Source organism: Ferrovibrio sp., assembly GCF_025869515.1.
Classification (GTDB): domain Bacteria; phylum Pseudomonadota; class Alphaproteobacteria; order Ferrovibrionales; family Ferrovibrionaceae; genus Ferrovibrio.
On record NZ_JAOZVR010000010.1, the window covers coordinates 1 to 56,368 of the forward strand.

Sequence of the window (56,368 nt, forward strand, 5' to 3'; positions counted from 1 at the left end):
ACCACGCGACCGTCGAACCGCCGCACCGGCACGGCCAGCGAACGGAAACCCAGTTCGGCTTCCTGATCCGACAGCGCGTAGCCGTCTTTCGCCACCCGGGCGAGGATGGCTTTCAGTTCGACCGGATCGGTCACGGTTTTCGGTGTCAGGGCCTGGACGCCGGCGGGCTCCGCGCCGGCAGCGGCCAGCAGCACGCGGCCGAGCGCCGAGCAGAAGGCCGGCACGCGGAAGCCGATGCCCGGCGCGGAAGACTGGAAACGCGGCGGCGAGGCATGTGCCACCATCACGGCATGTTCGCCAGCCAGTACGGCGGCCGAGCAGGCCTCGTCGAGTTCGTGGCACAGTGCATCGCAGGCAGTCTGCAATGCGGCAGCGTTACCCGCAGAACCAAGATAGGCGCCGGCCAGCCCCATCACCTGCGGGGTGAGACGGAACAGGCGGTCATCGCTCTCCAGATAGCCGAGCTGCTCCAGTGTATACAGCGCGCGGCGCACGGTGGCGCGCGGCAGATCCACGTTGCGCGCCACATCGCTCAGCGTCATTTGCGGCCGGCTGCCGTCGAAGGCGGTCAGCACGCTCAGGCCCCGCGCCAGCGCCTCGAGGAAATCCGGGCTGCGGCCGCTCTGCTGGCGCTTTTCGGCATCGGAATCGCGCAGGCGGGTCATGTCGAGGCCTCACTATGGTCTTGCTGTTAGCAACCGACAGCAGTAAAATCGCACATATGTTCGCTAGTCGGACATTCTCGGGCCTGTGGGAGGGCCCGTCAAGACGGAATGACGAGGGACCAGCCATGACCACGCACGATCAGAATATGCGCATGACCCGGGTCGGCCCGGGCCAGCCGGCCGGCAAGCTGCTGCGCCGCTACTGGCAGCCGGTTGCGCTGATCGAGGAACTGGACGATCTGCGTCCGGTCCGTCCGGTCAAGCTGATGGGCCAGGATTTCGTGCTGTTCCGCGACGAGCAGGGCCGCTACGGCATGCTGGATCGTGACTGCCCGCATCGGGGCGCCGATCTTGCCTTCGGCCGGCCCGAAGATGGTGGCCTGCGCTGTCCTTTCCATGGCTGGCTGTTCGATGTGAAGGGCAACTGCCTGCAGATGCCAGCCGAGCCTGAAGGCAGCAAGCTGTGTCAGCGCATCAAGCAGAAGAGCTATCCGGTGCAGCTGCGCAGCGGCATCCTGTTTGCCTACTTGGGCGAAGGCGAGCCGCCGGCGTTTCCCGATCTCGACTGTTTCGTTGCGCCCGACAGTCATGTCTTTGCCTTCAAGGGCCATATGGCCTGCAACTGGCTGCAGGCACTCGAAGTCGGCATCGATCCGGCGCATGCCTCTTTCCTGCACCGCTTCTTCGAGGACGAAGACCCTAATGCCAATTACGGCCGGCAATTCCGCGCCAATTCGGCCGATTCAGACATGCCGATGACCCGCGTGCTGCGCGAATTCGAGCGGCCCAGCATCGAGGTCGAGCGCACCGATTACGGCATGCGGCTGATCGCGCTACGCGAGATCAATGACAAGAACACGCATGTGCGCGTGACGAATCTTCTCTTCCCGCAGGCCTTTAATATTCCCTTGTCTGCCGAGATGACCATCACCCAGTGGCATATGCCGGTGGATGACGTGAACTGCTACTGGTTTGCCATTTTCACCAGCTTTTCCGGGCCGGTGAACAAGCAGCAGATGCGCGAGCAGCGGCTGCAGCTCTATACGCTGCCCGACTACATCCCGCGCCTGAACAAGTCGAACGACTACGGCTTCAACGCGATGGAACAGAAAACCCAGACCTATACCGGCATGGGCAACGACATCAACGTGCATGACCAGTGGGCGGTGGAAAGCCAGGGGCCGATCCAGGATCGTACCCGTGAGCATCTCGGCAGCACCGATAAGGCGATCATCAACTACCGCTCCATGCTGATGAAGGCGATCGACCAGGCGGAAAGCGGCAACGAACCGCCGCTGATGGTGCTGGATGAAACCGCCGCTCGCGCCATTCGCGGCCCGGTCACCATCGACGGCATTGCCCCGACGGCTACGTGGCGGGCATACTGGCGCGAGGCCGATGCGCGCAAACGCCAGGCCGCTCCGTGGCAGGCCCCTGCGCCTCTCGCGGCTGAATAAGACGCCAGCTTTCTTCGGGGGATTTTCGTGGAGCGTTTCGTCGACCAGCACGGCCTGTGGACGCCGGAGCAGCACAAGGCTGCCAAAGCCGTGGAGAAGGAGGTCGCCGAGCGTGGCCTCGGTGTGATCCGCTTCTCGTTTGCCGACCAGCACGGCATCCTGCGCGGCAAGACGGTGGTGGCCGAGGAACTCGGCAGCGCCATGCACAGCGGCGTCGGCTTCACGACGACGCTGCTGGCGAAAGACACCTCGCATCGCACGGTCTTCCCGGTCTTCACCAAGGGCGGCGGTTTCGGCCTGCCTGAGATGCAGGGCGCCGCCGATGTGCTGATGGTGGCCGATCCGACAACCTTCAAAGTATTGCCCTGGGCGCCGCATACCGGCTGGCTGCTCTGCGACCTCTATTTCGCCGATGGCCGTCCGGTGCCCTTCTCGACGCGCCAGCTCTATCGCGATGCGCTGAAGCGCGTGAATGACGCCGGCTACGACTATGTCGCCGGCCTGGAGGTCGAATTCCACGTTTTCAAGGTGGAAGACGCGAAGATGCGGCCCGAGGATGCCGGCCAGCCCGGCAATCCGCCGGAGGTCAGCCTGCTGACGCAGGGCTACAACTATCTCACCGAGCTGCGTTACGATCAGTATGACGAGATCTATGAAATCCTGCGCAAGGATATCCAGGCACTCGGCCTGCCGCTGCGCTCGATGGAAGTGGAATTCGGTCCGAGCCAGGCGGAATTCACCTTCCGCCCCGGCACCAATATGGAGTCCGCCGACACCATGGTGCTGTTCCGCTCGGCCGCCAAGCAGATCGCGCGCCGCCATGGCCACCATGTCACCTTCATGTGCCGGCCCAAGCTGCCGAACATCTTCTCGTCCGGCTGGCACCTGCATCAGTCGTTGGTCGATCGCAAGACGCAGAAGAACGCCTTCATCCCCACCGAGGACGGCCAGCCGCTGTCACAGCTCGGCCGGTACTTCCTCGCCGGCCTGCTCGAACATGCGCCGGCCTCGGCGGCTTTCGCGGCACCCACCATCAATGCCTATCGGCGTTACCGCCCCTATTCGCTGGCGCCCGACCGTGCCATCTGGGGCAAGGATAATCGCGGCGTGATGTGTCGCGTTCTGGGCGCCAAGGGCGATCCGGCCAGCCGCATCGAAAACCGGCTGGGCGAGCCCGCCGCCAATCCCTATCTCTACATGGCGTCGCAGCTGCTCGCCGGCATGGACGGCATGGCGAAGCAGGCCGAGCCGCCGCCATCAGCCGATACGCCTTACGAGACACCGGCACCGGCTTTGCCGCGTTCGCTGGAGGCGGCACTGGCAGCGCTGAAAGACAGCGCCTGCTATCGCGCCGGCTTCGGCGACACCTTTGTCGATTACTTCCTGCATATCAAGCAGGCCGAGATCGCGCGTTTCCTGCTGGACGTCAGCGACTGGGAACATCGCGAGTATTTCGAGCTGTTCTGATGCCGATGCTCAGTCTGTTTCCCACCCGCATCGAAGTCGCCCTGCTGAAAAAGCGTGGCCTGGACAGCTTCAACCGCGATCTCATCGATGTTTGCGAGTCGCTCCGTCTGGCCGATACCACCGGCCAGCGCTGGAGCGCCAGGAATTATCCCGGCGGCTATACGTCTTATGGCAGCCATGACCAGATGCATCGCATCTCAACAACATTTGCAGTGTTGGAAAAGGCGCTCGATCCGCAAGTGAAGGCTTATGCGCTGGCGCTGGGCTACGACCTGCGCGGCCGCAAGCTTTCGATGACCGACTGCTGGGTCAACATGATGGCCGGCGCGGTGACGCACAGCCTGCATCTGCATCCGCTCAGTTTCATCAGCGGGACTTACTATGTGCAGGTGCCGCGCGGCGCGGCGGCGATCAAGTTCGAGGACCCGCGGCTTGACCGCCTGATGGCGGCGCCGCCCCGGCGCGACGACCTGCCGCCGCGCGAGCGCCTGCATTTCAGCGTGAAGCCGAAGGCCGGGCAGGTCGTGTTGTTCGAAAGCTGGCTGCGCCACGAGGTGCCGCCGAGTTTCACGCTGCGGGAGCGCATTTCGATCAGCTTCAATTACGGCTGGAGCCAGACCAAGAAATAACGAACCGCTGGCGAGTGGACCAATGGGAACCAATTCAGACCCAATCAGGGGCGGGGCCTTGACCTTGGCCATGACTGCGCCATCCTGACCCGGCATCCGCAACCCAGCCCGAAGATATCCCGCCCATGTCCGCTTTGTTCGAACCGCTGCAGCTCCGCTCGGTGACGCTGCCCAATCGCATCGTGCTGTCGCCGATGTGCCAGTACAGCGCCATCGACGGCGTGCCGAATAACTGGCACCGCATCCATCTCGGTCGCTACGCCACGGCCGGACTTGGTCTCATCATTGCAGAAGCAACCCATGTGAATGCCCGCGCCCGCATCACGCCGGGCTGCCTCGGCCTGTATAATGCCGTGCAGGAAGCCGCTTTCGGCGAGATCGCTGCCGATGTGAAGCAGTTTGGCCCCACGCCCTTCGGCATCCAGCTGGCGCATGCCGGCCGCAAGGCCTCGGCCGACCTGCCTTGGCGCGGCGGTCTGGCCCTGCAGGGTCCGCTGGCCTGGCCCACCGTGGCGCCGAGTGCCATCCCGCATGATGCCGGCTGGCATATTCCGGCCGAACTGGATGACGAGGGCCTGGCCGAGGTGAAGCGCGACTTCGTCGTAGCGGCTCAGCGCGCCGACCGTGCCGGGGTCGATCTGATCGAGTTGCACGGCGCGCATGGCTACCTGTTTCACCAGTTCGTGTCGCCGATCTCTAACAGGCGCACGGACGGTTATGGCGGCAACCTGGAAAACCGCATGCGCTTCCCGCTCGAGGTGTTCGAGGCGTTGCGCGCGGTCTGGCCGAAGCACAAGCCGCTCGGCATGCGCATCACTGGCAGCGACTGGATGCCGAATGAAGGCCTGGAAATCGCCGATGCGATCCGGTTTGCCGCGCGGCTGAAGGAGCTCGGCGCCGATTTCGTCGATGTCAGCTCAGGCGGCGTCTCGGCCAGGCAGAAGATCACCACCGGGCCAGGCTATCAGGTGCATTTCGCCGAAGCCGTGAAAAAAGCCACTGGCATCGTCACCATGGCGGTCGGCATGATCACCGAATCCCAGCAGGCCGAAGCCATCGTCAAGGAAGGCAGGGCCGATCTGGTGGCAATGGCGCGTGGCCTGCTCAACGATCCCTACTGGGCCTGGCGGGCGGCCGATGCGCTGCAGGGCGAGGTGCATGTCGCGCCACAGTATCTGCGTGGGCGGGCACGGGGCGTCGATACGCCGCGCGAGTTGGTGCTCAAGGCTGTCCGGTGACGCCCCGGCTGACGTAACGGCAATCTTGTATCGCAGCAATCGCCTGCTTGCCGGACGGGCGCTCCCGTCCTATGCATGGTGTCAGGTCGCCGGATGGTCCGGCGGTCACGTTCTCAGGGCGGGGTGAAAGTCCCCACCGGCGGTATGCATGCGGGATGATCTCCCCATGCGAGCCCGCGAGCGCCTCCCGGCTTTCATGCGGTCGGCAGGGTCCAGCAGATTCGGTGCAAGGCCGAAGCCGACGGTTACAGTCCGGATGGAAGAGAGCGGTGAAGGACCATGCTGCTGGCATGCGACGCCTGTCGTGTGCCTGTCGCGTGTCGCCGGTACCGTGCGCCCTGATTCTGATGGCAGGAAAGGACGCCACCATGAATCAGCGCCTAGAACCTACTTTCTCCCCCGATTTCCGTGCTGCCGATATCAGTCTCGATGCGACTGGTAAGGATGCCAGGCGCGTCGCCTTCATCCAGGCCTGCTGGCATCGCGACATCGTTGATGAAGCCTGGGAGGCGTTTCTCCCCGAAATGGCCAGGGCCGGGCTGCGGCAGGGCAGCATCGAGCGTTTCGAGCTGCCCGGCGTATTCGAAATTCCGCTGCAGGCCAAGCTGCTGGCGAAAACCGGCCGCTATCATGCCATCGTCGCCGCCGGCTTCGTGGTCAATGGCGGCATCTATCGCCATGACTTCGTGTCGGCGGCGGTGATCGACGGCCTGATGCAGGTGCAGCTGGACACCGAAGTGCCGGTGCTCAGTTGCGTGCTGACACCGCATCATTTCCATGAGCATGACGAGCATCGCGCTTTCTTCCGCGACCATTTCAAGGTCAAGGGCCGCGAGGTGGCGGTGGCCTGTGCGGCGACGCTGCGCAATATCGGTGCGCTGCAGAAGGCGGCGGCTTAAGCGGTTATTACAGAACCGTCATGCCACGGCTTGGCCGTGGCATCCACGTTTTGCTTTTAAAAGAACTCGTGGATGCTCGGGCTAAGCCCGAGCATGGCGGATTCGAGCAATCAGCCCCGCTTCACGAACTTCGCGATACGCTCCACCGCGCCATCCAGCTTGTCGGTGGTCTTGGCGAAGCAGAAGCGCACCACGCTGCGCACCTGGTCCTCGCTGTAAAACGCGCTGACCGGAATCGCCGCCACTTTCGCCTGTTCCACCATGCGCAGGCAGAAGGCGGCATCGTCGATGTCGTTCGCAATCGTCGACAGATCGACATTGAGGAAATAGGTCGCCCGGCTCGGCAGCACGGTCAGGCCGGCCTCGGTCAGACCCTTGGCGAAACGGTCGCGCGCGGTCTGCAGATCCTGGCGCATGCCGAGGAAATAGTCGTCGCTCTTTTCCAGGCCATAGGCCACCGCGGCCTGCAGGTTCGGCGGCGTGGTGAAGGTGACATACTGATGCGCCTTGGCCAGCACCTTCATGATCGCCGGCGCGGCGCAGACGAAGCCGACCTTCCAACCGGTCAGCGAGAAAATCTTGCCGGCCGAGCCGATCTTGATGCAGCGCTCGCGCAAACCGGGCAGCGCAATCAGCGGCTGGTGCTGCAGGCCGTCGAACAGCACATGCTCCCAGACCTCGTCGCAGATCGCGATGGCATTGTGCTTCACCAGATAGCGGCCGAGCAGGTCGAGGTCTTCGCGTGGGAACACGCTGGCCGTCGGATTCAGCGGGTTGTTGAAGATCACCGCGCGGGTCTTCGGCGAGAAGGCGGCCTGCAACGCGGCCTCGTCGATACGCCAGTGCGGCGGGCGCAGGGTGACGAATTTCGGCACGCCGCCGGCGCGCTTCACCAGCGGCAGATAGGCGTCATACATCGGCTGGAACAGCACGACCTCGTCGCCCGGCTCGATCAGCGCCAGCAGGCTGTCGGCCAGCGCCTCGGTGGCGCCCGAGGTGATCATCACCTCGCTCTGCCAGTCGAGGTCGAGCCGGTGGAACCGCCTGTAATGCTCGGCCACCGCCTGGCGCAGTTCGGGCAGGCCCATCATCGGCGGATACTGGTTCCAGCCCGAAAGCACGGCCTGCGCCGCCTTGGCGCGCACGTCTTCCGGCCCCGGATCGTCGGGAAAGCCCTGGCCGAGATTGATCGCATCATGCTGGCCGGCAAGCCGCGACATGGTCTCGAAGATGGTGGTGGGCGCGTCGGCGAAAATCGGGTTCATGCCAGATAGTCCGGTAAAGTCGCGTGGAATGGGGGGGTGTTGCGGGCCGCTGGATTAGCATGGCGGTCGCGGGGACGCCATTCCCGCCGGGTTAACACGAAGGGTTAAAGGCGCCCGTCCGCTTCGGCCCTGCGGAAGGTTTCGGCCAGGAATTCGACGAAGACGCGCACCCGGGCCGAGAGCTGGCGGTGCGCCGGATAGACGGCGGAAACCGGCATCGGTGCCGGCCGCCAGGGCTGCAGGATTTCGCGCAGGCGACCGCTCTGCAGATGCTCCATGACATGGTACCGCGGCAACTGGATGATGCCGAGGCCGGCCAGGCAGGCGGCGGCATAGGCATCGGCGTCGTTCACCGCCACCAGGTTCGGCAGCATAACGACGCGGTTCTCGCCATCGATGGTGAAATCCAGCGATTCATGCCGCCCGGTCGCCATCGACATGTAGCTGACCGCCCAGTGGGGAGTCTTGTGGTTGCCGCGATGCAGTTCGTCGGGATGTCGGGGTTCGCCATGGCGGGCCAGGTAATCGGCACTGGCCACGGTCACCTGCTGCATCTGAGTGATGCGCCGCGCCACCAGGCTGGAATCCGGCAATGGCCCGCTGCGGAGCGCGCAGTCGACGCCCTCGCGGATCAGGTCGACCGGCCGGTCGCCGAAACCGAGTTCGAGCCGCAGCTCCGGATGGCGGGCGAAAAAATCCGGCAGGGCCGGGATGATGAAGCGGCGCGCCACGGTGCCCTGCAGGGCGACACGCAGGGTGCCGCGCGGGCTGCCGCCGGCCTGCTGGAACACGGATTCGGTTTCGTCCAGGTCGGCCAGCAGCCTGGTGCAGCGCTGGTAATAGGCCTCGCCGTCCAGCGTGGTGCGCACGCTGCGGGTGGTGCGCTCCAGCAGCCGGGCCTGCAGCCTGGCCTCCAGCTGCTTGATCGCATGGGTGACGGTGGCGCGCGGCAACTGCAGGTCGTCGGCGGCAGCCGTAAAGCTGCCCAGCTCGACGATGCGGGTGAACAGCCGCATGGCGTGAAAGCGGTCCATATCTATTGTTTATAATAATTGAATAATAATGGCAATAATTGGTTATTTATTCCATTTACTCTAAGGCGCATATCGAAGGTGTCCGACCCACTGATTCAGGAGCCTTCCCATGACTACGTCTCATCGTGTTGCGATCGTCACCGGCGGGTCGCGCGGCATTGGCGCTGCGATCTCAGAAAAGCTCGCCGCCAGCGGCCATGCCGTGGTGATCAACTATGCCAGCCGCGCCGACGAAGCCGAGAAGCTGGCGCTGAAGATTGCCGAAGCCGGCGGCCGCGCCATCGCCGTGAAAGGCGATGTGGCCGATTCCGCCGCTATGACCGCGCTGTTCGATGCCGCCGAGAAAACCTTCGGCGCGGTCGATGTGCTGGTCGCCAATGCCGGCGTGCTGGATGCCCGTTTGCCGAAAATCGGTGAGACGGCAGAGGCCGATTTCGACCGAACATTTGCCGTCAACGTGAAGGGCGTGTTCAACCTGATGCAGCTGGCTGCGAAACGCCTGCGCGATGGCGGCCGCATCGTCACGCTGTCGTCCAGCGTGCTGGCGATGAACCTGCCGGGCTACGGCGTTTATGCCGCCAGCAAGGCCGCCGTCGAAACGCTGTCGCGCTTTCTGGCGCATGAACTGCGCGGACGGCAGATCACGGTGAACACGGTGGCGCCAGGCCCGGTGGCGACCGAGCTGTTCTTCGCCGGCAAGAGCGAGGAGCGCGTCGCGCAGCTGGCGAAAATCCCGCCGCTGGAGCGGCTCGGCCAGCCGGATGATATCGCCAGTGTGGTCGACTTCCTGGTCAGCCAAGCGGGCGGCTGGATCAACGGCCAGCTGCTGCGTGCCAATGGTGGTGCGATTTAAACTGTCTTTCGCAGGTGGCGCCGGCGCAGCAGCGCCAGCGTCACCGCGATGCCGAGTGATCCCGTGATGCCAAGTGTGAAGGCCAACAGCGCGCCGATCTCGGTGCCCAGCAGCGCGAGGCTGAGGAAAAACGGCATATGGCTGACTAGGCCGATCTCGGTGGCGCGCAATGCAGCGCGGATGCCGGCGTCTTCCAGCCGGCGCGGGATAAACCAGCAGACAGTGAGCAGGGCCACCGGGAAGGAGGCGAAGATGCCAGCCACAGTCGGTCCGAGCAGATGCGCCAGCCCGCTTACCGCCGCCACCAGCAGTCCGGCAGTGGCGCCGCGCAGCACGATCTCACTCCAGGGCGAGCGGCCGCGTGCCGCCGGCGCCGTCATCGGCACGCGGCGCGCGGCCAGCCAGGCAATAAGGCCGGTCGCGGCCAGGATGCCGAGCGAGATCCACAGCGCCGCGGGGAGGCTGCGGATCAGCAGTCCGGTGGCGAACCAGGCCGTGAGGCCGCCCAGCAGCGCCAGTGGCATCGGCGCGCGGCCGACCAGGGCGATCACGCAGACGAGAAACAGCAGCACGGCGCCGAGGGTGGCCAGGCTGCCGAGGGCAGCCTGTGCCACGAAGACGGGCTCGTGATGCAGGATGATAAACAGATAGGCCGGCGCGGTGACGATCGGCAGCGCCAGCACGATGCCACCGATGAAGGGCGAGCTGCGCTCCATCAGCGCCACCACACCGCCGACGAAGCCGGCGGTGGCCAGGCCGCGCGCGGCCATGGCAAGAAGGGTGAAATCGATCCCGGACATGGCTAGCGCCTGGAATCATCCCGCCCAAGATCGTCGGGCTGGGGCGGCGTGCCCTGACTGAGTCGCTGGGTCGGCGCCACCAGATGATGACCGCTGACCTCGGCGCCGGCATCGGCCGGCAGGCGCCAGAAGATGATGGTCGACAGCATGGCCGTGATGCCGACGGTGAAGAAGGCCGGCATGAAACTGTCGGCCCTGATCTGCTCGACACCGCCGCTGAAGCTGACCGTGGCATGCAGCACCATGGCGCCAACCGCCACGCCGACTGACAATGACAGCTGCTGCATCATCGAGGTGAAGCTGGTAGCGCGGCTCATGCGCTCGTTAGGGATATCGGCGATCGTCAGCGTGTTGGTGCTGGTGAATTGCAGCGAACGGAAAAAACCGCCGAACAGCAGCAGGCCAAGCATCACGGCATGCGGTGTGTCAGGGCGGAACAGGCCGCAGACGGCGATGAAAAGCCCACACAGAACTGCATTGCCGATCAGCACGCGGCGAAAGCCGAAGCGGCGCAGGATCGGCCCCGCCGCCATCTTCATGGTCAGCGCACCGGCCGCCGAAACGAAGGTGATCATGCCGGATTCGAAAGCCGACAGGCCGAAGCCGAGCTGCAGCATCAGTGGCAGCAGGAAAGGCAGGGCGCCAACGCCGATACGGAACAGGAAGGCACCGCTCATGCCGGCACGGAAAGTCGGCACCTTCAGCAGCGACAGATCGATCAGCGGATGTGGATGCCGCCGGGCATGGCGCAGGTAAAGTCCGATGCCAATAGCGCCGATAATGAGCAGGCCGGCCACGGCGGCATCAGGCAGCAGGCCGCGGCCGATGGTCTCGAAGCCGAAGACCAGGCCGCACAGGCCGAAGGCCGACATCAGGAAACCGCGCCAGTCGAGCGGCGGCACCTGCTGCTCGCGGATATTGGGGATGTAAAGCGTCACCAGGATGACACCGAGCACGCCGATCGGCAGGTTGATCCAGAAGATCCAGCGCCAGGACAGATAGGTGGTGAGGAAACCGCCCACCGGCGGCCCGATCACCGGACCGATCAGTGCCGGCACGGTGAGCCAGGCCATCGCGCGCACCAGATCCGATTTCGCGGTCGAGCGCAGAATCACCATGCGGCCGACCGGCACCATCATGGCGCCGCCCAGACCCTGCAGCACGCGGGCGCCGACCAGGGTCCAGAAGGAATCGGCCAGGCCGCAGAGCAGGGAACCAATGGTGAAGACGATGATGGCGGCGCGGAAGACAGTGCGGGCGCCGAAGCGGTCGGCCACCCAGCCGCTGACCGGGATGAACACCGCAAGGCTGAACAGATAAGAGGTGATCGCCAGGTTGAGCTTGAGCGGGCTTTCGCCCAGCGAGGCGGCAATGCTGGGCAGGGCCGTGGCCAGCACACTGGAATCGAGGTTCTCCATGAACAGCGCGCAGGCAACAATCAGGGGAATCAGCATGACAACCGGCTGGCGCGAAGCGGAGAACGAGAGACGGGAGCGAAAGTTATAGCAGACTGCCAGTATCGCCAGTCCTGCGAAGCCTGCAAGGCTCGCATGATTGGAGGGCAGAGCGGCTGCGGCAATTCGCGCCTGCAGCATCGCATTGACCGCAGCAAGGCTGCACGGTTTTCTTTGGTAGCCGTCCGAAACGGCCTTAGCATGTCCGCGGAGGATCTGCCGATGCAAGCCCTGCTCGATCCCGTCTTTCTGGCCCGGTTGCAGTTCGCCTTCACAGTCTCGTTCCATATTATCTTTCCGGCCTTCACCATCGGACTGGCCAGCTATCTGGCCGTGCTCGAGGTGCTGTGGCTCGCCACTGGCCGCGATGTCTACATGCAGGTCTTCAAATTCTGGGTGAAGATTTTCGCCGTCACCTTCGGTATGGGCGTCGTGTCGGGCATCGTGATGAGCTACCAGTTCGGCACCAACTGGGCGGTGTTTTCCGACAAGGCCGGACCGGTGATCGGCCCGCTGATGGGTTACGAGGTGATGTCGGCCTTTTTCCTTGAGGCCGGCTTCCTCGGCGTGATGCTGTTCGGCATGAAGCGCGTCGGCAGGGGGCTGCATTTCTTCGCCACCGCCATGGTCGCCTTCGGCACCTTCATCTCAGCCTTCTGGATTCTTGCCGTGAACAGCTGGATGCAGACGCCGGCCGGCTATGCGATCGCGCCGAATGGCCAGTTCGTGCCGGAAGACTGGTGGACGGTGATCTTCAATCCGTCCTTCCCCTACCGGCTGGTGCATATGGTACTGGCAGCCTATCTCACCACCGCCTTCGTGGTCGGCGCCGTCGGTGCCTGGCACCTGTTGAAAGACAAAACCAACACACCGGCCCGGGTGATGTTCTCGATGGCGATGTGGATGGCCGCCATCGTGGCGCCGATCCAGATCGTCGCCGGTGACTTCCACGGGCTGAACACGCTGCAGCATCAGCCGGCCAAGATCGCCGCGATGGAAGGCCATTACGAAGAAAGTATCCGCGGCGCACCGCTCTATCTGTTCGGCCTGCCCGACAACGAGGCGGGCGAAACCAAATACGCCATCGGCATCCCGAAACTCGGTAGCCTGATCCTGACTCATGACTGGGAGGGCGAACTGAAGGGCCTGAAGGCCTTTCCGCGCGAGGACTGGCCACCCACGCCGGTGGTGTTCTGGAGCTTTCGCATCATGGTCGGCCTGGGCGTGCTGATGGCGGCGCTGGGCCTGATCAGCCTGGTGATGCGCTTCGGCGGACATATTTACAGAAACGCCTGGCTGCATCGCGCGGCATTGCTGATGGGGCCGAGCGGCTTCGTTGCCGTGCTGGCCGGCTGGGTCACCACCGAGGTCGGTCGTCAGCCCTATACGATCTATGGCCTGCTGCGTACGGTCGATTCCGTGTCCCCGATCGGTCTGCCCGGGGTCTCGGCGTCGCTGATCGCCTTCATCATCGTCTATTTCATCGTCTTCGGCGCCGGGGTGTTCTACCTGCTGCGCCTGATGGGCAAGGTGCCGGGTGCGGCACCGGATGAACCCATCGCCAATGCCCCCCTGCGCAGTGCCGGCATCGTGCCAGGACCCGCCATGCAGCACGGAGACAGGCCATGACACTCGATCTTCCGCTGATCTGGGCCGGGCTGATTGCGTTTGCCGTACTCGCCTATGTGGTATTGGATGGTTTCGATCTCGGCATCGGCATGCTGTTCCCGCTGTTTAAAAAAGAACGCGAGCGCGACGTGCTGATGAATTCGGTGGCGCCCGTGTGGGACGGCAACGAAACCTGGCTGGTGCTCGGCGGCGGCGGCCTGCTGGCGGCATTTCCGCTGGCCTACGCCATCATCCTGCCCGCGCTCTACATGCCGATCACGATCATGCTGCTCGGTCTGATCTTCCGTGGCGTCGCCTTCGAATTCCGCTGGCGCACGGTGCGCTGGAAGCCGGTCTGGGACTGGAGCTTCACACTCGGCTCGCTGGCGGCCAGCTTCATGCAGGGCATTGCGCTCGGCGGCCTGATCCAGGGCATCAGGGTGGCCGATCGCGCCTATGCCGGCGGCTGGTGGGACTGGCTCACGCCCTTCAGTATCCTCACCGGCATTGCCGTGGTGGTCGGCTACTGCCTGCTTGGCGCCTGCTGGCTGGTGATCAAGACCGAGGGGGACATCCAGAACCGCTGCTACGATCTCGGGCGCAAGCTCAGCATCGCGCTGGTGGTGCTGATCGGCCTGGTCAGCCTGTGGACGCCATTCCTCGGCGAGCAGTTCCTCAGCAGGTGGTTCACCTGGCCGAATATCGCGCTCACTGCACCGATGCCGATCCTGGTGCTGGTCGCGGCCGGCGCGCTGTGGCGTGGCCTGCATGATTACAGCCGGCCGATGCAGCCGTTTCTTTCGGCACTGGCGCTGTTCGTGCTGTCTTACATCGGGCTCGGCATCAGTTTCTGGCCACTGATGGTGCCGCCCTCGATCACCTTCTACGACGCGGCGGCACCCGATGTTTCGCTCGGCTTCTTGCTGGTCGGCGCAGTGATCCTGCTGCCGATTATCCTGGCCTATACCGCCTATGCCTATTACGTGTTCCGCGGCAAGGTCGATCCCCATGCCCACTACCACTGAACACAAGCCCGTCTGGCAGAGAGTGCTGTGGTTCGTCGCCCTATGGGCGGGCGGCGTGCTGACCGTTGCCGCCATCGGCTACGGCATCAAGCTGGCGCTCAGGGTTTGACGCCGGCACCCAGCCGCAGGCCTGCAGGACCGCCTGCATATGTGCCGGCGGTTCGGCCGTCACGCTGACGGCGGCGCGCGACGGATACAGCGGCAGCACAATCGCACGGCTGTGCAGATGCAGGGTCAGCGGCTTTTCCAGCGCCGCATCGCCATATTGCGCATCACCCAGCAGAGGCGCGCCGAGCGAGGCGAGGTGCACGCGGATCTGGTGCGTGCGGCCGGTGCGCGGATGGCATTCGATCCAGCAGCTGCCGTCAGCCGCCTTGCCCAGCACGCGATAATCGGTCACGGCATGCTGGCCGTCTTCGGCAATCGCCATATGCCAGCCGCCGGTTTTGGTGCTGAGCTTCTTCAGGGGCGCGTCGACGCGGCCCTCGCTCTGTGCCGGCGCATGGCGTGTCACCGCCCAGTAGGTCTTGTCCACCTTGCCGTCCTGGAACAGCTTGCCCAGCTTGCGCAACGCCTTCGGGTGCCGGCCGAGTACCAGGCAGCCCGAGGTGTCGCGGTCGAGCCGGTGCGCCAGCGACGGCGCCTTGGGCAGGCCGAAGCGCAGCCAGTTCAGATGCCGTTCCAGGTTGTCGCCGCCGCCGGGCCCGGCATGCACCGGCAACCCGGCCGGTTTGTCGATCACCAGCATCAGGCCGTCGCGATAGAGCAGGCGCTTTTCCAGTTCGGCGGCGTTCATGCCGCAGGGGTGCCGCAGATGTGCCGGGAGGTCAAGGGGATATGGGCATTCCTTATGGAATAGCGATGGTCTTCTCGGCGCAGCCGCGATAAAGACGGTCCTGCAACCGCACTTCCGCAGTATAGGGATAATTCCGGCTCGCCATGGTGTCGCCGCAGTCCTGCGTGCTGATCGTGACGTCCAGCTGGCCGTTTTCGCCATCCAGCACCCAGGTTTGACGGTTGCTTGCGATGCTCGGCTGCTGCAGGCGATAGCTCTGCGGCAGCTCGCCGAGCCGATCGAAGATCACATTGTCGCCGCTGATGCGCAGGCTCCAGAACGGCTCGTTGCCGAAGGCTCGCCAGCCGGTCTCCGCCGCCGCATTCGGCGGCGGGCAGTCTGGCGTGAAATAGGTCAGCCAGCCGAGCAGTCGGCCGGTGCCGCTCAGTACCGGCTGCGGCGTGCCGCACCGCATGTAGGGTTCGGGCATGCTGGCCGGCGTGAAAGCCGGGCCGCGCACGCGCTGTGGCGTGGCCGCCGTCAGTGTCGGCGCCGGATGGCCGGTCGTGCCGGTGCTGCATTCATACAGGCTGTGATCGGCGCCGCGCAGCCGCACCAGAATCATGCCGTGATTCTGCGGTACCGCATCGGTGGCATAGGCCGGCTGCACCGGATGGGCCGCCAGGCAGGCGGTGAGGCCGCTGTATATATCGGGCAGGAAGCGGCCCCAATCCTGCGATTCCCGGCTCTGTCGGGTCAGCACGATGCGGTCGGGCGTGTTTTGCCCGGCACAGCCGGCAAGCAGTGCGAGGGCGGTAAAGGCGAGGATTGCACGTTTCATACAGGCATCCAGACAAACCATTGCGGCGCCAATGCGGCGCGCCGGCAATGGTTGCCTGTGAAAACGCGGCTTTCTAGGCTCTGGTTCCGGAGGGTGTTTCATGTCCTTGCCTGCTTCCGTCACATTGCACACCTATAGCCCCGATACCCTGGCGGCGGTGCGGGCGCTGCATGCGCTGGCTTTCCGACAGTTGGCCGCCGGCCATCACGATGAAAGCCAGATCGCCGCCCATGAAGCCCTGATCGCGGCACCGGATTACGCCGCCGATCTCGCCCGCTCCCACCTGATCCTGGCCCGCCATGGCGAGGACGGCCTGATCGCCACCGCCGGCTGGCTGGCCCTGGAGGATCGTCCGCACACGGCCCGCATCCGCAAGGTGTTCGTGCATCCCGGCTGGGCCCGGCGCGGCCTCGCCACCGCCCTGGTGCGCGCGGCCGAGCAGGCCGCTGCGACTGCCGGTTATCCGAATCTGTATGTGCGTGCCAATATCAACGCCGTGCCGCTGTATGCCGCGCTGGGCTACCGCGCCGAGGCACAGGGCCTGATGCCGGCCGGCAAGGCCGAACTGCCGGTGGTCTATATGTCCAGGCCAGCCGGCTGAGGCAGCAGCAATATTACGCAGATTTTGCGCCCCGCCGCGGCGGGCTTCCGCTATCCTGCCCGCAATGCGGCGACCGCACGGATAAGGGCGGCGGCGCAGATCGGGGGAAACAGTCACGGATTGCAGGGTCATGAATACGGCTGCCATCACAGCAGATGCCATGAACGGCGGCGTGCGCCGCTCGCAGACACGCCGCGCCTATGACGAGCTCAAGCGTCGCATTCTCGACAACGAACTACCGCCCGGCACCCAGGCGCTGGAGCAGCAGGCCGCCGAATGGCTCGGCATGAGCCGCACACCGGTGCGCGAGGCGCTGATCCGGCTGGCGCAGGAAGGCATGGTCGAGGTGCGGCCGCGCCATGGCATGCGTGTCCTGCCGATCGCCATTGCCGATCTTCGTGATATCTACGACCTGCTCGCCGGCCTGGAAGCCACGGCTGCCGATATCATCGCACGGCGCGGCCTGCAGCCGGCCGAGACGGCCGAACTGGACGGCCTGCTGGCCGAGACGACGGCGGCGCTGGCGCGCGACGACCTGGCGCTGTGGGCCGAAGGCGATGCGCGGTTTCATCGCCGGTTGGTCGAGATGTCGTGCAATCAGCGCCTGATCCTGATGGTGGAAACCATCCGCGAGCAGTCGCACCGTGCACGCATGGCGACCTTGCGGCTGCGGCCCAAGCCGGTGGCCTCGAATGAAGAGCATGCCGCGCTGGTTGCCGCCCTGCGCCGGCGCGATGCCGAGGCGGCGGTGAAACTGATTCGCGCCCATCGGCTGCGTTCGGCCCGGCTGCTGATCGATCTGCTGGAGCACCACGGCCTCGATCAGCTCTGACGGGCGGCGTTGCCGCGCGGCATTCTGTGCATCTGCCGAGATAAGCGGCAAGCCGATGCCGGAACCTATTGCGGCCCTGCCGGATTGGTTCACTTTGCATGGGTAACGCGGCACAAAAACAACGGCGTACCAATTTCGAGGCAACGTATACGCAGTGGCATATCGATTGCATACCTGAGCAGGTCTTTCGCCGAAGCGCAGCAGTCGCTTCGGCACCACTCGGACCCATGAGGTATGCCATGAAACGTCGTTCCTTCGTCAAGGCCGGTCTGATCGGCGGTGCCGCCGCCGCCACCTTCGCCAGGCCGAATATCGCCACGGCGCAGGGCAAGACCTTCCAGTGGAAGATGACCAACGCCTATGGCCCCGGCTCGCCTTTCTATGTCGCCGGTCCGGGCAGTCCGACCGATTTCTGCGAGATGGTGAAGAAGATGTCGGGCGGTCGCCTGACCATCCAGCATTTCGCCGCCGGCGAACTGATTCCCGCACTGGAAGGCTTCGATGCGGTGTCCAAGGGCATCGTCGAGATGAATGCGGCCAACAGCTATTTCTGGGCCGGCAAGATTCCCGCCGCGCAGTATTTCACCACCGTGCCGTTCGGCCTGAATTTCCAGGGCATGACCGCCTGGCTGTATCACGGCGGCGGCCAGAAGCTGTGGGAAGAGCTGTATGCGCCCTTCGATCTAGTGCCGATGGCGATGGGCAATACCGGCGTGCAGATGACCGGCTGGTATCGCAAGCCGATCACCGGCATCGAGGATTACAAGGGCCTGAAGATGCGCATCCCGGGTCTGGCGGGCAAGGTCTATGCTGCGCTCGGCGTCGATGTGAAGCTGCTGCCGGGTGGCGAAATCTTCCCAGCCCTGGAGCGCGGCGTGATCGATGCGGCCGAATTCGTCGGCCCGTATCAAGACCGTCGCCTCGGTCTGCACAAGGCGGCGAAGTTCTATTACACCACCGGCTGGCATGAGCCCTCCAACGTCACTGAGCTGATCGTCAACAAGAAGGCCTGGGATTCGCTGCCGCCCGACCTGCAGGAAATCGTGCGCGCCGCCGCCGCCGCCTGCAACACCATCAGTCATACCTGGTGCGAAGCGACCAATGCCGAGGCGCTGGACGATCTGGTGAAGAACCAGGGTGTCACGGCGCAGCCGCTGCCGCCGCAGATCGTCGCCAGGCTGAAGGAAGTCACCGAGACCGTGCTGAACGAAGGTGCGGCCAAGGATGCCTCGATCAAGAAGGTGCATGATGCTTTCATGGCCTTCAAGGCCAACCACGACAAATGGGCCGGTATCTCTGAGTCGGTCTATCAGACGCAGATTCGCGGCCAGCTCACCAAGGCATAATATTTTCCATGCTGGCTTTGCGTCTGGAGTCCGCCGCCCGCATGCTCGATCTGGTGGTCGAGCATAGCGGGCGGTTCGCATCCTGGGCCGGCTTTGCGCTGGTTCTGGTGATGGCCTTCAATGTCCTGCTGCGCTACCTGTTCCACACCGGCTCGGTGGCGATGCAGGAACTCGAATGGCATCTGATGGCGCCGGTCTCGCTACTCTGCATCGCCTATGCGATCAAGCATGAAGGCCATGTGCGGGTCGATATCCTCTACGGCCGCTTTTCACCGCGCACCAAGCAGGCGCTGGAAGTGGTGTCCTGCCTGGTCGCGGTTGCTTTCTCCGTCATCATCATCAAGCTCAGCATAGGCTATGTGATGCAGTCCTACCTGATCGGCGAGACATCGCCCGATCCCGGCGGGTTGCCCTATCGCTTCCTGCTCAAGGCGATGATTCCAGCGGGCTTCCTCCTGCTGCTGGTGCAGAGTCTTGCCGCGACCCTGCGCGCCCTGATTCCTTTCTGCGGCGGCAGCATTCCGCCCGAAGCGCAACCCGACAAGCCGTTTGAACATGCCGCTGAATGAAATCCTGGCGCTGTCCTGTATCGCGTCCTTCTTTGTCCTGCTCGCGCTTGGCATTCCGGTCGCCCTGACCCTGGCGATCAGCGGCTTTTTCTTCGGCTGGCTCGGCTTCGGATCGCTGCTGTTCAACCTGCTGCCGGCGCGCATCTACGGCGTGACAGCGAATTACACGCTGATCGCCATTCCGCTGTTCGTCTTCATGGGCATGATGCTGGAAAAATCCCGCATCGCCGATGAACTGATGGAGGTGATCGGCCATCTTGCCGGCGGTCTGCGCGGCGGCATGGGCATCGGCATCGTGCTGGTCGGTGTACTGATGGGCGCCACCACCGGCATCGTCGGCGCCACCATCGTGACTTTGGGCCTGCTCACGCTGCCCACCCTGCTGCGGCGCGGCTATAACAAAAGCATCGCCTGCGGCACCATCTGCGCCTCCGGCACGCTGGGTCAGATCATCCCGCCCAGCACCCTGATCATCCTGCTGGCCGATATCCTCGGCCAGTCGGTCGGCACGCTGTTCGCCGCCGCCGTGCTGCCCGGCTTGTTGCTGGCCGGTATCTTCTGCATCTTCATGATCGTGCTCGGCATGGTGCGGCCCGATATGGTGCCGCCGATCCCCGCCGAAGAACGCTTTGCCATGACGCGGCAGGAGCTGCTGCGCAAGACCTTCAAGGTCGGCCTGCCGCCGATTGCGCTCGTTCTGGCAGTGCTCGGTTCGATCATCGGCGGCATTGCCGCACCCACCGAAGCCGCCTCAATGGGCGCGCTCGGCAGCATCCTGGTGGCGGCCATCGCCGGCCGCTTCAACTGGGCCATGCTGAAGGAAACCGTCTACGCCACCGGGCGGATCACGGCGTCGATGATGTTCATCCTGATCTGCGCGCAGGTGTTTGCACTCGCCTTCCGTGGTCTGCAGGGCGAACAGCTGGTGCATGACTTCTTCAAACTGGTTCCCGGCGGCATCGAGGGCGTGCTGTGGTTCATGATGATCCTGATCTTCATCCTCGGTTTCTTCATCGAATGGATCGAGATCAGCTACATCGTCGTGCCGCTGTTCCTGCCGGTACTGCAGGCGGCGAATGTCGACCTTGTCTGGGTCGCCACCCTGATTGCCATGAACATGCAGACGTCATTCCTCACGCCGCCGTTCGGCTGGGCGCTGTTCTACCTGCGCGGCGTGGCGCCGCCGCAGGTGACGACCATGGATATTTACAAAGGCGTGGTGCCGTTCATCGGCCTGCAGGTCGCTGCCGTCGTGATCCTGTTTTACATGCCCGGCATCGCCACCTGGCTGCCACGCGCCATTGGCTGGTGAATGGGGCTGATGAGCCGGGGCTGGCATCCGTTTCGGCCTTGTCGTAAAGACGAGCCATGCTGAATACACCGCGCGCCCGTCGGGGCATGGTCACCGCCCCGCATCATCTGGCTGCCGAAGCCGGCCTCGCCGTGCTGCGCGAGGGCGGCAATGCCATCGAGGCGACGGTGGCGATGGCCGCATGCCTCACGGTGGTCTATCCGCATATGACCGGCATCGGCGGCGACGGCTTCTGGCTGATCGCGGCGCCCGGGCAGGAGCCTGTCGCGGTCGAGGCCTGCGGTCGCGCTGCGATGGCGGCCACGCCGGAGCTGTATAAATCGAAAGGCCTCGGCAGCATTCCCTGGCGCGGGCCGTTAGCGGCCAATACCGTGGCCGCCACGGTGAGCGGCTGGGGCGAGGCCATGAAGCTGAGCGCGGAACTCGGCGGCCGGCTGCCGCTGTCGCGTCTGGTGTCCGAGGCGGTCTGGCATGCCGAACACGGCTTTGCCGTCACCCAGAGCCAGCATGACCTGACCACCGAGAAGATGCCCGAGCTGAAGGATGCGCCGGGCTTTGCCGCGCGTTTTCTGCCCAATGGTGCGCCGCCGGCCGAGCGCAGCGTCATGACGCTGCCTGCGCTCGGCGCGACGCTGAAGGCCATTGGCGCGGCCGGCACCGAGGATTTCTATCGCGGCGCTCTGGCCAAGAAGATTGCGGCCGATCTGGCCAGGGCCGGCAGCCCGGTGACGGCCGACGATCTCGCGCGCCACCAGGCCCGCCGTGTCGCCCCGCTCAGCGTCGCGCTCAAGGCGGCAAGGCTGTTCAATTTCCCGCCGCCGACGCAGGGCCTGTCCTCGCTGATGATCCTGGCACTGTTTGAGCGACTGGGCGTGACCGAGGCCGAAGACTTTGCCCATATCCATGGTCTGGTCGAGGCCACCAAGCAGGCCTTTCTGGTACGCGACCGCATCATCGGCGATCCCGAGGCGATGCCGGAGCCGCCGCAGAAATATCTCGAACCTGCCATGCTCGATGCGCTCGCGGCCAGGATCGACCGCCGCAAGGCGCTGCCCTGGCCGCAGCCGGCTTCGGGCGGCGACACCACCTGGATGGGCGCGATTGACGGCAATGGCGTCGCGGTCAGCTTCATCCAGTCGATCTATTTCGAATTCGGTTCGGGCTGCGTGCTGGATGAAACCGGCATCAACTGGCAGAACCGCGGCTCCAGCTTCCTGCTCGAAGGCCCAGAAAAGCAGAATGGGGGCCCGCGTTTGCTGGCCCCCGGCCGCATGCCCTTCCACACCCTCAACCCGGCCATGGCGCGCTTCGATGACGGCCGCATGATGGTCTACGGCACCATGGGCGGCGAGGGCCAGCCGCAGACCCAGTCGGCGCTGTTCAGTCGCTATGCCATGTTCGGCCAGGGCCTGCAGGCCGCAGTTACTGCACCGCGCTGGCTGCTCGGCAAGACCTGGGGCGAGAACAGCGTGACGCTCAAGCTGGAAAGCCGCTTCGATCCGGCCCTGGTCGCCGAACTGAAGGCCGCCGGTCACGATGTGGAAATGCTCGGCGCCTATACCGGCACCATGGGTCATGCCGGCGCCATTGTTCGGCATGCGGATGGCGTGCTGGAAGGTGCCACGGATCCGCGCAGCGACGGCGCCGCGGCCGGATTCTGACCGGGTTTCCGGCGTCTGCCTAAAATTCAGACCGGCCGGTCGGGACGGAGGCAACTCCGGGCTGCTTCAGACGTTTTCACTGGACAGCGGCGCGGCATACCGATTGCATCGTCTGGCATAAGTCCCGCCGAGAGAGCGCATGAGCATCCAGGTCGCCCTGCATCACCGCACAACCTATCGCTACGACAAGCTGATCAGCCTGGGTCCGCAGGTGGTCCGGCTGCGGCCGGCGCCGCATTGCCGTACGCCGATCATCAGCTATTCGCTGAAAATCTCGCCCAAGGACCATTTCATCAACTGGCAACAGGACCCGCAAGGTAACTACCTCGCTCGCCTGGTCTTCCCTGAACGTACCGATCATTTCGAGGTGGCGGTCGATCTGGTTGCCGACATGGCGGTGATCAACCCTTTCGATTTCTTCCTTGAGCCGGCGGCCGAGAAATACCCCTTCGACTACGATCCCGACCTGAAGGAAGACCTGGCGCCGTTCCAGCGCGCCGATCCGCCCGGCAAGCTGCTCAGCGCCTGGCTCGCCACGGTGCCGCGCAAGGCCGAGCGCACGGTGGATTTTCTTGTCGGTCTCAACCAGCGGCTTTCCAGCGAGATCAAATATCTGATCCGGCTCGAACCCGGCGTGCAGACCGCCGAGCAGACGCTGCAGCTCAAGAGCGGTTCCTGCCGCGACACCTCCTGGCTGCTGGTGCAGGCGCTGCGCCATCTCGGCTTCGCCACGCGCTTCGTCTCCGGCTACCTGATCCAGCTCGTCGCCGATGTGAAGGCGCTGGACGGCCCGTCGGGGCCGACGGCGGATTTCACCGATCTGCATGCCTGGGTCGAGGTCTATCTGCCCGGTGCCGGCTGGATCGGTCTCGATCCGACATCGGGCCTGATGGCGGGCGAGGGGCATATCCCGCTCGCCGCCACGCCCGAGCCGCAATCGGCCGCCGCCATCAGCGGCGCGATCGAGAAGGCCGAGGTCGATTTCTCCTACGACATGAAGGTGACGCGGTTCCATGAAACGCCGCGCGTCACCAAACCGATTTCCGATGCTGACTGGGACAAGATGCTCAGGCTCGGCGATGTCGTCGATGCGCGACTGAGCAGAGGCGATATGCGCCTCACCATGGGCGGCGAGCCGACCTTCGTCTCCATCGACGACATGGAAGGCGCCGAATGGAATACCGCGGCGCTCGGGCCGAACAAGCGCACGCTGGCCGGCAAGCTGATCCGCCGCCTGGCCGACCGCTTCGCGCCGGGCCATCTGCTGCATTACGGCCAGGGCAAATGGTATCCGGGCGAACAGCTGCCGCGCTGGGCACTCAGCTGCCACTGGCGCAAGGATGGCGAGCCGGTCTGGCGCGAACGCGCGCTGCTGGCGGCCGATGAAGATGCCGGCGACGGTGCCAATGTGTCGGATGCCGATATCTTCACGGCGGCCCTGGCCGAACGGCTGCAGCTCGATCCGGGTTATCGCATCCCCGGCTTCGAGGATCTCTGGTATTACATGTGGCGCGAACGCCGCCTGCCGGTGAATGTCGATCCCTTCCAGTCGCATCTCAAGGAACCGGAAGAACGCGCGCGGCTCGCCCGCATCTTCGAACAGGGCCTCGACAAGGTGGTGGGCTATGCCCTGCCGCTGACCCGCGAGCCCACAACAGATGGCGCCAAGCGCTGGCGCTCGGGGGCCTGGTTCTTCCGGCCGCAGACCATGTATCTGCTGCCCGGCGATTCACCGATGGGGCTGCGCCTGCCGCTCGATTCCCTGCCCTGGGTGACGGCGAAGGAGTATCCCTACCAGCATGCGCCGGACACCATGATGGAGCAGCCGCCGCTGCCGCCGCATGAAGTGTTCCGCCAGGCCAACCGCATCGTTGCCGACCGCATGCAGGCCTGGGCCCAGGCGCGCAACTATGCCGCCGCATCGGCACCGCGTGATCAGGCGGCGCTGCCGAAGAACCAGCAGTCCGATCCCTCCGTGGTGCGTACCGCCATGTGCATCGAGCCGCGCGGCGGGCTGCTGCATGTCTTCATGCCGCCGCTGGAACAGGCGGAAGACTATCTCGATCTGGTCACCGCGATTGAAGACACCGCGGTGGTGCTGGGCCGGAAGGTGGTGATCGAGGGCTATCTGCCGCCGCGCGATTCCCGCCTGCTGCATTTCAGCGTCACGCCAGATCCCGGTGTGATCGAGGTGAATATCCACCCCTCGTCGACCTGGCGCGAACTGGCCGAGAAGACCACGATCCTGTATGAGGAAGCGCGCCAGACCCGGCTCGGCACCGAGAAATTCATGCTCGATGGCCGCCATGTCGGCACCGGCGGCGGCAATCATGTGGTGATGGGTGCGGCGACGCCGCCTGACAGCCCATTCCTGCGCCGGCCGGACCTGCTGAAGAGCCTGGTCGGCTACTGGCAGAACCATCCGTCGCTCTCCTATCTGTTTTCCGGCCTCTTTATCGGCCCGACCTCGCAGCATCCGCGTATCGATGAGGGGCGCGACGATGCGCTGGTCAACCTGCAGATCGCCTTCGATCAGGTCGAGCAGAATCCCAATCCGGCACTCTGGCTGGTGGATCGCATCTTCCGCAACGTGCTGGTCGATATCACCGGCAACACGCACCGCACCGAATTCTGCATCGACAAGCTCTATTCGCCCGATGGCCCGACCGGTCGCCTTGGTCTGGTCGAACTGCGCGCCTTCGAAATGCCACCCGATGTGCGCATGAGCCTCGCACAGCAGCTGTTGCTGCGCGGGCTGCTCGCCACCTTCTGGGACAAGCCCTATACCCGCAAGCCGGTGCGCTGGGGCACCCGCCTGCATGACGAATTCCTGTTGCCGCATTTCTGCCTGCAGGATTTCAACGACGTGCTGGATGATCTCAGCCAGCAGGGCCTGGGCTTCGATCCGAACTGGTTCGCCGCCCATGCAGAATTCCGCTTCCCCAAGATCGGCGAACTGGCGGCGCGCGGCATCGAGCTGGAACTGCGCCATGCGCTCGAACCCTGGCATGTGCTGGGTGAGGAGGCGACCGCCGGCGGCACCGTGCGCTATGTCGACAGTTCGGTGGAGCGCCTGCAGGTGAAAGTGAAGGGTCTGGTCGATGGCCGCCATCTGGTGGCCTGCAACGGCCGCGCCGTGCCGATGCGTGCCACCGGCGTGCCCGGCGAATATGTTGCCGGCCTGCGCTACAAGGCCTGGGGGCCGCCCAGCGCCATGCATCCGAGCATCGATGTGCATACTCCGCTGGTCTTCGATCTGTTTGACACCTGGACCGGCCGCTCGCTCAGCGGGTGCACCTACCATGTCGCGCATCCCGGCGGGCGCAACTACGACACCTTCCCGGTTAACGCCAACGAGGCCGAGGCGCGCCGCCGTGCCCGCTTTTTCGCCATGGGCCATACACCGGGCAGCATGCCTGTCCCGGCGGCACAGCCGCCGGGTGAACAGCCGCTTACCCTCGACCTGCGAACCGGTTAAACTTCCCGTCCGATTCGGACGCGAAGGGCCAGCCCTGTGAATTCGCCCCTGCAGGTCCCGGTTTCACCGGCTCCAACCACGGCTTCCGGCGCGGCGGCCGCACGGACTGCCGCGCCTGCCGCCGTGTCCGGGAGTCTGGCCGACGCCTATGACGAGATGGTCACCGGCCAGGGACTGATCCGTGGCCATTGGCAGCCGCTGCTCGCCACCCTGAGCGAACTGGGGCCGTCCGGCCTGGCCGAACGTGCCGAGCGCGGTCGCCAGTATCTGGAAGACGAGGGCGTCACCTATAATCTCTACGAACTGCCTGACGGCACCGGCGGCGCCATTGCGCCGCCTTTGCCCGAGCAGCGGCCCTGGCGGCTGGATCCGGTGCCGGTGCTGCTGTCGGCCGAGGAATGGGCCGGTATCGAGGCTGGCCTGATCCAGCGTGCGCGCCTGCTCGATGCCGTGCTGCGCGATCTCTACGGACCGATGTCCCTGCTGCACGAGAGGCGCATCCCGCCGGCGCTGGTCTATGGCCACCGCGATTTCCTGCGCGCCGCGCGCCGCACCGACGGAAAACCCCAGGGCCGCATGCTGCAGCATTATGCCGCCGAGCTGGTGCGCGGCCCGGATGGCATCTGGCGCGTGATTGCCGACCGCAGCCAGGCTCCGGCCGGTGCGGGCTACGCCCTGCAGAATCGCCGCGTGATGTCGCGCCTGCTGGGCCAGGCATTGCGGCAATGCCGCGTGCGGCCGCTGAATGCCTATTTCGAATACTGGCAGGCCGATCTGTCCAACCGCGCGCCGCGGCTGCAGAGCGGCGCGCAGTCGGACAATCCGCGTGTCGTGCTGCTGACGCCGGGCCCCTATAACGAGGCCTATTTCGAGCATATCTATCTGGCGCGCGAACTGGGTGCCACGCTGGTGGAAGGCGCCGATCTCACCATGCGCGAGGGCCGCGTCTTCCTGAAGACATTGGCGGGTCTCGAGCCGGTCGATGTCATCATGCGGCGTCTGGATGGCGAATGGTGCGATCCGCTGGAACTGCGTGCCGATTCCACGCTCGGTGTCGTCGGCCTGATGCAGGCGGCACGCGATGGCCAGGTGGTGGTGTGCAATGCCGTTGGCAGCGGCCTGGCCGGTGCGCCGGCGCTGCATGCTTTCCTGCCGAAACTGGCGCAGCAGCTGATCGGCGAAGACCTCGCCATGCCCTCCATCGCCACCTGGTGGTGCGGACAGTCCTACGCGCTGAAGGAAGTGGAACAGAATTTCGACAAGATGGTGATTCGCGGTGCCTATGGCCTGAACGACCAGCCGGTTGTCGTCGCCGCCCTGCCTGATGCTGAAAAGGTCAGCCTGCTGGCGCAGATCAAGGCGCATCCTGGCGATTACGTGGCACAGGAGCGTATCGTTCCGTCGGTTTCGCCCGGCCTCGGCGCCAATGGACTTGAGCCGCAGCCGATCCTGCTGCGTGTGCAGGTGGTGGCCGATGGCGACGATTATGTGGTGATGCCGGGCGGTCTGGCCCGCGTGCCGGCACAGAATGATCCCTTCGGCGCCACGCTGCAGCGCGGCGGCGTCAACAAGGATGTCTGGGTCGTCGCCAAGGATCAGTCGCCCACCATCATCCGTGGCAGCAGCACGCGCCAGCGCCTGGCACTGCGGCGTTCGTCGGGGACCCTGCAGAGCCGCGTGGCCGACGACCTGTTCTGGCTCGGCCGCTCGGTTGAACGGCTCGATGACGGCGCCCGCCTGCTGCGCGCCGTGCTCACGCGTCTGGTCGGCGAATTCGCCTCCGCGCGCGACATGGTCGAGATGGCGGTGCTGGCCCGTGCGCTGGCGCGCTGCGGCATCCTCGATCAGCGCGCCGCTGCGGCGCCGCCCGATTCCGCCCTGTTCGCCGGCGCGATTACGCGCGCCTGCACCTCCGGCCAGCTGCTGGGCCAGACGCTGGATGGCATTGAACGGCTGGCCGCCGTCTCCCGCCACCGCTTCTCGGCCGATATGTGGCGCATGTTCAACCATCTGCTCGGCGAGCTGCGCCAGAGCCGGCCGTCTGCCACCGGCGATGCCGATGCCATGCTGGAATTCTGCGACCAGATGATCCGCGCCACCGCGGCCATCGCCGGCATGCTGTCGGAACACATGACGCGCGGCTCGGGCTGGCGCTTCATCGATTTCGGCCGCCGGCTGGAGCGCGCGATTTTCATCACCCGCAGTGTTTCGGCCGCCACCACGGTGCTCGGTGCCAGCAGCGACTCGGCCTTCCGTATCGCCCTGGAAGTCAGCGATTCCACGCTCACCTACCGGCGCCGCTACCGCGCCTCGCTGCAGGCCGCCGCCGTCTTCGATCTGCTGCTGCTCGATGCCAGCAATCCGCACGCCCTGGCTTTCCAGCTGCATGCCATGGCCCAGCATCTCGACGCGATGCCCAATTCCGAAGCGCCGCCGCGCGGTGCCGATTGCATGGCTCTGGCGCGGCCGTTTGCTGATCTGGTGGTGCTGTTCGACCGCGACGAGATCGGCCGCGAGGAGATGGTGCAGCTCGCCGCCCGCCTGCGCGGCAGCCTGGATGCCGCCGGTGATGCGCTGATGGATGTCTCCGATCAGCTGTCACGCACCTATTTCAGTCACGTGCAGGTCGCGCGTTCTTTCGGCTTCGGGTCGTAACATGCGCTACCGCCTGCGCCATACCACCTCCTACACCTATTCCTGGGCAGTCGATATCTCGCACCACATGCTGCATCTGGCGCTGCCGGACCTGCCGCGCCAGCGCGTCAAGTCCTGCACGGTCAGCACCAGCCCGTCGGCCGGTCGCATGTCGGAGCAGCAGGATCATTTCGGCAATCGTGTCGCCTGGCTGACGCTGGGTGAATCGCATACTCGCTTCAATGTCGAGCTGCGCGCCGAAGTCGAGGTCGATCCGGTGCAGGCGCCCGATCCCGAGGCGACGCCCGGCTGGGAAAGCCTGCGCGATGCCCTGGCCGGCGATGGCTTCCCCGTGCCGGTGGCGGAAAGCGAATTCATCCATGACTCGCCGCTGGCGCTGCCGAGCGACGAGGCGATCCGCTATGCGCTCGCCAGTTTCACGCCAGGCCGGCCGGTGCTGGCGGCGGCGCGCGACCTGACCGGGCGAATCTATAAGGATTTCCGCTACGATCCCATGGCGACGGAAATCTTCACCCCGGTCGCTGCCGTGATGCAGAAACGCGCCGGCGTCTGCCAGGATTTCGCCCATCTGGAAATCGCCATGCTGCGCGGCCTGGGGCTCGCCGCGCGTTATGTCTCGGGCTATATCCGCACGCTGCGCGCCGGCGATGCGCCGGTCAGCGGCCTGCCCAACACGGCTCTGCGGGGCGCCGATGCCAGCCATGCCTGGATCAGCCTGTGGTGCGGGCCGGATCACGGCTGGATCGATCTCGATCCCACCAACAACCTGATCTGCTCGGACGAGCATGTCACCGCCGCTTTCGGCCGCGATTACGGCGATATCAGTCCGGTGCGCGGCGTGGTGCTGGGCGGCGGGCCGCATCGCATCGGCGTCGCTGTCGAACTGGTGCCGCTCGCCTGAGGCGTCCCGCTGCATCGCAGCCCATCCCCGGAGAAGCGCATGCCCAACCATCTGCCCTATACCGCACGCACAAAAACCGGCGATGTTTTCGAGATCAGCTTTCCGCTGCATCGAGAGACGGGTTCGCCGATGCGGGTGTCGCAGCTGCTGACCGCCGTGCTCGATACGCTCGACCGCGAGATCGGCCTGCTCGGCGACACCAGCAACGGCGATGTGCTGCAGGCGCTGACCATGGCGACCGCGATCCGCGCGGCCATGATCCATGCGCCGCTGCCGGTCAGCGAACGGCTGGCTGCCGAGTTACTGGCCTCTGCGTTATCCGGCATGGGGCAGGCCGAGCGCCGCAGCCCCACCGCCGGTCATGCATGAGTTTTAAGCCGGGTCCTGCAGCAGGCTGACATGCGCGCTGACCACGCGCCAGCCTTCGGGCGTGCGGATCCAGGTCTGGCTCTGCCGTCCGGTCCTGGTGGAATTGGCGCGCTTGAATTCGGTATTCGCCGTGGCGAAGTCGCGGCCGTAGGTGGTGATGCGCGTATTGTAAATCTCGCGCTCCAGCCCCGCCGAGGGCCGTCCGGCACGAAACGCCATGATCTCGTCGTAGGAATGCAGATTCTCGGTCACGCCGTAGCGCATGGTCAGCGGGCTGTTGTGGAACAGCTCGTCCAGCACGGCGACATCGTTGCTGGTCAGCGCCTTTTCGTAACGCATGAAGGCGGTGGTCATCTCGGCCACGACCTCGGGAATGTTGATATCCATGCAATCCTCTAGACAGCTTTCGATGCGGCAATGCCGATGGATTCCAGTCGCCGCGCCACCCGCAGGGCCAGCTCTTCCTTCCACGGCGCGGCGATGATCTGCACACCGATGGGCAGCTTGCCGGCCCGCTCGGCATAAGGTGCCGCGACCACCGGCAGGCCGATAGCCGAGATCGGCTGCGTGAACAGACCAAGATTGGCGCGCACCGGCATCTCCACGCCGTTCAGTGTCATCATCGCCTGGCCGAGTTTCGGCGCCACGCGCGGCGTCGCCGGCGCCAGGATGATATCGACCTCTTTGAACAGTTCGGCGGCGCGCGCCTGGTACCAGCGGCGGAAACGATGCGCCTGCACCAGCCAGTCAGCGGGAAGCATCAGGCCGGCGAGGAAGCGGTCGCGCACGGCGGGATCGAAATCCATGGCCCGCGTCTTCAGGCGTTCGCGATGGAGATTCGCCCCTTCGACTGTCGTGATCACATAGGCGGCCGCACGGCCGCGTCCGGCTTCGGGGACGGTGACGCGACGTTCGGTCTTCAGCGCTTTGGCAAAGGCAGCGACGGCTTCATGCACTTCCGGATCGCCCTGATCGGCGAAATAGCCGTCGGCGACGGCGATGCGCAGGCCGTCGATGCCGGCATCAAGTTTGGCCGTCACCGGCTCGGCCGGCTTCTGCGCGCACCAGGTATCCATGTCGTCCGGTCCCTGCATGGCGTCGTAGCTGAGCGCCAGGTCGGTCACCGAACGCGTCATCGGTCCGAGATGGTCGAGGTCGGCCACGAAGGGGAAGCTGCCGTGGCGGCTGAGCCGGCCGAAGGTCGGTTTCAGGCCGAACAACCCGCAGAGCGAGGACGGCACGCGAATCGAGCCGTTGGTATCCGATCCCAGCGCCAGCGGCACCATGCCCGATGCCACCGCAGTGCCCGAGCCGCCCGAGGACCCGCCCGACATGCAGGTCGGGTCATGCGGATTGCGCGACGGGCCGTAATGGATGTTCTCACCGGTGAAGTCATAGGCGTATTCGCCCATGTTCAGCGCGCCGACCAGGATGGCACCGGCGGCTTCCAGCCGCTGCACCAGCGCCGCATCGGCTCCGGCCGGCGGGCTGTCGCGATTGATCTTCGATCCGGCCAGGGTCGCGAGGCCTGCGACATCGAACAGGTTTTTCACCGCGAATGGAACACCTGCGAGCGGGCCTAACATCTTGCCCTCGTCGCGCGCCTGGTCGATGGCGGCGGCGCGCGCGCGGGCGCGTTCGGAGGTGACGGCGGTGAAGGCATTCAGCGCCGGATTGCTGCTCTCAATGCGCGCCAGGGAGACCCGTAGCGCCTCGGTGGCGGACAACTTGCCGTCGCGCACGGCGGCGGCAATCTCGAAAGCCTTGCTCTGGACATCGATCATGGTGTTGGGCTTACGGCTTGAATACCGAGGCGGGCTCGATCGTGTCGGGCAGCGGGAAGCTCAGCACGGCCTGCGCGATCTGGCGCGAGCGCACCAGGTTGTCGAGTACGGCGGGTTTCCACTCCGGGGCAATGTCCAGCCCCATCGCGGCGGCGGCCGCCTCCAGATAGGCTTCGGCGTCGAACGCATCCTGGCTCATGCAACATCCTCGATCAGCGAATCCGGTTCATCGGTGTCCGCGCGTACAGTATCGATCCCAGTATCGATGATTGGGAAGTGGCAGGCAACGGAATGGCCGGGCCCGACACCCTGCAGCAGCGGCATGGCCTGTGTGCAGGCCTCAGTCCCCTGCGGACACCTGCCGTGGAAGCGGCAGACTTTCGGATCCGGGTCGATCGGGCTGCGCGGCTCGCCGCTGATGCGCAGGCGCGGCACAGAAGCCGCGCCGTCGCTCCCCTTGATCTGGTCGAAATGCGGAATCGCCGACAGCAGCGCCCTGGTATAGGGATGCGCCGGATGGCGGAACACCCGCTCGGCCGGGCCGGTCTCGACGATGCGACCGAGATACATCACCATCACGCGGTCGCAGAGCAGCCGTACCACGTTGAGGTCGTGGCTGACGAACAGGTAGCTCATGCCAAGCCGCTGTTTCAGGTCGTCGAGCAGCTGCAGGATCACCACCTGCACCGAGACGTCCAGCGCCGCCGTCGGTTCGTCCAGGATCAGCAGATCGGGTTCCACCGCGATGGCGCGCGCGATGCCGACGCGCGCCTTCTGGCCGCCCGACAGCTGGTGCGGAAAGCGCCCGAGCAGTTCCAGCGGCAGACCGCACATGGCGGCCAACTCTTCCACGCGGGCCTTCAGCGCCTCGCGCGGCAGCGGCTTCAGCCGGCGGAGCGGATCGGCGATGGCGGCAAAGGCCGTGAAGCGCGGATTGAGGCTGTCGCCGGCATCCTGAAACACCATCTGGATGCGCGGGCGATAGAGACTCTTGCCGAAGCCTTTCGCCGGCAGATGACCGATCTCCTCGCCATCCAACTGGATGCTGCCGTCGGTGAGATCGAGCAGGCGGGTCAGCAGGCGCACCAGGGTCGACTTGCCGCAGCCGCTTTCGCCGACCAGGCCGAGCGTCTCGCCCCTGGCGATGGTGAAGGTGACGTCGTCCACGGCGTGCAGTCTGGGGACCGGCCCTGCAGAACCGCGTGCTCTGGCGAACAGGCCGGGCGTCTTGCCGATCGGGAAATGCTTGTGCAGCGACTGGGCATCCAGCAGCGGCGTGTTGAAAATATCCTTCATAGCGGATTCCAGCAGGCGACCATGCTGTTCCTCTGTTCGCCCAGCACATGCGGCAGGGCCTGGTCGCAGCGCGGCTGGCGCCGCTCGCAGCGCGCGCTGTAGCGGCATGAGGCGATTTCGGCGGCGCGCAGGTCGGGCAGGTTGCCGGGAATGGCGACCAGATCGCGCAGGCGCACGCTCGGCTTCGGCGTCGCCGCGATCAGCTTGGCGGTATAGGGGTGGCGGGGATGCGCAAACAGGTCCGCCGTCGGCGCCGCCTCGACGATATGGCCGGCATGCATCACCACGATCTGGTCGCAGTATTCCGCCGCCATGCCGAGATCGTGGGTGATCAGCAGCGTCGCCATGCCCTGTTCGGCGCCCAGCTCGGCGATCAGGTCCATGATTGCCGCCTGCGTGGTGACGTCAAGGCCCGTCGTGGGTTCGTCGGCGATCAGCATCTTGGGCGCGCAGCTCAGTGCGATGGCGATCATGATGCGCTGGCACATGCCGCCCGACAGTTCGAAGGGATAGGCCCTGGCGCGCCGTTCCGGATCGGGAATGCGCACGCGGGCCAGCATCTCGATGGCGCGTTGCGGCGCTTCGCGGCGGGTGACGTTGCCATGCTGCAGCAGCACATCGGCGATCTGGTCGCCGACGCGGCGGATCGGATTCAATGCGACGCGCGGATTCTGGAAGATCATCGACATTTCGCGGCCGCGGATGTCGCGCATCACCGCTTCCGGCGCCTGCAGCACGTCCAGGCCGCCGAAGGTGGCGGTGCCATGACTGACGCGGCCGGCGGCATCGAGAATGCCCATCACGGTAAAGGCCGTCACCGACTTGCCTGAACCGGACTCGCCGACGATGGCGACCATCTCGCCCTTGTTGACGGTGAAGCTGACCCGCTCCAGCGCCTTGACGATGCCGCCGCGGGTGCGGAATTCGACGCTGAGATTGTCGACGCTGAGGACGGGGACGGCACTCATGTGCGCCTCGCCGTATATCTGGTCGGCGCACTCATGTGCGCCTCCTGGGGTCCACGATATCGCGCAACCCGTCGCCCAGCAGGTTGAAGCAGAACACCGCCGTCATCAGGGCGAGGCCGGGAAACAGCGCCACCCACCATTCGCCGGAAATCATCAGCGCGGCGCCCTCGGCCACCAGGATGCCCCATTCCGGTGTCGGCGGCGCGATCCCCAGGCCGATGAACGACAGGCCGGCGGCATTGAGGATGGCATAGCCCATGGTGAGCGAGCACTGCACCATCAGGATCGGCAGGATATTGGGCAGGATCTGCAAGAGAAGAATCCGCCCCTCGCCGTTGCCTGACAGTCGCGCGGCTTCCACGAAACCGGCGTTGCGCCGGATATTGGCCTCGGCGCGGGCGACGCGCGCGTAAAGCGGCGTGTTGATGATGGCGGTGGCCAGCACGATATTGCCCACCGTGTTGCCCAGGGCCGCGACGATGCCCATGGCCAGCACGAACAGCGGAAAGGCCATGATCGTGTCGGCGAGCCGGCCCACGGCGCGGTCGACCCAGCCACCGAAAAAGCCGGCGGCGATGCCGGCCAGCGCGCCGATGGCGAAGGTCAGGATCACCGAGGCAAAAGCGATGCCGAGATCGAGCCGGGTCGCCACCAGCACGCGGCTGAAAATATCGCGGCCGAGCGCATCGGTGCCGAACCAGTGCGCGGCAGATGGCGGCCTGAGCGTTGCCGCGCCATCGGTGGCGAGCGGATCGTACGGCGCCAGCCAGGGCCCGAAGATGGCGCAGAACAGGATGAAACCGAACAGGCCGAAGGCAAACAGCGTGACCGGATTCTCGGTCAGCACATAGCGCACATGCTTCAGCGTCGCGGTCGTCGTCATGACTCGAACCCCACGCGCGGATCGATCACGATGTAAAGCACGTCGATGGCCAGGTTGAGCATCACGTAAAGCAGCGCCATGGTCAGCACGAAGCCCTGGATCGGTGCATAGTCGGATGCCACCAGCGCCTCAATGGCGAAAGTGCCGATGCCGGGCCAGGAGAAGACTTTCTCGACCAGCACATTGGCGCCGAGCAGGAAGGAGAACACCATGCCCAGCGTGGTCACCACCGGCAGCATGGCGTTGCGGAAGGCATAGCCGTAGACGATCTTGCCCTTGGGCAGGCCCGACGCGCGCGCGGTGCGGATGAAGTCGCTGCCCAGCACCTCCAGCATGGCGGCGCGGGTCATGCGCGCCAGCGGCGCCAGCGTGAAGACGGCAAGCGCGGTCACCGGCAGCAGCAGCTGCGCCAGCGCGGCGCGGAAGATTTCGAGATTGCCTTCGATCAGCGCATCGATGGTATAGAAGCCGGTCACGGTCGTCGGCGCCGAATAGAAGATGTCGAGCCGCCCCAGTGGTGCCGGCGCCCAGCCGAGCCGGTAATACAGCACATAGACCAGCAGCAGTCCGGTGAAGAAGGCCGGCAGCGATACGCCCGCCGTGGTGACGACGCGGCACAGATGATCGATCCACGACCCCGGCCGCGTGGCCGCCAGCACGCCGAGTGGCACGGCGATCAGCACCGAGACCAGCAGACCGTAGAGCGTGAGTTCCAGCGAGGCCGGCAGCCGGGTGCGGATTTCGGTCAGCACCGGCTGGCCGGTGGCGATCGAATTGCCCAGGTTGCCGGTGGCGAGATCCTTGATGTAGACGACGAACTGTTCCGGCAGGGTCTTGTCGAGGCCGAGGCTGCGGCGCACTTCCTCGATGGCCTGCGGTGTTGCCGCGGGCCCGGCGAAATAGGCGGCCGGGTCGCCGGGCAGGGCACGGGTGAGGACGAAGGTGACCACCAGCACGCCGATCACGCTGGGAATCGCGCTGACGATCCGCTTGCCGATCAGGGACAGCATGGCCGGCCTTCGTCCGTTCCCGCTTACGCTTACTTCTTCTCGATCTGGCGGAAATCGAGCTGGCGGTGGAACCAGTAGGTATAGCCCTTGATGTTCTTCTGCATGCCGACATCGAGAATCTGCTGATACAGCGGGATGCGCGGCGCCTCGTCCATCGCCAGCTTGATGAAGCCCATCACCTCGTTCTTGTACTTGGCCGGATCGGCCTCGTAGCGCGCGGCGTCGATCAGCGCGTCCATCTTCGGATTCTGGTAGGCCATGGTGTTGAACACCGCATTCTGGCCGTGATAGCCCCAGAAGAAGAAATAATCCGGGAAGTTCAGCCAGCCGCCGAAGCTGGCGATATGGATCGGGCGGTTTTTCTGCAGCATGGCGTTGCGGAAATTGGCGCCCGGAATCTTCTCGATGGTGGCCTTGATGCCGATCTTGCCGAGCGCCTCCTGCAGCAGCACGGCTTCCGGCTCCGACGCGGTGGCATCGCCCAGGTCGATCGAGATGGTGGTCTCGAAGCCGTCCGGATAGCCGGCCTCGGTCAGCAGCTGCTTGGCCTTGGCCAGATCGGTCTTGTAGGGGAAGGGCTGCGGCCAGCTGGCATCCTTGGGCGCATCGCCCGGTCCCATCGCCATCGGAATGCCGCGGCCGTAGACCGCCGACTTGTAGATCTGCTCATAGGGCACGGCATGGGCCACCGCCTGACGCACCTTGGCATTGTCGAAGGGCTTCTGGGTGGTGACCAGGCCGATGTATTTCAGCGAATTCTCGATCGGCACGCCGACCACGATGTATTTGCCGGTGCCTTTCTCGGCGACGATCTCGGCCGAATCCTTCTGCGGCATGTCGACCGAGATATCGGCATCGCCACGTTCCATCAGGGCGCGGCGGTTGCCCGGCGAAGGCACCTCGCGGATGATCACGCGCTTGATCTTGGGCAGCGGACCGCTCTTCCAGTCGTCGTTGCGGTTGAAGGTGATTTCCTGGCCCGGCGACCATTTGTCCAGCTTGAAGGCACCGCCGGCGGCGGAGTTGGTCTTCATCCACTCCATCGCCCAGGGGTCCTTGTCGGTGGCATGCTGCCTGGCCAGCTTGGAATTGAAGATCGCCGGCACCACCACCGCCATATCGGGCAGCGACAGCTTGTCCTGCTTGGGCAGGTCGACGCGGAAGGTGTAATCGTCCACCACCACGAACTGTTCGGGTTTCTCCAGGCTGCCGGCCTTCATCTGGAAGGTCGGGAAGCCGCCGACGCTGACGGCGCGGTCATACGACCATTTCACATCGGCCGCGGTGACCGGCGCGCCATCGTGGAATTTGGCATCCTTGCGCAGTTTGAAGGTGACCGACTTGCCGTCCGGCGCCATCGCGTAGCTCTCGGCCAGTTCCGGCACGATCTTGCTGTAGTCGTAAGACTGCGTGCCGTCGGGCAGCGTCTTGATGCCGAAAGTCACCAGGCGGTCGTACATGTTCCAGGCCGCCACATAAGAGCGGAAGCTGGTGCCGACGCCATGGATATCCATGCTGTTGGGGCCGTTCTCCACCAGCACCACCAGGGTTTCCTGGCGCGACTGTGCGAAGGCCGGAGTGCCGGCGAGTGCGACTGCCGCAAGAATGGCCGACGACGCGAACAGGAAGACACGCCGATGGATGGGCAGGCGGTACATGGACAATAGCGACATGGTTGGAGCCCCCGGGCTGCGTTGTGCTTTGCATACACGGTGCAACGCGCGTGCCATGCCTCTGCGGCGGGCCGGCCGCTTCGGGTAATCGTCTGATCGGGCTGCGGGAATCCTCCGTTTGAGGAATTTTCGCCGGCCGGGTGCTTGATTGGCGTCGCCCGAAATATGACTAAATTATATGCAATTGCATTCGGGCGCGATTAAATTTACGACACGGATATTCTGTAATAAGTGATATTTTCTAGTATCTTAGTCGAATAATCCGGCGGTATGGTGATTGCATACACGTTAGAGAAGGCCCGCCCAAAACGGCTGCGGGCACAAGGATATGACGCATGACTGTTGCCTCCGTTGCCGTCCAGGCTGCCGCCATTGGCCCGCTCGATCTGACCACGCTGGGCGAGGCCTATCGCCACGGCCGGCGCAAACCCTCCGCCGTGATCGCCGCGATCTACGATGCCATCGCCGCCAGTGGCGAGGACGGCGTGTGGATCGTGCTCAACCCGCGCGACGCGGCCTTGCAGCGTGCCGCCGAGCTGGAGCGCGATGGCGTCAGCGATGCGCTGCCGCTGTGGGGCGTGCCCTTTGCGGTGAAGGACAATATCGATGTCGCCGGTTTGCCGACGACGGCGGCCTGCCCGGCTTTCTCTTATCTGCCGACGCAGACGGCCTTTGCCGTGCAGAAGCTGCTGGCGGCTGGCGCCATCCTGATCGGCAAGACCAATCTGGATCAGTTCGCCACCGGCCTGGTCGGCGTGCGCTCGCCCTATGGCGTGGCGCGCAATCCCTTCGATGCCGCCTATATCCCGGGCGGCTCCAGCTCCGGCTCGGCCGTGGCGGTCTCCAGTGGCCTGGTCAGCTTTGCGCTCGGCACCGATACCGCCGGCTCGGGTCGCGTGCCGGCCGGCTTCAACAATATCGTGGGCCTGAAGCCCAGCGTCGGCCTGCTCAGCGGCAGCGGCATGGTGCCGGCCTGCCGCAGCATCGACTGCATTTCGGTCTTCGCGCTCACCGTGCCCGACAGCATGGCGGTGCTGGAGGCCGCCGCCGGGCTCGACACCGGCGATGGCTACAGCCGCGCCGCGCCCGCCGGCTGGCGCAGCGTGGTGCCGGCAAAACCGTCGGCCTTCCGCTTCGGCCTGCCGCAAAAAGCGCAGCGCAAGTTCTTCGGCAATGCGGAAGCCGAGAAGCTGTTCGATGCCGCCATTGCAAAGCTGCAGGCCATGGGCGGCACGTCGGTCGAGATCGATTACGCGCCCTTTGCCGAGGCCGCCGGTTTCCTCTACCAGCCGGCCGGCACGGCGGAACGCACGGCGGCCACGGCCGACTTCATGGCCGGCCATGCCGGAGCCATGCATCCGGTGACGCGCGCCATCGTGGAGAAGGGACTGGGGGCCAGCGGCGCCGATGTGTATCGCATGCAGTATCGCCTGCAGGCCCTGCGCCAGCAGACCGCCAAAGTCTGGGATGATCTCGACTGCATGGTGGTGCCGACCAGCGGCACGATCTACCGCATCGACGAGGTTGCGGCCGATCCGATTGCGCTCAACAGCAATCTCGGCACCTACACCAATTTCGTGAACTACTTCGATCTCGCAGCATTGGCGGTGCCGAACGGTTTCCAGCCCAACGGGCTGCCGGCCGGTATCACCCTGATCGCGCCGCGTTTTCATGAAAGTGTTCTTGCTGCCATCGGACATGCCTTCCACCAGCAGAGCGGGCTGACGCTCGGCGCCACCGGTTTTGCGCAGCCGGCGGCGAAACCGGCCGCGGCGGCGCCGTCCTGGCCCTGGATCACGGTTGCGGTCTTCGGTGCGCATATGTCGGGCGAGCCGCTCAATCCGCAGCTGCTGGCGCTCGGCGGGCGACTGATCGGGCCCTGCCGCACCGCGCCGGATTACCGGCTCTATCGCCTGCGCGAGAAAAACATGCTGCGCCCCGGCCTGGTGCGGATCGGCGCCGGCGCCGGCGTTGCCATCGGCTGCGAGCTCTGGTCCCTGCCGCCGGCCGGTTTCGGCGTGATGACGGCGGCGATCCCGGGCCCGCTCGGCATCGGCAGCGTCACCCTGGAGGATGGCAGCAGCGTGAAGGGATTCCTCTGCGAGGCCATCGCCGTCGGCGATGCCGAAGATATTTCGGCCTATGGCGACTGGCGCGCCTATCGCCGCGCCGTTGCAGCCTAGCTTGGGCAGCCTAGCTTGGGCAGCCTAGGCCGGGCGGCCTGCGGCGCCGCTGATCCGGCCACGGCCCAGTTTATGCCTGCCTCGCTGCTGGGCAGCGGCCGGTGCCGTCGCCCGCCTCTTGGGCAGAGAGGCGGATTTTCCCGTCCAAACCGCCCGGAATCCCCCTGAAACGGCTGGCATGAAATCTGCTTCGTAAGGACAAGCATCCGGTGCCGAGGCGCATCGGGCTGCGAGTACCCCGGCTGCTGGACTCAGGTTCGGCCCCGGGTGGCGAGACGGACACTTCACGCCGGCTGCGGGCACTTCCCGCTAGCCGGCGTTTTTTTTGCACCCGGCCCGGACCGGCGCCCGCTTCACGGGATTGTCGTGATTGTCCGCATGGCGCGCCCGCCGCACCACGGCTAGGCTGTATGCGAATCAACAAGCAACACCGTCTGGGGAAGACCGTCCGATGAAACTCTATTTCTCGCCGACCTCGCCGTATGTCCGCAAGGTCACCGTCCTCGCATTGGAAACCGGCCTCGATGCTCGGATCGAGCGGCTGCCGAGCCCGACCACGCCGATCGACCAGAATGCCGAGGTCGCCAGGGCCAATCCGGTCGCCAAGGTGCCGACGCTGGTCACCGATGACGGCCTGCATCTCTTCGACAGCCGGGTGATCTGCGAATATCTCGACACCCTGCATGACAGGGCGAAATTCTTTCCCGCCGCCGGCGCGGCGCGCTGGACCGCCCTGCGCCAGCAGGCGCTCGGCGACGGTCTGCTCGATGCCGCCCTGCTGGCACGTTACGAAGGTTTCCTGCGTCCGGAAGACAAGCGCTGGCCGGCCTGGGCCGAGGGTCAGATGAAAAAGGTGCATGGCGCGCTGGCCGACATCGAGACGCTGGCCGACAGCCTGGGCGAGCGTGTCGATATCGGCACCGTCACGCTGGCCTGCGCGCTCGGCTATATGGATTTCCGCTATGCCGGCATCGAATGGCGCAAGCAGTATCCGAAGGCGGCCGCCTTCGCCGACCGCATGTTCGCGCGGCCGTCCTTCAAGGCCACGGTGCCGGCCTGATGCCGGCAGCCGCCGCAATCGTGCCGGCCTGATGCCATGAACGATGCGGCGCTCTCCCGGCCATGGCTGCAGGACCGCCGCATCGTGCATCTGCTCGAAGTCTGGCGCTCGGCCCGGCTGGCGCCGGGTCTGCTGCCGCCGCGCACTGCCATCGATCCGGTCGCGCTCGGCGCCGATCTGCTGCCCTATGTGGCGCTGGTGGACGCCACCCATGGCGGCACGCGGTTCCGCTTCCGCCTGGTCGGCACCGGGCTGGTTGAGCATGCCGGGCTTGATCTCAGCGGCCACTATATCGAAGAGCTCAATAACAACCGCGACTATGTCGACTACATCAACGGCCTGTACCGCCAGACGGTGGCGGCGCGCCTGCCGGTCTATTCCGAGACACGCTATCGCGCGCCCAGCGGCCGCGTCGGGCTGACGCGCCGGCTGACCTGCCCGCTCACCACCGACGGCAGCACGGTGAACATGTTCGTCGCCACGCAGGTCTTCGAAACCGGTGACGGCGACGGCGACGCACCGACCTACACCTATGCCGCCAGCTTCGTGCCAGGCATCACCAAAGTGCTGGCGGATTCGGACTAGGCGGCCCGCGCGCTTATGCCGCCGCGTCGGTGGCGTACTGCGCGAGGCCGTGACCCATCGACCAGTTCTCGGGCAGCGTCTCGACCAGGTTGATGAAGACGTCCTCCGGGCGCAGGCCGGGATTGACGGTGAGCTTTTCGGTGATGCGGCGATACAGCGCCTTTTTCTGCGCGCTGCTGCGCGTGTTGCTGACGGTCAGCTGGATGACGACGAGATCGTCGCTGCGCGCGACGCCGAGATAGGTGGGACTGCACCAGAAATCGGCCGCGTCATGCTCGGTCACCAGCATGAAGTAATCGTCGTCCGGCACAGTGAAGGTCTCGCGCATCGCGGCGTAGAGGCCGTCGAGAATGGCCTGGCGGTAGGCGGCGGGCTTGCCCCGGCGCAGCGAGACACGGGTGAGTGGCATGAGGTGATCCTCCTGATTGAACCAATGACCGGGAGGGTAGCGCGGCATTGACCATTAAAAAATCATATGGAATCATATTTCAATGATTTCCATTTACAATGATTGGCCAGCATGAAGGCGCTCGATATCGAAACTGTCCAGGCCTTCGTCCTGGTCGCCGATCTGGCCAGCTTCACCCGCGCGGCCGAGGCGATGGACGCGACGCAGTCTGCCGTGAGTCTCAGGATCAAGCGCCTCGAGGACGAGCTCGGCCGGCGCCTGTTTGAGCGGACGCCCCGGCGGGTCCGCCTGACCGCCGCCGGCCAGCTCTTCCTCGACCGGGCGCGCCTGCTGATCGCCGCCCATGGCAACGCGCTGGATGCGTTTGCGATCGAGCGGCGGCGGCTCGTCGTCGGCATCAGCGACCACGCGGTCGGCGCCGAACTGCCGCTGCTGCTGCAGCGCGTGAAGCGCGCCGAACCCGGCCTCGTGCTGGAGATGCATGTCGGCAGCTCGCGCGACTTGCTCGCCGCCTTCGACGATGGCGCGTTCGATGCCGTGATCGTGCAGGGGCATGACGCGGGGCGACGCGGCGGCGAGGTGCTGCTCGCCGAGTCCTTCGGCTGGATGGCCGGGCGCGATTTCGCGCATCGCCCAGGCGATCCGCTGCCGCTCGCCGCGCAATCGGCGACTTGCGGCATGCGCAGCATGGGCGTGACGGCGCTTGATGCTGCCGGGATTCCCTGGACCGAGGTCTTCGTCGGCGGCGGGGTCGGTACCATCGCGGCCGCAGTCTCGGCCGGGCTCGCCGTCGCCGTGCTGGGCCGGCGCGTCGCTCCGCCGGGCGCGATCGATATCGGGCCTGCTCTGGGCCTGCCGGCACTGCCGCCGCGCGATCTTGTGCTCTATGCGAGCCTCTCGGACCCCGCGGCCCGGCAGTCGCTCAAGACACTTGCCGCGGCCATTCGTTCGACGGCGGCCTAGGCTGCCTGCGCGGCGCGCCGGCGATCCTCCACCACGCGGTCGGCCAGCTTGCCGGCCAGTTCCTGCAGATGGTCGAATTTCGCGCTGAAACCGCCGACCCCCAGCGTCATCGACCGCAGCTCGACGGCCAGGTCGTGCATTTCGGCCTCGGGCAGGTAGCAGTCGATCTCGTCCCAGCCCGGCCAGTCGGCGCGCGCGCTGATGCCGAGGATCTGGCCCCGCCGCGACGACACGATGGCATGCACCTTCGCGGTATATTCGGTCGGCACCGTGAAGGTGACGGCCTGGATCGGTTCCAGCAGCACCGGCGCGCATTTGCTCAGCCCCTCGCTCATCGCCAGTCCGCCGCAGGTGCGGAAGGCCTGGTCGGAGGAATCGACCGAGTGATACTGCCCGTCGGTCAGCGTCACGCTGACATCCACCACCGGGAAGCCGAGCGGGCCACGGACAAGCGATTCCTGAATCCCTTCATCCACCGCCGGAATGAAGTTTTTCGGAATCGCGCCGCCGACCACGCGGTTGACGAAGTGGTAACCGGCGCCGCGCGGCTGCGGCGCGATCTCCACCTTGATATCGGCGAACTGGCCATGACCGCCGGACTGCCGTTTGAAACGGGCATGCTGGTAGGCGCCGTGGCGGATGGTCTCCTTATAGGCCGTCATCGGTGCGCTGCTGTGCACGCCGACATTGAAGCGGTTCTGCAGCTTGTCGATGCTGAGCTTGAGGTGGATCTCGCCCTGGCCCTTCAGCCGCAGTTCGCCGCCGCCCTGCTCGACGACCAGGCTGGGATCTTCCTCCTGCAGCTTGTGCAGGGCGGTGGTCAGCTTCACTTCGTCCTTGCGGTCGGCCGGATGCAGCGACACGGCATGCACCGGCGGCGCCGGCACCGGCCAGTCGGCAATCGGCCGGCCGGCACCATCGCCATTCAGCTGCTGGCCGGTGGCGATCTCGTCCAGGCGGCTCAGGCCGACGATCTCGCCCGGCCCGGCCAGCGCCGCCTTTTCGGCATGCCCGCCCATGAGGCGATACAGCCCGCCGAGCCGTTTGCCGCCGAGCTGCGCATTCTCGGCAATGCTGCCGCGCCACAGCCGCGCCAGGCTCAGTTTGCCGGTATGCGCCTGGTACAGCGTCTTGAACACGGTGGCGCCGAGCGCTTCGCTGTCGGCATCGACATCCAGCCGCGTCATCGTCTCGTCGTGATGCGGCGCCTCGTGGCGCAGCGCCTTCCACAGCCGCAGCACGCCGTTGCCATGCTCGGCCGAACCGAAAAAGACCGGCACGATCAGGTCCTCGGCCAGGTCCTTGCTCAGCCGGCTGTAGATATCCTGCGGCGCCGGAACGCGGTCTTCCAGCAATTGTTCCAGCAGCGCGTCGTCGAAATCAGCGATGGTTTCAAGCAACTGTTGCCGTGCCTCGCTCTCGCGCGGCCGCACGCTGTCGGGCATCTCGATCAGGTCGGATGTGGTGTTGTCGCGCCAGCGGTAGGCGCGTTCGGAAACCAGGTCGACATAGCCGGTGATCGCCGCATCGCCGTCGCGGATCGGCACCTCACGCAGCACCAGCGGCTTGGATGACACCTGCTGCAGGGCGGCCAGCAGGTCGCGCATGCGGATGCTGGTCTTGTCCAGCTTGTTGACGAACAGCACATGCGGGATGCGGCGTTCGTCCAGGAAGCGCAGCAGCGGCGCCAGCGTGACGGCGCGCGCCGGATCGGGCTCGGCCACCACGACGGCGATATCGGCCACCATCAGCGCGTTCAGACTCTCCTGCGCCAGCTCCACCGAACCGGGGCAATCGAGAAAAATCCAGGGTTCATCGAGAAAGCGGCAATGCGCCAGATTGGGCTCGATGGTCATCTGCCGGCTGCGCGCCTCGGGCGCCGCATCGCCGACCGATGTGCCGGCGGCAACCGAGCCCTTGCGCGGGATGGCGCCGGCCACGAACAGCAGGGATTCCAGCAGGGTGGTCTTGCCGGCCGTGTAGGGACCGACGATGGCAGCGACCCGCGGTCCGGAAACCCTGGGCGAGGTTTTAGAGGTGTTGGGCATGGTCGGTCTCCTCTGTTGCGGCACGGGAATGCAGCAAGCCTGGCGGCGGATGGGACCGGTTCTGCTGCCGGTCTCAGACGGACGGAACAGCGTTTAACCCTGCCGGTAAGATTCCACAGAACCCGGCCCGGCGATAGCGGATTCGCGGCGGGCTGTGCCGGTGGTCTTGTTATTTTAGGAATCGCTAATACATGTGTGGAAACGGCGAGCGGCTGGCCCATGGCCCGCAGCGAAGGAGTTATCATGACCGATCAGGTTCTTATCCCCTGCCCGCACTGCGCCACGGTGAACCGGCTGGTGCCGGAACGGCGCGCCGACGGCGGCAAATGCGGCAAATGCGGCCAGCCGCTGTTCAGCGGCCGGCCGGTGACGCTCACGGCGGCGAATTTCGAGCGCCATGCCGGGGCGGCCGATCTGCCGCTGCTGGTGGATTTCTGGGCCGCCTGGTGTGGTCCCTGCCGCATGATGGCGCCGGTGATCGACCAGGCCGCGGCGGCTTTCGAACCGCATGTCAGGGTCGGCAAGCTCGACACCGAAGCGGAGCAGGGGCTGGCGGCGCGCTTCCAGATCCGCTCGATCCCGACGCTGGCGCTGTTCCGCGGCGGACGGGAAATCGCCCGCATCGCCGGGGCCATGCCGCTGCCGCAGCTGCAGCGCTGGGTCGAACAGAGTCTGGCACCGCGCCCGTAAGGCGCTGTCGAGTCGCAAGGAATCTGTGTTTCGCGCCCCGGTTTCATACTAAAGTCGAAACCATGATTCGGTGGTGAGGTCGTGCCGGGGGGCACGCACTGCCGTGCATTGCGGGGAGCAACATCCATGCTTGAGCGCTATTTCAAACTGTCCGAACACGGCACCACCGTGAAGGTCGAGCTGCTTGCCGGCCTCACCACCTTCCTCACCATGGCCTACATCATCTTCGTCAACCCGATGATCATGTCCAAGGCCGGGGTGGACCAGGGCGCGGCCTTCGTCGCCACCTGCGTGGGCGCCGCCTTCGCCAGCGCCCTGATGGGCCTGTGGGCCAAGTATCCGGTCGCGCTCGCGCCGGGCATGGGCCTCAATGCCTATTTCTCCTATGGCGTGGTGCTCGGCATGGGCCACACCTGGCAGGTGGCGCTCGGCGCCGTCTTCCTGTCCGGCGTGCTGTTCCTGATCATCAGCGTGCTGCCGATCCGGGAAAAGATCGTCAACGCCATTCCGATGTCGCAGAAGATGGCGATCGGTGCCGGCATCGGCCTGTTCCTCGCCATCATCGCGCTGGAAAATGCCGGCATCGTGGTGGCGCATCCGGCCACCATCGTCACGCTCGGCAAGATCGGCGCGCCCACCGCGCTGCTGGCCTGCCTCGGCTTCGTGCTGATCATCGCGCTGGACTACCGCAAGATTCCGGGCGCCATCATGATCGCCATTCTGGCGATCACCGTGGTCGGCATCGGCATGGGCCTGTCGAAGTTCAACGGCATCGTCTCGGCACCGCCGAGTCTGGCGCCCACCTTCCTGCAGATGGATATCATGGGCGCGCTGTCGGTCGGCCTGGTCTCCATCGTCTTCGCCTTCTTCATGGTCGATCTGTTCGACAATACCGGCACGCTGATCTCGATTGCGCCGCGTGCCGGCATGATGGACAGCCACGGCCGGCTCAAGCGCATCGGCCCGGCCTTCATCTCGGATTCGATCGCCTGCATGGTCGGCGCCGCGCTCGGCACCTCCACCGTCACCAGCTACATCGAATCCGCCGCCGGCATCCGCGCCGGCGGCCGCACCGGCCTGACCGCCGTGGTGGTGGCCGTGCTGTTCCTGGTCTCGGTCTTCCTGGCGCCGCTGGCCACCAGCATCCCGGGCTTCGCCACCGCGCCGGCGCTGTTCTTCGTCGCCTGCGTGATGGCCGGCAGCATCGTGAAGATCGACTGGGAAGACGTCACCGAATATGCCCCGGCCGTCGTCACCATGATCGCCATGCCGCTGACCTTCTCGATCGCCACCGGCATCGCGCTCGGCTTCATCGCCTATGTGGTGGCCAAGCTGCTGTCGGGCCGCGTCAAGGACGTGCATCCGATCATGGGTGTGCTGGCGATCCTGTTCGTGATCAAGCTGGCGGTCACGTAATCCGGCAGCCAGCCGGCAACCGGCGGGCGGCGGGGCAACCTGCCGCCCGTTTGCATTTATGCCAGCAGGTCGGCGCTTTCCGGATGGCGCCGCAGCCAGGCGGCAGCATAGCTGCACAGCGGCACCAGCTTTTCATTCTGCGTGCGCGCCAGTTCGACGATGCCCTGCATCAGCCGCCCGGCGGCGCCGCTGCCGCGCAAGGCAACCGGCGCCTCGACATGCAGGATGGACACGATGCCATCTTTACGGCGGTAGCGCGCGAACACGGTCTGGCCTGCGACGGGCAGTTCATACTGGCTGCGTTCGATATTGTCAGTGACGATCTCGCTCATGCCCCTAATCTGGGAAAGACGGGCGCGCCGGGCAAGCCCTTATTTTCGCTCACGCTTACTTGCGCACGGCCAGGCCGAGCAGGATGCCGCCGACCAGCACGATCACGCCGATGATTTCGCTGCGCGACGGCTTTTCGCGGAACACCAGATAGGACATCAGGAAAGTGAAGACCATTTCGGTCATGCCCAGCATGCGCACATAGGCCGCCACCTGCAGCGCCATGGCGGTGAACCAGCCGGCCGAACCCGCTGCCGAAGCCATGCCCACCACCAGGCCGGGTCGCCAGGCCTGCACCACGCGCTTCAGCTCGCCCGGCTCGCGCCAGAGCAGATAGGCCAGCATGAGCCCGATCTGAAGCACGATGGCATGCACAAGGGTCGTCGCTGCGGCCAGCGGCAGGAACGCTTCGTTGAGCGACAGCGAGGCGGCGCGGAAGCCGATGGCCGAGACGGCGAACAGCGCGCCCGAGCCGATGCCGATCAGCGCCGACTTTTCCATCCAGCCGAACAGGAAGGCGCGGATGGCGTTGTCGCTGCCCTTCAGCGAGATCAGCAGCACGCCGATGGTGCCGATCACGATGGCGGCGACGCCATAGAGACTCACCGGCTCGGCCAGGATCAGCATGCCGAAGGCGGCGGCCTGCAGCGCCTCGGTCTTGGAATAGGCGGTCGCCACGACGAAATTGCGCATCGACAGCGCGAGAATCAGCAGATTGGTGGCGAGGATCTGCGCCACGCCGCCCAGCGCGGTCCAGGCGTAAAACTCCAGATGTGTGCCGGGCAGTGGTTTGCCGGTGAAATACAGGCAGGCGGCGAGATAGACGATGGCGAGCGGCAGGCCATAGGCAAAGCGCACGAAGCTGGCGCCGTTGGTGCTGAGCCGGCCCTTCAGCTGTTTCTGCAGGCCGGTGCGCACGGTCTGGCAGGCGGCAGCCCAGATGGTGATCGGTATCCATGCCCATTCCATGCAGCATGGCCTAACCGGTCATCGCCAGGCGGGCAAATGAAAAGCGCTCCGGCGCCCCTTGAGGGGAATTCGCCGAAGCGTCTCTGCGTAGCCCGAGTCCGGGTCTTCGTTTACCTGCCGCCGGCCTTCAGCCGCGCGACCACCTCGATCAGCTGGTCGGCGACCTGGCCCCAGCCTTCGTGGAAGCCCATCTGTTCATGGGCCTGCATGTCCTCGTCCGACCAGTGCAGTGCCCGGGCGGTGTAGCGCGTCCTGCCGTTGCCCAAGTCATCGAAGGTGGTGATCGCCACCATGAAGGCCTTTTCGCTCGGCTGCCAGCCCGGCCGGAAGGCATCGGTCGAGACGATGCGCTGGTTCGGCACCACTTCGAGGAAGACGCCGTCGAGCGGATATTCCGGGCTGCCCCCCTCTGCTGTGGCGGGGTCTTTCATCACAGCCTGGAAACGGCCGCCGGCGCGGAAGTCGATCTCGATGGCGGTGGTGGTCAGCGGCCTGGGCGCGAACCATTCGGTCAGATGCTCGGTCCAGGCCCGGTAGACCAGGGCGGGCGGCGCATCGATGTCGCGGGTCAGCGACAGTTCGCGGGACGGCGTCTGGGTTTTGTTGCTCATGGCGTTCATCCTGTTGGTCCTTTCGGGGGTTGATACCGCAAGGACGGTGACGGGACGGGCGATCCGACAGCGCGCCGGAAATTTTTCCGGACATTCTTTCAGGCGATTTTCTGGCCCAGGCGATCCAGATGCTGGCGGATATGGGCGGCCTCGGCCGGGGTGCGTGCCAGGGCAATCGCCCGGTCGAAGGCGATGCGGGCTTCCTCGTCGCGGCCGAGTTCCTGCAGCAGGGCGCCCTGCACGCCGTAGAAATAGAAGTAGTTGGCGAGCGCCGGGGCCAGCGGCGCGATCATCTCCAGGGCCGCCTCGGGCCCGGAGGCTTTCAGCACCGCCACCGCGCGGTTCAGCGTGATCACGGGCGAAGGCTGTATCTTCTCCAGCGTCGCATACAGCCGCTCGATCTGTACCCAGTCGGTGTCTGCCGCCTTGGCTGCCTGCGCATGCAAGGCCGCGATGGCAGCCTGCACCAGCATCGGCCCCGGCTTCGCGTGACGCATTGCCTTGTCGAGCAGGGCAAGGCCTTCGGTGATCATGCCGATATCCCAGCGGCCGCGGTCCTGGTCTTCCAGCAGTACGATCTGGCCCTCGCCATCCAGCCGCGTGTCGGCGCGGGCATGCTGCAGCAGCATCAGGGCCGTCAGTCCCATGATCTCGGTTTCGGAGGGGAACAGCCGCAGCAGCAGGCGGGAAAGCCGGATGGCTTCGTCGCAGAGCGGCTTGCGGATATGCGCCTCGCCGCCGCTGGCCGAATACCCCTCATTGAACAGCAGGTAGAGCATGGCGGCCACCACACCCAGCCGCCCGGCGCGTTCCACCGCACCCGGCGTGGCGAATTCCGTGCCGGCCTCGGCAATGCGCCGCTTGGCGCGGGTGATGCGCTGTTCCATGGCGCTCTCGCTGACCAGGAAGGCGCTGGCGATCTCTGCCACGGTCAGTCCCGATACGATGCGCAAGGCCAGCGCGATCTGCTGTGTATTCGGCAAATCCGGATGGCAGCAGATGAACAGGAGGCGCAGGATATCGTCGCGATACTGCGCGCCATCCAGCCGTTCGGCCATGTCGTCCTGCACATCCTCGCCGTCGGTGAGGATGTCTTCCTCGGGCAGCGCCACATGCTTCCGGCTGCGCCGCCCCTCATCGACGCCGGAATTGCGCCCGACGAAAATCAGCCAGGCGGCCGCATCGCGCGGCGGGCCTTTTTCCGGCCAGCTCTGCAGGGCGCGCAGGCAGGCTTCCTGGAAAGCTTCCTCGGCGCGGTCGAGATCGCCGCGGAAAAAGCGCAGCAAGGCCGCCACCGCCTGCGGGCGGGCGGATTTGAGCGCCGTATCGATCCAGGTCAGGTCGGTCACGAAATCATGGTCTCCCGTTGCACGGTATCGGGGATGAAGGCACGCAGCGGCCGGATTTCAAAAGCACCGCTGCCGCCATCGCCGTCGCGGCCAGCCATGCCGCGCGCAACCTCGATGGCGTCCTCCAGCGAGGCGACGTCGATCACATACAAACCGAGCAGCTGTTCCTTGGTTTCGGCGAACGGCCCGTCCATCACCACGGGTTCGGCGCCATAGCGCACAGTGGTGGCGGCTGTGGTGTTCATCAGTCGCAGCACCGGGCCGAGCCGGCCCTGTTCGGCCAGCTTGTCGGTGACGACGCGGCGCCTGGCGATCACGGCGTCGTCCTTGGCTTTGGGCCAGGCTTCGACGGCGGCTTCGTCGTTGTAGCAGAGAATGGCATACAGCATCGGTTCGGTTCCTGAATCGGTACAAGGACGCCGAACTATGGCCCAGGCCGACACAGCGGGCGAAAAATAAATTGCCCCATGACAATGCGGGATGACATCGAGGGGCGTTTTTTGCGAGGCCGGATCGCAGAAATCCCGGGATAAATCCCGATACGGAACGTTGATGTCACAACGCCCGAGCAACAGGAGCCGCCATGCCCGACCGCAGCCAAGCCCAGCCGCATCATGTCCCGCAGAATCCGTCCGACCGTATCGCGCTGATCGTGGTGAAGACGCTGCGCTTTTTCGCCGACACATTCTTCGCCAGACGCTACGGCCACCGCGCCGTGGTGCTTGAAACCGTCGCCGCGGTGCCCGGCATGGTCGGCGGCATGCTGGTGCACCTGAAAAGCCTGCGCCGCATGAGCGACGACCGCGGCTGGATTCATACCCTGCTGGAAGAGGCCGAGAACGAGCGCATGCATCTGATGGTCTTCGCCACCATCGCCAAGCCCAATGCGCTGGAACGCCTGCTGGTGCTGCTGGTGCAGGGCGCGTTTTTCAACAGCTTCTTCGTGCTGTATCTGCTGGCGCCGAAAACCGCACATCGCGTGGTCGGCTATCTGGAAGAGGAAGCCGTGGTCAGCTACACGCATTATCTGGAGGAGATCGACGCCGGCCGGCATCCCAATATCCCGGCGCCGCAGATCGCCATCGACTACTGGAAACTGCCGGCCGAAGCCACGTTGCGCGACGTCGTGCTGGTCACCCGTGCCGACGAGGCCAAGCACCGCGACGTCAATCACCGCTTCGCCGATATCCTGGCCGGCGATCGCCCCGGCGCGAAACCGGCGGAGGCCTGACCGTCGTTATTCGATCGAGGCGCCGGTTTCCTTCACCACCCTGGCCCATTTGTCGATCTCGGCCGCGATGAAGCCGGCATAGGCATCCGGTGTGCCGCCGCCCGGGATATAGCCGCCGGCGGCATAGCGTTCCCGGATCGGCGCTTCGCCAAGCGTCGCGTTCATCGCCTTGTTGATCTGCATGACGATTTCGGCCGGCGTCCTGGCCGGCGCCGACAGGCCCATCCAGCCGATCGCGGAGAAACCGGGAAAACCGGATTCCGCCACGGTCGGCGCATCGGGATACAGCGGATTGCGCGCCGGGCTGGTCACCGCCAGCACCTTCAGCTTGCCGCTGCGCACATGCGGCAGGGCGATATCGACATTGATCATCACCGCATTGACCTGTCCGCCGATCACATCGGTGATCGCCGGTGCGGCGCCGCGATAGGGCACATGCTGCAGCTTGATGCCGGCCGTGTGCTGCAGCATCGCCATCGCCAGATGGCCCGACGAGCCGCTGCCGGGGCTGGCGCAGGCGATCTGGTCGGGCTTGGACTTCACCAGCGCGATGAAGTCCTTGAAAGTCTGGGCCGGGAAATCGGCCGAGACCAGCAGGGCATTGGGCACCGAGCCCATCTGGCCGATATGCACGAAGTCCTTGCGCGAATCGTAGGTCATCTGGCTGTACAGCGCGTGGTTCATCGCATTCTGCCCGTTGCCTGACAGCAGCAGCGTGTAGCCATCCGGCGCGGCGCGTGCCACCGCATTGGCGCCGATATTGCCATTGGCGCCGGCGCGGTTCTCCACCACGAAGGGCTTGCCGAAACTCTGGCTGAAGCTCTGCGCGAACAGTCGCGCCAGCACATCGTTGCTGCCGCCGGCGGGGAAGGGCACCACGATGGTCACCGGCCGCTCCGGCCAGGTTGCGGCAAAGGCCAGACGCGGCGCCAGTGCGGCGCCGCCGAGCGCGGCCAACGCGGTAACGACGGTGCGGCGGGTTATCTTGGTCATAGCGGGTTCCTCCGGTTTTTATGGGTATGCGGTTACGGCGCGCAGCGCCATGTCGCCGTCAGCCAGGGCGCCAGGCGTTCGGGGTCGAGATCCAGCCCGGTGCCCGGTGCCTCCGGCACGGCCATCATGCCGTCGCTGTCTAAGGTCATTTCGCCGGCCACGGTCAGCAGCGGATTGGGCGTGGCATCGATTTCCATATAGGGATAGGGCGCCGGCCCGCCGCCGCGCCGCGCCGGCAGCAGGGCCGCCATCTGCAGGGCCGCGCGCTGGTTGACGATGGTGCCGAACACATGCGGCATCACCGGCAGGTCCCAGGCCGCCGCCAGCGCCGCGACGCGCTGGAAACCGCTATAGCCGCCACAAACGGTCAGGTCGGGCTGCAGAATCGAGAAAGTGCCGGCGACCAGGAAATCGCGGAAGGCGGCCAGGCTGCCCAGCGCCTCGCCGCCGGAAATCGCGGTGGGCACGGCGGCGGCCACCGCCGCAGTGCCGGCGATATCCTCGGGCAGCACCGGTTCCTCGATCCACAGCAGCTCGGCATCCTGCATGCGGCGCGCAGACTCGATGGCGGCGCGCGCCGTGTAACCCTGGTTGATATCGACCATCAGGCCGATATCGGGGCCGACATGCCGGCGCAGGCTGCTGGCCATCACGCCATCGGCGCGCGGATCGAAACCGGCGCGCGGTTTGATGGCGCGGAAGCCGCGTTTCAGATAGGCGTCGGTCTCCTTCAGATACTGCCCGTAGGGATCGCTGCCCTCGGCAATGAACGGCCCGCTGGCATAGGCAAAGACCTGATCGCGCAACCGCCCGCCCAGCATGGCGGCCACGCTGGTCTGCTGCGCTTTGGCGGCGATATCGTGCAGGGCCATGTCGAGCGCCGAGATTGCCATCATGGCGACGCCGCGCCGGTCATAGCCGATGCCGGCCATCATGCGGTCCCACAGCCGGCCGTAGTGCAGCGGCGATTCCCCCAGCACCATGCCGGCCAGTCGCGCCTGGACCAGCGCGCCGGCCGCATGCGGCGATGCGAATACCTCGCCCCAGCCGCTGAGGCCGGAATCGGTGATCACCTGCAGCAGCAGGAAATCGCGGCGGCGGATGAAGGTGCGGGCATTGCCGATCGGCGGCGTGGGCGAAAAGCCGAGCTGATAGCCGCGAATCTCGACAACCTTCACTGCGTCCTCCCGGACCTGCTTTTATCTGGCTCGTATTGTCGTGGCCGGGGTCATATATTCAAATGCCGATTTGACCTGAGATCATGTTCTGGACTTATGAATCATGCTGCTGAGCCTGCGCGAGATGGATGTGTTTCGCCGTGTCATGGAACTGGGCAGCGTCACCGCCGCCGCCGCGGCGCTGAACATCTCGCAGCCGGCGGTCAGCCGCCTGCTGCAGCATGCCGAACAGCGGCTCGGCTTCGCGCTGTTCGTGCGGCAGAAGAAACGCCTGGTGCCGACGGCGGAGGCGCATGCGCTGTTCCCCGAAACCATTGCGGCCTTTGCCGCCATCGACGCGGCGCAGCGGCTCGCCGGCGGGTTGCGCACCGGGCAGTCCGGCACGCTGACGCTGGCGGTGATTCCGGCGCTGGCCAATGCCCTGCTGCCCAGGGCCGTGCAGCGGTTTCGCGCGGCGCGGCCCGATGTCTCCGTGGTGATCCAGGCGCTGACCGCGCATGAGATCGCCAACCGCGTGGCCGATTATCGCGCCGATCTCGGCGTCATCATCGGGCCGATTGCGAGTGCCGGCGTGAGCGTCAGCGATCTCTGCGCCACCAGGCTCGGTTGCGTGCTGCCGCGCCGGCATGCGCTGGCGAAAAAGTCCTCGCTGCATCCGGCCGATCTCGCCGATACGCCGCTGATCTGCCTGAGCCGTCATCTGCCGCTCGGCAACCAGACCAGCCGGCTGTTCGCCGATGCCAATGTGCCGCTGCGCATCGCCGTCGAGGTGTCGCAATCGGCCACCGCGCTGGCGCTGGTGCGCGCCGGCGCCGGCATCGCCCTGCTGGATGGCTTCGCCTTCGGCGGTGTGCAGGGCCAGGATCTGGTGATCCGCCCCTTGCGGCCCGATGTCGAAAGCGTGGCGCGTGTCCTGCAGGCCCGCGACCGGCCGCTGTCGCGCCTGGCCCAGGAATTCCTCAAGACCCTGCAGCAGGTGGCGTCGGAGATGAATTTCACCGTGCCGGCGGCCGGGGCGGGGGGGCCGACGGCGCCAGGAGACGCAAAAGCGGTGGCTGGCCGGGGGAAGCGGCACCGGGCTTGAAACCGGGTGCATTGTTCCCATATTGTTCCGTTTGATCCATAAAACTCCGGCCAGTCGGTTAAACCGGCTTGTCGCCGGCGACCCGGTGCTGGACCCGGTGCTGGACATCGTGCAGATCGGTTCGGACTGGCCGAAATTGGCCCGGATTGGCTCGCGTTGGCCCGGATTGGCTCCCGTTGGCCTCCTTCCGGCCCTGACTGGCGGTGCCGGGCCCGGTTCTGGCCCTTGTTTCCGGCGGTTCGGGCGGTTTACCAAGGCCCCATGACATTTCCTTCCTCTTCTGTCGTGATCGCCGTCGACGGCCCGGTGGCCGCCGGCAAGGGCACCCTGGCCCGCCGGCTGGCCGACAAATACGGCTATGCCTATCTCGATACCGGTTCGCTCTATCGCGCCGTGGGGGCCAAGGTGCTGCGCGCCGGCGGTGATCCGGCCGATCCGGATTTTGCCGCCAAGATGGCGGAATCGCTGGAAGAATCCGATCTGGCCGCGAAAGACCTGCGCAGCGAGGCGGTCGGGCTGGCGGCTTCGAAGGTCGCCGCCATTCCCGGTGTGCGGGCCGCCCTGCTGGACTACCAGCGCCGGTTTGCCGCCCTGCCCCCGGGAGGTAAGCCCGGCGCGGTGCTGGACGGCCGCGATATCGGCACGGTGGTCTGCCCCGATGCGGCGGTGAAGCTGTTCGTTACCGCGCGCGACGAGGTGCGGGCCGAGCGGCGGTATAAGGAACTGATCGACAAGGGCGAAACCGTAACCTTCGAGCGCGTGCTGGCCGATCTGCGCCGGCGCGACGAGCAGGACAGGGCGCGCAGCGCCGCCCCGCTCAGGGCCGCCGACGATGCCCACTTGCTGGATACCTCGGATTTGGCTATAGAAGCCGCCGTTGCTGCGGCTGTGGAAATCGTCGCCAACACCCTGAAACCCTGACGCCGGTTTCAGGCTTTTCAACCCACCCTCCGGTCGTTTGCGTCGCGCCGGATGCCTGCATACCCCTCGGCCGCTTCTGAAGCGCGCCGGCAGGCCACCAACCCCGGGGTTTCTAGGAGACTATATGGCCAAGCGCCCTGCCGTTAAGGCTGCGGAAGAGTATTCCGCGGACAACGAGAATTTTGCCGCCCTGCTCGAAGAGTCCTTCACCTCGTCTTCCGCCATGGAAGGCTCGGTCGTCAAGGGCATCGTCGTGGCGATCGAGAATGACTTCGCCCTCATCGATGTGGGCCTGAAGTGCGAAGGCCGCGTGCCGGTCAAGGAATTCGCTGGTCCCGGCCGTGCGGCCGAGATCAAGGTCGGTGACGTTGTCGAGGTCTTCCTCGACCGCATCGAAAACGCGATGGGCGAAGCGGTCATCAGCCGCGACAAGGCCCGCCGCGAAGAGGCCTGGGAAAAGCTGGAGCAGAGCTTCAACGCCAACCAGCGCGTCGAAGGCGTGATCTTCGGCAAGGTCAAGGGCGGTTTCACCGTCGACCTGTCGGGTGCCGTTGCCTTCCTGCCGGGCAGCCAGGTCGATGTGCGTCCGGTGCGCGACATCGGTCCCCTCATGGGCCAGCCGACCGCCTTCCAGATCCTGAAGATGGACCGTCGCCGCGGCAACATCGTTGTCTCGCGTCGCGCCGTGCTCGAAGAGAGCCGCGCCGAAGCCCGCAGCGAACTGGTGTCCAACCTCAAGGAAGGCCAGATCCTCGACGGCGTGGTCAAGAACATCACCGATTACGGTGCGTTCGTTGATCTCGGCGGCGTCGACGGCCTGCTGCATGTCACCGACATCGCCTGGCGTCGCGTGAACCATCCGTCGGAAGTGCTCTCGATCGGCCAGACCGTCAAGGTGCAGGTCATCCGCGTGAACCCGGAAACCCAGCGCATCAGCCTCGGCATGAAGCAGCTGGAAGCCGATCCGTGGGAGGGCGTGAAGTCCAAGTATCCGGTCACC

At 65.6% G+C, this 56,368-nt stretch carries 52 protein-coding genes and 1 riboswitch (1 of these 53 cut by a window edge); of the genes, 28 read left to right on the top strand and 24 right to left on the bottom strand.

All coding sequences use genetic code 11. The annotated features are described in order from the left end of the window. Positions 1-665, bottom strand: a 665-nt coding sequence (locus OJJ21_RS01470) for a helix-turn-helix domain-containing protein (RefSeq protein ID WP_297682600.1), incomplete at its 3' end; no start/stop codon positions are given. A gap of 125 nt (positions 666-790) precedes the next feature. On the opposite strand from OJJ21_RS01470, the gene OJJ21_RS01475 reads away from it, so the two are divergent. From OJJ21_RS01475 to OJJ21_RS01495, 5 genes are all read left to right on the top strand, one after another. Continuing rightward, entirely contained in the window at positions 791-2,122 is a 1,332-nt protein-coding gene (locus OJJ21_RS01475) for an aromatic ring-hydroxylating dioxygenase subunit alpha (protein WP_297682601.1), read from the top strand. Between the two features lie 27 nt (positions 2,123-2,149). Further along, positions 2,150-3,589 carry a glutamine synthetase family protein gene (locus tag OJJ21_RS01480; protein WP_297682602.1) on the top strand — a complete coding sequence of 480 codons (1,440 nt, stop codon included), beginning with the start codon at positions 2,150-2,152 and terminating at the stop codon, positions 3,587-3,589. Then, entirely contained in the window at positions 3,589-4,218 is a 630-nt protein-coding gene (locus OJJ21_RS01485) for a TIGR02466 family protein (protein ID WP_297682603.1), read from the top strand. The genes OJJ21_RS01480 and OJJ21_RS01485 overlap by 1 nt, the downstream gene beginning before the upstream one ends. 125 nt (positions 4,219-4,343) lie before the next feature. Continuing rightward, positions 4,344-5,456, top strand: coding sequence for an NADH:flavin oxidoreductase/NADH oxidase (locus OJJ21_RS01490; RefSeq protein ID WP_297682604.1), 1,113 nt, complete (start codon positions 4,344-4,346; stop codon positions 5,454-5,456). A gap of 105 nt (positions 5,457-5,561) precedes the next feature. Continuing rightward, positions 5,562-5,728, top strand: a riboswitch (FMN riboswitch). Positions 5,729-5,824: 96 nt separating this feature from the next. Then, positions 5,825-6,355, top strand: a complete 531-nt coding sequence (locus tag OJJ21_RS01495; RefSeq protein WP_297682605.1) for a 6,7-dimethyl-8-ribityllumazine synthase — start codon at positions 5,825-5,827, stop codon at positions 6,353-6,355. A 110-nt stretch (positions 6,356-6,465) separates the two neighbouring features. On the opposite strand, the gene OJJ21_RS01500 is transcribed toward OJJ21_RS01495, so the two are convergent. After that, entirely contained in the window at positions 6,466-7,620 is a 1,155-nt protein-coding gene (locus OJJ21_RS01500) for an aminotransferase (protein ID WP_297682606.1), read from the bottom strand. Between the two features lie 104 nt (positions 7,621-7,724). Next, positions 7,725-8,654, bottom strand: coding sequence for a LysR family transcriptional regulator (locus OJJ21_RS01505; RefSeq protein WP_297682607.1), 930 nt, complete (start codon positions 8,652-8,654; stop codon positions 7,725-7,727). 109 nt (positions 8,655-8,763) lie between these two features. Between OJJ21_RS01505 and OJJ21_RS01510 the strand changes: the two genes are divergently transcribed. Further along, the gene (locus OJJ21_RS01510; protein ID WP_297682608.1) at positions 8,764-9,507 is read left to right on the top strand and encodes an SDR family oxidoreductase; all 744 of its coding nucleotides are present in this window, start codon (positions 8,764-8,766) and stop codon (positions 9,505-9,507) included. Here the strand turns inward: OJJ21_RS01510 and OJJ21_RS01515 are convergent. Together OJJ21_RS01515 and OJJ21_RS01520 are read right to left on the bottom strand one after the other, a co-directional pair. Next, positions 9,504-10,307, bottom strand: a complete 804-nt coding sequence (locus tag OJJ21_RS01515) for a hypothetical protein (RefSeq protein WP_297682609.1) — start codon at positions 10,305-10,307, stop codon at positions 9,504-9,506. The genes OJJ21_RS01510 and OJJ21_RS01515 overlap by 4 nt on opposite strands. A gap of 2 nt (positions 10,308-10,309) precedes the next feature. Further along, complete coding sequence (locus tag OJJ21_RS01520; RefSeq protein WP_297682610.1) at positions 10,310-11,761, bottom strand: DHA2 family efflux MFS transporter permease subunit; 1,452 nt, start codon at positions 11,759-11,761, stop codon at positions 10,310-10,312. A gap of 222 nt (positions 11,762-11,983) precedes the next feature. Here OJJ21_RS01520 and OJJ21_RS01525 point away from each other — a divergent pair, with 222 nt between their 5' ends. Both OJJ21_RS01525 and cydB read left to right on the top strand, forming a co-directional pair. Beyond that, complete coding sequence (locus OJJ21_RS01525) at positions 11,984-13,390, top strand: cytochrome ubiquinol oxidase subunit I (protein ID WP_297682611.1); 1,407 nt, start codon at positions 11,984-11,986, stop codon at positions 13,388-13,390. Further along, positions 13,387-14,394, top strand: a complete 1,008-nt coding sequence (gene cydB, locus OJJ21_RS01530) for a cytochrome d ubiquinol oxidase subunit II (protein WP_297682612.1) — start codon at positions 13,387-13,389, stop codon at positions 14,392-14,394. The genes OJJ21_RS01525 and cydB overlap by 4 nt, the downstream gene beginning before the upstream one ends. A gap of 40 nt (positions 14,395-14,434) precedes the next feature. On the opposite strand, the gene OJJ21_RS01535 is transcribed toward cydB, so the two are convergent. Together OJJ21_RS01535 and OJJ21_RS01540 are read right to left on the bottom strand one after the other, a co-directional pair. After that, on the bottom strand, positions 14,435-15,190 hold the full coding sequence (locus OJJ21_RS01535) for an RluA family pseudouridine synthase (RefSeq protein WP_297682613.1): 756 nt from the start codon (positions 15,188-15,190) through the stop codon (positions 14,435-14,437). A 52-nt stretch (positions 15,191-15,242) separates the two neighbouring features. After that, the gene (locus OJJ21_RS01540; RefSeq protein WP_297682614.1) at positions 15,243-16,010 is read right to left on the bottom strand and encodes a hypothetical protein; all 768 of its coding nucleotides are present in this window, start codon (positions 16,008-16,010) and stop codon (positions 15,243-15,245) included. A 100-nt stretch (positions 16,011-16,110) separates the two neighbouring features. On the opposite strand from OJJ21_RS01540, the gene OJJ21_RS01545 reads away from it, so the two are divergent. The 10 genes from OJJ21_RS01545 (at position 16,111) to OJJ21_RS01590 (ending at position 29,734) form a co-directional block, all read left to right on the top strand. Next, positions 16,111-16,611 carry a GNAT family N-acetyltransferase gene (locus OJJ21_RS01545; protein ID WP_297682615.1) on the top strand — a complete coding sequence of 167 codons (501 nt, stop codon included), beginning with the start codon at positions 16,111-16,113 and terminating at the stop codon, positions 16,609-16,611. A gap of 130 nt (positions 16,612-16,741) precedes the next feature. After that, entirely contained in the window at positions 16,742-17,443 is a 702-nt protein-coding gene (locus tag OJJ21_RS01550; protein WP_297682616.1) for a GntR family transcriptional regulator, read from the top strand. 239 nt (positions 17,444-17,682) lie between these two features. Then, complete coding sequence (locus tag OJJ21_RS01555; protein WP_297682617.1) at positions 17,683-18,789, top strand: TRAP transporter substrate-binding protein; 1,107 nt, start codon at positions 17,683-17,685, stop codon at positions 18,787-18,789. Positions 18,790-18,797: 8 nt separating this feature from the next. Further along, positions 18,798-19,358, top strand: coding sequence for a TRAP transporter small permease subunit (locus OJJ21_RS01560; protein ID WP_297682618.1), 561 nt, complete (start codon positions 18,798-18,800; stop codon positions 19,356-19,358). Continuing rightward, positions 19,345-20,670, top strand: a complete 1,326-nt coding sequence (locus OJJ21_RS01565; protein ID WP_297682619.1) for a TRAP transporter large permease subunit — start codon at positions 19,345-19,347, stop codon at positions 20,668-20,670. Before OJJ21_RS01560 ends, OJJ21_RS01565 begins: the two co-directional genes overlap by 14 nt. A gap of 56 nt (positions 20,671-20,726) precedes the next feature. Then, positions 20,727-22,331 (top strand): gamma-glutamyltransferase family protein, encoded by a 1,605-nt coding sequence (locus tag OJJ21_RS01570; RefSeq protein WP_297682620.1) that lies wholly within the window; start codon positions 20,727-20,729, stop codon positions 22,329-22,331. A gap of 139 nt (positions 22,332-22,470) precedes the next feature. Then, on the top strand, positions 22,471-25,809 hold the full coding sequence (locus tag OJJ21_RS01575) for a transglutaminase family protein (RefSeq protein WP_297682621.1): 3,339 nt from the start codon (positions 22,471-22,473) through the stop codon (positions 25,807-25,809). A gap of 123 nt (positions 25,810-25,932) precedes the next feature. After that, the gene (locus OJJ21_RS01580; RefSeq protein WP_297682622.1) at positions 25,933-28,464 is read left to right on the top strand and encodes a circularly permuted type 2 ATP-grasp protein; all 2,532 of its coding nucleotides are present in this window, start codon (positions 25,933-25,935) and stop codon (positions 28,462-28,464) included. Position 28,465: 1 nt separating this feature from the next. After that, positions 28,466-29,365: a transglutaminase family protein gene (locus OJJ21_RS01585; protein WP_297682623.1), complete on the top strand. Its 900-nt coding sequence runs from the start codon at positions 28,466-28,468 to the stop codon at positions 29,363-29,365. A gap of 39 nt (positions 29,366-29,404) precedes the next feature. Then, positions 29,405-29,734 carry a hypothetical protein gene (locus tag OJJ21_RS01590; RefSeq protein ID WP_297682624.1) on the top strand — a complete coding sequence of 110 codons (330 nt, stop codon included), beginning with the start codon at positions 29,405-29,407 and terminating at the stop codon, positions 29,732-29,734. Positions 29,735-29,737: 3 nt separating this feature from the next. Here the strand turns inward: OJJ21_RS01590 and hpxZ are convergent, their stop codons facing one another. The 8 genes from hpxZ to OJJ21_RS01630 are packed head-to-tail and all read right to left on the bottom strand — an operon-like array spanning position 29,738 to position 37,348. Beyond that, the gene (hpxZ, locus tag OJJ21_RS01595; RefSeq protein ID WP_297682625.1) at positions 29,738-30,121 is read right to left on the bottom strand and encodes an oxalurate catabolism protein HpxZ; all 384 of its coding nucleotides are present in this window, start codon (positions 30,119-30,121) and stop codon (positions 29,738-29,740) included. A gap of 8 nt (positions 30,122-30,129) precedes the next feature. Continuing rightward, a complete protein-coding gene (locus tag OJJ21_RS01600) occupies positions 30,130-31,518 on the bottom strand; it encodes an AtzE family amidohydrolase (RefSeq protein WP_297682626.1) in 1,389 nt (462 codons plus the stop codon). 10 nt (positions 31,519-31,528) lie between these two features. Beyond that, positions 31,529-31,717: a DUF4089 domain-containing protein gene (locus OJJ21_RS01605; protein WP_297682627.1), complete on the bottom strand. Its 189-nt coding sequence runs from the start codon at positions 31,715-31,717 to the stop codon at positions 31,529-31,531. Further along, positions 31,714-32,814, bottom strand: coding sequence for an oligopeptide/dipeptide ABC transporter ATP-binding protein (locus OJJ21_RS01610; protein WP_297682628.1), 1,101 nt, complete (start codon positions 32,812-32,814; stop codon positions 31,714-31,716). Before OJJ21_RS01610 ends, OJJ21_RS01605 begins: the two co-directional genes overlap by 4 nt. Further along, positions 32,811-33,782, bottom strand: a complete 972-nt coding sequence (locus OJJ21_RS01615) for an ABC transporter ATP-binding protein (protein WP_297682629.1) — start codon at positions 33,780-33,782, stop codon at positions 32,811-32,813. The genes OJJ21_RS01610 and OJJ21_RS01615 overlap by 4 nt, the downstream gene beginning before the upstream one ends. A gap of 31 nt (positions 33,783-33,813) precedes the next feature. Beyond that, a complete protein-coding gene (locus OJJ21_RS01620; RefSeq protein ID WP_297682630.1) occupies positions 33,814-34,665 on the bottom strand; it encodes an ABC transporter permease in 852 nt (283 codons plus the stop codon). After that, positions 34,662-35,675, bottom strand: a complete 1,014-nt coding sequence (locus OJJ21_RS01625) for an ABC transporter permease (RefSeq protein ID WP_297682631.1) — start codon at positions 35,673-35,675, stop codon at positions 34,662-34,664. Before OJJ21_RS01625 ends, OJJ21_RS01620 begins: the two co-directional genes overlap by 4 nt. A 29-nt stretch (positions 35,676-35,704) precedes the next feature. After that, entirely contained in the window at positions 35,705-37,348 is a 1,644-nt protein-coding gene (locus tag OJJ21_RS01630) for an ABC transporter substrate-binding protein (RefSeq protein ID WP_297682632.1), read from the bottom strand. Between the two features lie 335 nt (positions 37,349-37,683). Here OJJ21_RS01630 and atzF point away from each other — a divergent pair, with 335 nt between their 5' ends. From atzF to OJJ21_RS01645, 3 genes are all read left to right on the top strand, one after another. Next, positions 37,684-39,531: an allophanate hydrolase gene (gene atzF, locus OJJ21_RS01635; protein ID WP_297682633.1), complete on the top strand. Its 1,848-nt coding sequence runs from the start codon at positions 37,684-37,686 to the stop codon at positions 39,529-39,531. 451 nt (positions 39,532-39,982) lie between these two features. After that, positions 39,983-40,591, top strand: a complete 609-nt coding sequence (locus OJJ21_RS01640; protein ID WP_297682634.1) for a glutathione S-transferase — start codon at positions 39,983-39,985, stop codon at positions 40,589-40,591. 36 nt (positions 40,592-40,627) lie between these two features. Then, complete coding sequence (locus OJJ21_RS01645) at positions 40,628-41,176, top strand: PAS domain-containing protein (protein WP_297682635.1); 549 nt, start codon at positions 40,628-40,630, stop codon at positions 41,174-41,176. 13 nt (positions 41,177-41,189) lie between these two features. On the opposite strand, the gene OJJ21_RS01650 is transcribed toward OJJ21_RS01645, so the two are convergent. Continuing rightward, on the bottom strand, positions 41,190-41,585 hold the full coding sequence (locus tag OJJ21_RS01650; protein WP_297682636.1) for a tautomerase family protein: 396 nt from the start codon (positions 41,583-41,585) through the stop codon (positions 41,190-41,192). Between the two features lie 111 nt (positions 41,586-41,696). Here OJJ21_RS01650 and OJJ21_RS01655 point away from each other — a divergent pair, with 111 nt between their 5' ends. Beyond that, positions 41,697-42,548 (top strand): LysR family transcriptional regulator, encoded by an 852-nt coding sequence (locus OJJ21_RS01655; protein WP_297682637.1) that lies wholly within the window; start codon positions 41,697-41,699, stop codon positions 42,546-42,548. Here OJJ21_RS01655 and OJJ21_RS01660 read toward each other — a convergent pair. Further along, entirely contained in the window at positions 42,545-44,596 is a 2,052-nt protein-coding gene (locus OJJ21_RS01660) for an elongation factor G (protein WP_297682638.1), read from the bottom strand. The genes OJJ21_RS01655 and OJJ21_RS01660 overlap by 4 nt on opposite strands. Before the next feature lie 243 nt (positions 44,597-44,839). On the opposite strand from OJJ21_RS01660, the gene trxC reads away from it, so the two are divergent. Continuing rightward, the gene (gene trxC, locus OJJ21_RS01665) at positions 44,840-45,286 is read left to right on the top strand and encodes a thioredoxin TrxC (RefSeq protein ID WP_297682639.1); all 447 of its coding nucleotides are present in this window, start codon (positions 44,840-44,842) and stop codon (positions 45,284-45,286) included. 126 nt (positions 45,287-45,412) lie between these two features. Continuing rightward, the gene (locus OJJ21_RS01670) at positions 45,413-46,702 is read left to right on the top strand and encodes an NCS2 family permease (protein ID WP_297682640.1); all 1,290 of its coding nucleotides are present in this window, start codon (positions 45,413-45,415) and stop codon (positions 46,700-46,702) included. A gap of 56 nt (positions 46,703-46,758) precedes the next feature. On the opposite strand, the gene OJJ21_RS01675 is transcribed toward OJJ21_RS01670, so the two are convergent. The 5 genes from OJJ21_RS01675 to OJJ21_RS01695 form a co-directional block, all read right to left on the bottom strand. Continuing rightward, a complete protein-coding gene (locus OJJ21_RS01675; protein WP_297682641.1) occupies positions 46,759-47,034 on the bottom strand; it encodes a GNAT family N-acetyltransferase in 276 nt (91 codons plus the stop codon). A 55-nt stretch (positions 47,035-47,089) separates the two neighbouring features. After that, positions 47,090-48,001, bottom strand: coding sequence for a DMT family transporter (locus tag OJJ21_RS01680; protein WP_297682642.1), 912 nt, complete (start codon positions 47,999-48,001; stop codon positions 47,090-47,092). A gap of 110 nt (positions 48,002-48,111) precedes the next feature. Beyond that, on the bottom strand, positions 48,112-48,612 hold the full coding sequence (locus tag OJJ21_RS01685; RefSeq protein WP_297682643.1) for an SRPBCC family protein: 501 nt from the start codon (positions 48,610-48,612) through the stop codon (positions 48,112-48,114). A gap of 98 nt (positions 48,613-48,710) precedes the next feature. Continuing rightward, positions 48,711-49,961 (bottom strand): RNA polymerase sigma factor, encoded by a 1,251-nt coding sequence (locus OJJ21_RS01690; RefSeq protein ID WP_297682644.1) that lies wholly within the window; start codon positions 49,959-49,961, stop codon positions 48,711-48,713. Continuing rightward, positions 49,958-50,350 carry a YciI family protein gene (locus OJJ21_RS01695; RefSeq protein ID WP_297682645.1) on the bottom strand — a complete coding sequence of 131 codons (393 nt, stop codon included), beginning with the start codon at positions 50,348-50,350 and terminating at the stop codon, positions 49,958-49,960. The genes OJJ21_RS01690 and OJJ21_RS01695 overlap by 4 nt, the downstream gene beginning before the upstream one ends. A 194-nt stretch (positions 50,351-50,544) precedes the next feature. Here OJJ21_RS01695 and OJJ21_RS01700 point away from each other — a divergent pair, with 194 nt between their 5' ends. Further along, positions 50,545-51,192 (top strand): alternative oxidase, encoded by a 648-nt coding sequence (locus OJJ21_RS01700; protein WP_297682646.1) that lies wholly within the window; start codon positions 50,545-50,547, stop codon positions 51,190-51,192. Between the two features lie 6 nt (positions 51,193-51,198). Here OJJ21_RS01700 and OJJ21_RS01705 read toward each other — a convergent pair whose 3' ends face one another. Further along, entirely contained in the window at positions 51,199-52,185 is a 987-nt protein-coding gene (locus tag OJJ21_RS01705; protein WP_297682647.1) for a tripartite tricarboxylate transporter substrate binding protein, read from the bottom strand. A 32-nt stretch (positions 52,186-52,217) separates the two neighbouring features. After that, complete coding sequence (locus tag OJJ21_RS01710) at positions 52,218-53,363, bottom strand: mandelate racemase/muconate lactonizing enzyme family protein (RefSeq protein WP_297682648.1); 1,146 nt, start codon at positions 53,361-53,363, stop codon at positions 52,218-52,220. A gap of 103 nt (positions 53,364-53,466) precedes the next feature. On the opposite strand from OJJ21_RS01710, the gene OJJ21_RS01715 reads away from it, so the two are divergent. The 3 genes from OJJ21_RS01715 to rpsA form a co-directional block, all read left to right on the top strand. After that, complete coding sequence (locus tag OJJ21_RS01715) at positions 53,467-54,447, top strand: LysR substrate-binding domain-containing protein (RefSeq protein WP_297682649.1); 981 nt, start codon at positions 53,467-53,469, stop codon at positions 54,445-54,447. Positions 54,448-54,708: 261 nt separating this feature from the next. Then, the gene (gene cmk, locus OJJ21_RS01720; RefSeq protein ID WP_297682650.1) at positions 54,709-55,368 is read left to right on the top strand and encodes a (d)CMP kinase; all 660 of its coding nucleotides are present in this window, start codon (positions 54,709-54,711) and stop codon (positions 55,366-55,368) included. A 124-nt stretch (positions 55,369-55,492) separates the two neighbouring features. Then, a protein-coding gene (gene rpsA / locus OJJ21_RS01725) for a 30S ribosomal protein S1 (protein WP_297682651.1) crosses the window boundary here: on the top strand, positions 55,493-56,368 show its 5' portion. The gene runs 852 nt beyond the window's last position; only the first 876 of its 1,728 coding nucleotides appear in the window; the start codon lies at positions 55,493-55,495; its stop codon lies off the right edge, out of view.

Excerpts from the sequence above, each read along its gene's own strand:
- OJJ21_RS01475 (WP_297682601.1), top strand. The coding sequence starts at position 791 with ATGACCACGCACGATCAGAATATGCGCATGACCCGGGTCGGCCCGGGC.
- OJJ21_RS01485 (WP_297682603.1), top strand. The coding sequence starts at position 3,589 with ATGCCGATGCTCAGTCTGTTTCCCACCCGCATCGAAGTCGCCCTGCTG.
- OJJ21_RS01490 (WP_297682604.1), top strand. The coding sequence starts at position 4,344 with ATGTCCGCTTTGTTCGAACCGCTGCAGCTCCGCTCGGTGACGCTGCCC.
- OJJ21_RS01495 (WP_297682605.1), top strand. The coding sequence starts at position 5,825 with ATGAATCAGCGCCTAGAACCTACTTTCTCCCCCGATTTCCGTGCTGCC.
- OJJ21_RS01500 (WP_297682606.1), bottom strand. The coding sequence starts at position 7,620 with ATGAACCCGATTTTCGCCGACGCGCCCACCACCATCTTCGAGACCATG.
- OJJ21_RS01505 (WP_297682607.1), bottom strand. The coding sequence starts at position 8,654 with ATGGACCGCTTTCACGCCATGCGGCTGTTCACCCGCATCGTCGAGCTG.
- OJJ21_RS01510 (WP_297682608.1), top strand. The coding sequence starts at position 8,764 with ATGACTACGTCTCATCGTGTTGCGATCGTCACCGGCGGGTCGCGCGGC.
- OJJ21_RS01515 (WP_297682609.1), bottom strand. The coding sequence starts at position 10,307 with ATGTCCGGGATCGATTTCACCCTTCTTGCCATGGCCGCGCGCGGCCTG.
- OJJ21_RS01520 (WP_297682610.1), bottom strand. The coding sequence starts at position 11,761 with ATGCTGATTCCCCTGATTGTTGCCTGCGCGCTGTTCATGGAGAACCTC.
- OJJ21_RS01525 (WP_297682611.1), top strand. The coding sequence starts at position 11,984 with ATGCAAGCCCTGCTCGATCCCGTCTTTCTGGCCCGGTTGCAGTTCGCC.
- cydB (WP_297682612.1), top strand. The coding sequence starts at position 13,387 with ATGACACTCGATCTTCCGCTGATCTGGGCCGGGCTGATTGCGTTTGCC.
- OJJ21_RS01535 (WP_297682613.1), bottom strand. The coding sequence starts at position 15,190 with ATGAACGCCGCCGAACTGGAAAAGCGCCTGCTCTATCGCGACGGCCTG.
- OJJ21_RS01540 (WP_297682614.1), bottom strand. The coding sequence starts at position 16,010 with ATGAAACGTGCAATCCTCGCCTTTACCGCCCTCGCACTGCTTGCCGGC.
- OJJ21_RS01545 (WP_297682615.1), top strand. The coding sequence starts at position 16,111 with ATGTCCTTGCCTGCTTCCGTCACATTGCACACCTATAGCCCCGATACC.
- OJJ21_RS01550 (WP_297682616.1), top strand. The coding sequence starts at position 16,742 with ATGAATACGGCTGCCATCACAGCAGATGCCATGAACGGCGGCGTGCGC.
- OJJ21_RS01555 (WP_297682617.1), top strand. The coding sequence starts at position 17,683 with ATGAAACGTCGTTCCTTCGTCAAGGCCGGTCTGATCGGCGGTGCCGCC.
- OJJ21_RS01560 (WP_297682618.1), top strand. The coding sequence starts at position 18,798 with ATGCTGGCTTTGCGTCTGGAGTCCGCCGCCCGCATGCTCGATCTGGTG.
- OJJ21_RS01565 (WP_297682619.1), top strand. The coding sequence starts at position 19,345 with ATGCCGCTGAATGAAATCCTGGCGCTGTCCTGTATCGCGTCCTTCTTT.
- OJJ21_RS01570 (WP_297682620.1), top strand. The coding sequence starts at position 20,727 with ATGCTGAATACACCGCGCGCCCGTCGGGGCATGGTCACCGCCCCGCAT.
- OJJ21_RS01575 (WP_297682621.1), top strand. The coding sequence starts at position 22,471 with ATGAGCATCCAGGTCGCCCTGCATCACCGCACAACCTATCGCTACGAC.
- OJJ21_RS01585 (WP_297682623.1), top strand. The coding sequence starts at position 28,466 with ATGCGCTACCGCCTGCGCCATACCACCTCCTACACCTATTCCTGGGCA.
- OJJ21_RS01590 (WP_297682624.1), top strand. The coding sequence starts at position 29,405 with ATGCCCAACCATCTGCCCTATACCGCACGCACAAAAACCGGCGATGTT.
- hpxZ (WP_297682625.1), bottom strand. The coding sequence starts at position 30,121 with ATGGATATCAACATTCCCGAGGTCGTGGCCGAGATGACCACCGCCTTC.
- OJJ21_RS01600 (WP_297682626.1), bottom strand. The coding sequence starts at position 31,518 with ATGATCGATGTCCAGAGCAAGGCTTTCGAGATTGCCGCCGCCGTGCGC.
- OJJ21_RS01605 (WP_297682627.1), bottom strand. The coding sequence starts at position 31,717 with ATGAGCCAGGATGCGTTCGACGCCGAAGCCTATCTGGAGGCGGCCGCC.
- OJJ21_RS01610 (WP_297682628.1), bottom strand. The coding sequence starts at position 32,814 with ATGAAGGATATTTTCAACACGCCGCTGCTGGATGCCCAGTCGCTGCAC.
- OJJ21_RS01615 (WP_297682629.1), bottom strand. The coding sequence starts at position 33,782 with ATGAGTGCCGTCCCCGTCCTCAGCGTCGACAATCTCAGCGTCGAATTC.
- OJJ21_RS01620 (WP_297682630.1), bottom strand. The coding sequence starts at position 34,665 with ATGACGACGACCGCGACGCTGAAGCATGTGCGCTATGTGCTGACCGAG.
- OJJ21_RS01625 (WP_297682631.1), bottom strand. The coding sequence starts at position 35,675 with ATGCTGTCCCTGATCGGCAAGCGGATCGTCAGCGCGATTCCCAGCGTG.
- OJJ21_RS01630 (WP_297682632.1), bottom strand. The coding sequence starts at position 37,348 with ATGTCGCTATTGTCCATGTACCGCCTGCCCATCCATCGGCGTGTCTTC.
- atzF (WP_297682633.1), top strand. The coding sequence starts at position 37,684 with ATGACTGTTGCCTCCGTTGCCGTCCAGGCTGCCGCCATTGGCCCGCTC.
- OJJ21_RS01640 (WP_297682634.1), top strand. The coding sequence starts at position 39,983 with ATGAAACTCTATTTCTCGCCGACCTCGCCGTATGTCCGCAAGGTCACC.
- OJJ21_RS01645 (WP_297682635.1), top strand. The coding sequence starts at position 40,628 with ATGAACGATGCGGCGCTCTCCCGGCCATGGCTGCAGGACCGCCGCATC.
- OJJ21_RS01650 (WP_297682636.1), bottom strand. The coding sequence starts at position 41,585 with ATGCCACTCACCCGTGTCTCGCTGCGCCGGGGCAAGCCCGCCGCCTAC.
- OJJ21_RS01655 (WP_297682637.1), top strand. The coding sequence starts at position 41,697 with ATGAAGGCGCTCGATATCGAAACTGTCCAGGCCTTCGTCCTGGTCGCC.
- OJJ21_RS01660 (WP_297682638.1), bottom strand. The coding sequence starts at position 44,596 with ATGCCCAACACCTCTAAAACCTCGCCCAGGGTTTCCGGACCGCGGGTC.
- trxC (WP_297682639.1), top strand. The coding sequence starts at position 44,840 with ATGACCGATCAGGTTCTTATCCCCTGCCCGCACTGCGCCACGGTGAAC.
- OJJ21_RS01670 (WP_297682640.1), top strand. The coding sequence starts at position 45,413 with ATGCTTGAGCGCTATTTCAAACTGTCCGAACACGGCACCACCGTGAAG.
- OJJ21_RS01675 (WP_297682641.1), bottom strand. The coding sequence starts at position 47,034 with ATGAGCGAGATCGTCACTGACAATATCGAACGCAGCCAGTATGAACTG.
- OJJ21_RS01680 (WP_297682642.1), bottom strand. The coding sequence starts at position 48,001 with ATGGAATGGGCATGGATACCGATCACCATCTGGGCTGCCGCCTGCCAG.
- OJJ21_RS01685 (WP_297682643.1), bottom strand. The coding sequence starts at position 48,612 with ATGAGCAACAAAACCCAGACGCCGTCCCGCGAACTGTCGCTGACCCGC.
- OJJ21_RS01695 (WP_297682645.1), bottom strand. The coding sequence starts at position 50,350 with ATGCTGTATGCCATTCTCTGCTACAACGACGAAGCCGCCGTCGAAGCC.
- OJJ21_RS01700 (WP_297682646.1), top strand. The coding sequence starts at position 50,545 with ATGCCCGACCGCAGCCAAGCCCAGCCGCATCATGTCCCGCAGAATCCG.
- OJJ21_RS01705 (WP_297682647.1), bottom strand. The coding sequence starts at position 52,185 with ATGACCAAGATAACCCGCCGCACCGTCGTTACCGCGTTGGCCGCGCTC.
- OJJ21_RS01715 (WP_297682649.1), top strand. The coding sequence starts at position 53,467 with ATGCTGCTGAGCCTGCGCGAGATGGATGTGTTTCGCCGTGTCATGGAA.
- cmk (WP_297682650.1), top strand. The coding sequence starts at position 54,709 with ATGACATTTCCTTCCTCTTCTGTCGTGATCGCCGTCGACGGCCCGGTG.